The 57,671-nt window shown below is 57.9% G+C and carries 53 protein-coding genes (2 of these 53 running past the window's edge); 30 read left to right on the top strand and 23 right to left on the bottom strand.

Going from position 1 to position 57,671, the window contains the following annotated elements; genetic code table 11:
* The 5 genes from tsaE to trxA all read left to right on the top strand — a co-directional run.
* On the top strand, window positions 1-943 hold the 3' portion of the coding sequence (tsaE, locus tag EYD00_RS12390; protein WP_004444297.1) for a tRNA (adenosine(37)-N6)-threonylcarbamoyltransferase complex ATPase subunit type 1 TsaE. 569 nt of this gene lie to the left of the window's left edge; the window shows 943 of its 1,512 coding nt (coding positions 570-1,512); its start codon lies beyond the left edge, outside the window; its stop codon occupies window positions 941-943.
* A 16-nt stretch (window positions 944-959) separates the two neighbouring features.
* The gene (locus tag EYD00_RS12385) at window positions 960-1,697 is read left to right on the top strand and encodes a nucleotidyltransferase family protein (protein WP_004444296.1); all 738 of its coding nucleotides are present in this window, start codon (window positions 960-962) and stop codon (window positions 1,695-1,697) included.
* Window positions 1,694-4,879 (top strand): double-strand break repair protein AddB, encoded by a 3,186-nt coding sequence (addB, locus tag EYD00_RS12380; protein WP_004444294.1) that lies wholly within the window; start codon window positions 1,694-1,696, stop codon window positions 4,877-4,879. Before EYD00_RS12385 ends, addB begins: the two co-directional genes overlap by 4 nt.
* Window positions 4,869-8,426 (top strand): double-strand break repair helicase AddA, encoded by a 3,558-nt coding sequence (gene addA, locus EYD00_RS12375; protein WP_004444291.1) that lies wholly within the window; start codon window positions 4,869-4,871, stop codon window positions 8,424-8,426. The genes addB and addA overlap by 11 nt, the downstream gene beginning before the upstream one ends.
* Before the next feature lie 78 nt (window positions 8,427-8,504).
* Complete coding sequence (gene trxA / locus EYD00_RS12370) at window positions 8,505-8,825, top strand: thioredoxin (protein ID WP_003516334.1); 321 nt, start codon at window positions 8,505-8,507, stop codon at window positions 8,823-8,825.
* A gap of 47 nt (window positions 8,826-8,872) precedes the next feature.
* On the opposite strand, the gene EYD00_RS12365 is transcribed toward trxA, so the two are convergent.
* The 8 genes from EYD00_RS12365 to EYD00_RS12330 all read right to left on the bottom strand — a co-directional run bounded on the left by EYD00_RS12365 (window position 8,873) and on the right by EYD00_RS12330 (window position 17,131).
* Window positions 8,873-10,252: a bifunctional folylpolyglutamate synthase/dihydrofolate synthase gene (locus EYD00_RS12365; RefSeq protein WP_373887380.1), complete on the bottom strand. Its 1,380-nt coding sequence runs from the start codon at window positions 10,250-10,252 to the stop codon at window positions 8,873-8,875.
* 88 nt (window positions 10,253-10,340) lie between these two features.
* Window positions 10,341-11,237, bottom strand: a complete 897-nt coding sequence (accD, locus tag EYD00_RS12360) for an acetyl-CoA carboxylase, carboxyltransferase subunit beta (protein ID WP_004444285.1) — start codon at window positions 11,235-11,237, stop codon at window positions 10,341-10,343.
* Window positions 11,238-11,264: 27 nt separating this feature from the next.
* Window positions 11,265-12,104 (bottom strand): tryptophan synthase subunit alpha, encoded by an 840-nt coding sequence (trpA, locus tag EYD00_RS12355; RefSeq protein ID WP_004444282.1) that lies wholly within the window; start codon window positions 12,102-12,104, stop codon window positions 11,265-11,267.
* 4 nt (window positions 12,105-12,108) lie between these two features.
* On the bottom strand, window positions 12,109-13,329 hold the full coding sequence (trpB, locus tag EYD00_RS12350) for a tryptophan synthase subunit beta (protein ID WP_004444279.1): 1,221 nt from the start codon (window positions 13,327-13,329) through the stop codon (window positions 12,109-12,111).
* 1 nt (window position 13,330) lies between these two features.
* A complete protein-coding gene (locus tag EYD00_RS12345; protein WP_004444276.1) occupies window positions 13,331-13,993 on the bottom strand; it encodes a phosphoribosylanthranilate isomerase in 663 nt (220 codons plus the stop codon).
* Window positions 13,994-14,095: 102 nt separating this feature from the next.
* Window positions 14,096-14,863, bottom strand: coding sequence for a M48 family metallopeptidase (locus tag EYD00_RS12340; RefSeq protein ID WP_004444275.1), 768 nt, complete (start codon window positions 14,861-14,863; stop codon window positions 14,096-14,098).
* Between the two features lie 69 nt (window positions 14,864-14,932).
* On the bottom strand, window positions 14,933-16,165 hold the full coding sequence (locus EYD00_RS12335) for a polyhydroxyalkanoate depolymerase (protein WP_004444273.1): 1,233 nt from the start codon (window positions 16,163-16,165) through the stop codon (window positions 14,933-14,935).
* A 123-nt stretch (window positions 16,166-16,288) separates the two neighbouring features.
* On the bottom strand, window positions 16,289-17,131 hold the full coding sequence (locus tag EYD00_RS12330; RefSeq protein WP_004444270.1) for a fumarylacetoacetate hydrolase family protein: 843 nt from the start codon (window positions 17,129-17,131) through the stop codon (window positions 16,289-16,291).
* A gap of 128 nt (window positions 17,132-17,259) precedes the next feature.
* Between EYD00_RS12330 and EYD00_RS12325 the strand changes: the two genes are divergently transcribed.
* Window positions 17,260-17,862, top strand: coding sequence for a nitroreductase family protein (locus EYD00_RS12325; protein WP_004444268.1), 603 nt, complete (start codon window positions 17,260-17,262; stop codon window positions 17,860-17,862).
* Between the two features lie 104 nt (window positions 17,863-17,966).
* Here the strand turns inward: EYD00_RS12325 and gyrB are convergent, their stop codons facing one another.
* The 5 genes from gyrB to EYD00_RS12300 form a co-directional block, all read right to left on the bottom strand.
* Window positions 17,967-20,402, bottom strand: coding sequence for a DNA topoisomerase (ATP-hydrolyzing) subunit B (gene gyrB, locus EYD00_RS12320; protein ID WP_004444267.1), 2,436 nt, complete (start codon window positions 20,400-20,402; stop codon window positions 17,967-17,969).
* 156 nt (window positions 20,403-20,558) lie between these two features.
* The gene (locus EYD00_RS12315; RefSeq protein WP_004444265.1) at window positions 20,559-20,924 is read right to left on the bottom strand and encodes a helix-turn-helix domain-containing protein; all 366 of its coding nucleotides are present in this window, start codon (window positions 20,922-20,924) and stop codon (window positions 20,559-20,561) included.
* Window positions 20,921-21,490: a Smr/MutS family protein gene (locus EYD00_RS12310; protein ID WP_004444262.1), complete on the bottom strand. Its 570-nt coding sequence runs from the start codon at window positions 21,488-21,490 to the stop codon at window positions 20,921-20,923. Before EYD00_RS12310 ends, EYD00_RS12315 begins: the two co-directional genes overlap by 4 nt.
* Entirely contained in the window at window positions 21,487-22,599 is a 1,113-nt protein-coding gene (mltA, locus tag EYD00_RS12305) for a murein transglycosylase A (RefSeq protein ID WP_034500000.1), read from the bottom strand. The genes EYD00_RS12310 and mltA overlap by 4 nt, the downstream gene beginning before the upstream one ends.
* Window positions 22,596-23,294: a Tim44/TimA family putative adaptor protein gene (locus EYD00_RS12300; protein WP_004444258.1), complete on the bottom strand. Its 699-nt coding sequence runs from the start codon at window positions 23,292-23,294 to the stop codon at window positions 22,596-22,598. Before EYD00_RS12300 ends, mltA begins: the two co-directional genes overlap by 4 nt.
* 140 nt (window positions 23,295-23,434) lie before the next feature.
* Here EYD00_RS12300 and EYD00_RS12295 point away from each other — a divergent pair, with 140 nt between their 5' ends.
* Entirely contained in the window at window positions 23,435-23,971 is a 537-nt protein-coding gene (locus tag EYD00_RS12295; protein WP_004444256.1) for an FxsA family protein, read from the top strand.
* A gap of 101 nt (window positions 23,972-24,072) precedes the next feature.
* Window positions 24,073-24,555 carry a protein-export chaperone SecB gene (secB, locus tag EYD00_RS12290; RefSeq protein ID WP_004444254.1) on the top strand — a complete coding sequence of 161 codons (483 nt, stop codon included), beginning with the start codon at window positions 24,073-24,075 and terminating at the stop codon, window positions 24,553-24,555.
* A gap of 95 nt (window positions 24,556-24,650) precedes the next feature.
* On the opposite strand, the gene dnaQ is transcribed toward secB, so the two are convergent.
* Genes dnaQ through EYD00_RS12265 form a run of 5 tightly spaced genes read right to left on the bottom strand, consistent with a single transcriptional unit; the run spans window position 24,651 to window position 28,255 of the window.
* Window positions 24,651-25,349 carry a DNA polymerase III subunit epsilon gene (gene dnaQ, locus EYD00_RS12285; protein ID WP_004444252.1) on the bottom strand — a complete coding sequence of 233 codons (699 nt, stop codon included), beginning with the start codon at window positions 25,347-25,349 and terminating at the stop codon, window positions 24,651-24,653.
* On the bottom strand, window positions 25,342-25,950 hold the full coding sequence (gene coaE, locus EYD00_RS12280; protein WP_004444250.1) for a dephospho-CoA kinase: 609 nt from the start codon (window positions 25,948-25,950) through the stop codon (window positions 25,342-25,344). The genes dnaQ and coaE overlap by 8 nt, the downstream gene beginning before the upstream one ends.
* Entirely contained in the window at window positions 25,950-26,810 is an 861-nt protein-coding gene (locus tag EYD00_RS12275) for a shikimate dehydrogenase (RefSeq protein ID WP_004444247.1), read from the bottom strand. Before EYD00_RS12275 ends, coaE begins: the two co-directional genes overlap by 1 nt.
* Entirely contained in the window at window positions 26,803-27,402 is a 600-nt protein-coding gene (locus EYD00_RS12270) for a Maf-like protein (RefSeq protein ID WP_004444244.1), read from the bottom strand. The genes EYD00_RS12275 and EYD00_RS12270 overlap by 8 nt, the downstream gene beginning before the upstream one ends.
* A gap of 31 nt (window positions 27,403-27,433) precedes the next feature.
* Entirely contained in the window at window positions 27,434-28,255 is an 822-nt protein-coding gene (locus EYD00_RS12265) for a pyruvate, water dikinase regulatory protein (protein ID WP_004444241.1), read from the bottom strand.
* A 409-nt stretch (window positions 28,256-28,664) separates the two neighbouring features.
* Here EYD00_RS12265 and hemE point away from each other — a divergent pair, with 409 nt between their 5' ends.
* The 8 genes from hemE (at window position 28,665) to EYD00_RS12225 (ending at window position 37,403) form a co-directional block, all read left to right on the top strand.
* The gene (hemE, locus tag EYD00_RS12260) at window positions 28,665-29,699 is read left to right on the top strand and encodes a uroporphyrinogen decarboxylase (protein WP_004444239.1); all 1,035 of its coding nucleotides are present in this window, start codon (window positions 28,665-28,667) and stop codon (window positions 29,697-29,699) included.
* Window positions 29,696-30,241, top strand: coding sequence for a protoporphyrinogen oxidase HemJ (gene hemJ, locus EYD00_RS12255; protein WP_004444238.1), 546 nt, complete (start codon window positions 29,696-29,698; stop codon window positions 30,239-30,241). Before hemE ends, hemJ begins: the two co-directional genes overlap by 4 nt.
* A gap of 186 nt (window positions 30,242-30,427) precedes the next feature.
* Complete coding sequence (gene rho, locus EYD00_RS12250; protein ID WP_004444236.1) at window positions 30,428-31,693, top strand: transcription termination factor Rho; 1,266 nt, start codon at window positions 30,428-30,430, stop codon at window positions 31,691-31,693.
* 87 nt (window positions 31,694-31,780) lie between these two features.
* A complete protein-coding gene (mnmE, locus tag EYD00_RS12245) occupies window positions 31,781-33,106 on the top strand; it encodes a tRNA uridine-5-carboxymethylaminomethyl(34) synthesis GTPase MnmE (RefSeq protein WP_034500004.1) in 1,326 nt (441 codons plus the stop codon).
* Between the two features lie 56 nt (window positions 33,107-33,162).
* Window positions 33,163-35,088: a tRNA uridine-5-carboxymethylaminomethyl(34) synthesis enzyme MnmG gene (gene mnmG / locus EYD00_RS12240; protein ID WP_004444232.1), complete on the top strand. Its 1,926-nt coding sequence runs from the start codon at window positions 33,163-33,165 to the stop codon at window positions 35,086-35,088.
* A complete protein-coding gene (gene rsmG, locus EYD00_RS12235; RefSeq protein WP_004444230.1) occupies window positions 35,057-35,674 on the top strand; it encodes a 16S rRNA (guanine(527)-N(7))-methyltransferase RsmG in 618 nt (205 codons plus the stop codon). Before mnmG ends, rsmG begins: the two co-directional genes overlap by 32 nt.
* Window positions 35,675-35,693: 19 nt before the next feature.
* Entirely contained in the window at window positions 35,694-36,488 is a 795-nt protein-coding gene (locus tag EYD00_RS12230; protein WP_004444228.1) for a ParA family protein, read from the top strand.
* Window positions 36,489-36,518: 30 nt separating this feature from the next.
* Window positions 36,519-37,403: a ParB/RepB/Spo0J family partition protein gene (locus EYD00_RS12225; protein WP_004444225.1), complete on the top strand. Its 885-nt coding sequence runs from the start codon at window positions 36,519-36,521 to the stop codon at window positions 37,401-37,403.
* Window positions 37,404-37,462: 59 nt separating this feature from the next.
* Here the strand turns inward: EYD00_RS12225 and EYD00_RS12220 are convergent, their stop codons facing one another.
* Window positions 37,463-37,663: a DUF1674 domain-containing protein gene (locus EYD00_RS12220; protein WP_004444223.1), complete on the bottom strand. Its 201-nt coding sequence runs from the start codon at window positions 37,661-37,663 to the stop codon at window positions 37,463-37,465.
* Window positions 37,664-37,794: 131 nt separating this feature from the next.
* Between EYD00_RS12220 and htpX the strand changes: the two genes are divergently transcribed.
* The 4 genes from htpX (at window position 37,795) to purH (ending at window position 43,700) form a co-directional block, all read left to right on the top strand.
* Window positions 37,795-38,760 carry a zinc metalloprotease HtpX gene (htpX, locus tag EYD00_RS12215; protein WP_004444222.1) on the top strand — a complete coding sequence of 322 codons (966 nt, stop codon included), beginning with the start codon at window positions 37,795-37,797 and terminating at the stop codon, window positions 38,758-38,760.
* Entirely contained in the window at window positions 38,757-40,142 is a 1,386-nt protein-coding gene (locus EYD00_RS12210) for an RsmB/NOP family class I SAM-dependent RNA methyltransferase (protein ID WP_004444221.1), read from the top strand. The genes htpX and EYD00_RS12210 overlap by 4 nt, the downstream gene beginning before the upstream one ends.
* 125 nt (window positions 40,143-40,267) lie before the next feature.
* Window positions 40,268-41,935, top strand: coding sequence for a heparinase II/III family protein (locus EYD00_RS12205; RefSeq protein ID WP_034500007.1), 1,668 nt, complete (start codon window positions 40,268-40,270; stop codon window positions 41,933-41,935).
* Between the two features lie 148 nt (window positions 41,936-42,083).
* Window positions 42,084-43,700, top strand: a complete 1,617-nt coding sequence (gene purH / locus EYD00_RS12200; protein ID WP_004444216.1) for a bifunctional phosphoribosylaminoimidazolecarboxamide formyltransferase/IMP cyclohydrolase — start codon at window positions 42,084-42,086, stop codon at window positions 43,698-43,700.
* A gap of 84 nt (window positions 43,701-43,784) precedes the next feature.
* Here the strand turns inward: purH and EYD00_RS12195 are convergent, their stop codons facing one another.
* Both EYD00_RS12195 and EYD00_RS12190 read right to left on the bottom strand, forming a co-directional pair.
* Window positions 43,785-45,317 carry a UxaA family hydrolase gene (locus tag EYD00_RS12195; protein ID WP_004444214.1) on the bottom strand — a complete coding sequence of 511 codons (1,533 nt, stop codon included), beginning with the start codon at window positions 45,315-45,317 and terminating at the stop codon, window positions 43,785-43,787.
* Between the two features lie 42 nt (window positions 45,318-45,359).
* The gene (locus EYD00_RS12190) at window positions 45,360-46,052 is read right to left on the bottom strand and encodes a FadR/GntR family transcriptional regulator (RefSeq protein WP_004444212.1); all 693 of its coding nucleotides are present in this window, start codon (window positions 46,050-46,052) and stop codon (window positions 45,360-45,362) included.
* Between the two features lie 254 nt (window positions 46,053-46,306).
* Here EYD00_RS12190 and EYD00_RS12185 point away from each other — a divergent pair, with 254 nt between their 5' ends.
* The 9 genes from EYD00_RS12185 to EYD00_RS12145 all read left to right on the top strand — a co-directional run bounded on the left by EYD00_RS12185 (window position 46,307) and on the right by EYD00_RS12145 (window position 55,624).
* A complete protein-coding gene (locus EYD00_RS12185; protein ID WP_004444209.1) occupies window positions 46,307-47,872 on the top strand; it encodes a sugar ABC transporter ATP-binding protein in 1,566 nt (521 codons plus the stop codon).
* Window positions 47,873-47,880: 8 nt separating this feature from the next.
* On the top strand, window positions 47,881-48,903 hold the full coding sequence (locus EYD00_RS12180) for an ABC transporter permease (protein ID WP_004444206.1): 1,023 nt from the start codon (window positions 47,881-47,883) through the stop codon (window positions 48,901-48,903).
* Between the two features lie 75 nt (window positions 48,904-48,978).
* A complete protein-coding gene (locus EYD00_RS12175; RefSeq protein WP_004444202.1) occupies window positions 48,979-49,920 on the top strand; it encodes an ABC transporter substrate-binding protein in 942 nt (313 codons plus the stop codon).
* Between the two features lie 66 nt (window positions 49,921-49,986).
* On the top strand, window positions 49,987-51,000 hold the full coding sequence (locus EYD00_RS12170) for an aldo/keto reductase (RefSeq protein WP_004444199.1): 1,014 nt from the start codon (window positions 49,987-49,989) through the stop codon (window positions 50,998-51,000).
* Window positions 51,001-51,004: 4 nt separating this feature from the next.
* On the top strand, window positions 51,005-51,826 hold the full coding sequence (locus tag EYD00_RS12165) for an amidohydrolase family protein (RefSeq protein ID WP_004444194.1): 822 nt from the start codon (window positions 51,005-51,007) through the stop codon (window positions 51,824-51,826).
* Window positions 51,827-51,829: 3 nt separating this feature from the next.
* Entirely contained in the window at window positions 51,830-52,840 is a 1,011-nt protein-coding gene (locus EYD00_RS12160; protein WP_004444192.1) for a zinc-binding alcohol dehydrogenase family protein, read from the top strand.
* Window positions 52,837-53,970 carry a mannitol dehydrogenase family protein gene (locus tag EYD00_RS12155; RefSeq protein ID WP_004444190.1) on the top strand — a complete coding sequence of 378 codons (1,134 nt, stop codon included), beginning with the start codon at window positions 52,837-52,839 and terminating at the stop codon, window positions 53,968-53,970. Before EYD00_RS12160 ends, EYD00_RS12155 begins: the two co-directional genes overlap by 4 nt.
* Window positions 53,971-53,981: 11 nt before the next feature.
* Window positions 53,982-54,311 (top strand): L-rhamnose mutarotase, encoded by a 330-nt coding sequence (locus EYD00_RS12150; protein WP_034500010.1) that lies wholly within the window; start codon window positions 53,982-53,984, stop codon window positions 54,309-54,311.
* A 35-nt stretch (window positions 54,312-54,346) separates the two neighbouring features.
* Window positions 54,347-55,624 carry an L-fuconate dehydratase gene (locus tag EYD00_RS12145; protein ID WP_004444186.1) on the top strand — a complete coding sequence of 426 codons (1,278 nt, stop codon included), beginning with the start codon at window positions 54,347-54,349 and terminating at the stop codon, window positions 55,622-55,624.
* Here EYD00_RS12145 and cobD read toward each other — a convergent pair.
* Window positions 55,606-56,652 carry a threonine-phosphate decarboxylase CobD gene (gene cobD / locus EYD00_RS12140; protein WP_034500013.1) on the bottom strand — a complete coding sequence of 349 codons (1,047 nt, stop codon included), beginning with the start codon at window positions 56,650-56,652 and terminating at the stop codon, window positions 55,606-55,608. The two genes, EYD00_RS12145 and cobD, sit on opposite strands and share 19 nt — an antisense overlap.
* On the opposite strand from cobD, the gene cbiB reads away from it, so the two are divergent.
* Window positions 56,651-57,616, top strand: a complete 966-nt coding sequence (gene cbiB / locus EYD00_RS12135) for an adenosylcobinamide-phosphate synthase CbiB (protein ID WP_034500015.1) — start codon at window positions 56,651-56,653, stop codon at window positions 57,614-57,616. The genes cobD and cbiB overlap by 2 nt on opposite strands.
* On the opposite strand, the gene EYD00_RS12130 is transcribed toward cbiB, so the two are convergent.
* Window positions 57,603-57,671 carry the end of a cobyric acid synthase gene (locus tag EYD00_RS12130; RefSeq protein ID WP_004444181.1) on the bottom strand. The gene runs 1,389 nt beyond the window's last position, so 69 of the gene's 1,458 nt are visible here — the last part of the coding sequence; the start codon falls outside the window, past its right edge — the gene reads right to left on this strand; the stop codon is at window positions 57,603-57,605. The genes cbiB and EYD00_RS12130 overlap by 14 nt on opposite strands.

Raw genomic sequence — 57,671 nt, 5'->3', positions numbered from 1 at the left:
TGGCCCGGACCTTATCCTGATGGATTGGCGCCGCCCCTTGAAAGGCGCCATCGTCGCCGACGGCAAGACCTATGCGGAGATTGCCCATCTCGCCCAGGATGCCCGCTCCTTCGTGGCGATCGGTAATTATCTGCGGAATCGCGGCTTTTGCGCGCCGGAGATCATCGCGGCGGACATCGACCAAGGCATTCTCCTGTTGCAGGATCTGGGGCGAGATGGAGTGTTAGCCGCCGATGGCGCCCCAATCGAGGAGCGCTATCTGGAAAGCATTGCCTTTCTGGCGGCACTTCATCAAGCGTCACAACCCGGTCCCCTGCCCGTGGGTGATGGCAGCACCTATGAGGTTCCACCCTTTGACCGGCAGGCGATGAAGATCGAGGTCTCGCTGCTGGTGGAATGGTATCTGCCCTATAAGCGCGGCAGGCCACTGTCCGATGGCGAGAAGCAGGAATATTACGCCATCTGGGACGCTCTGATCGACTCGCTTGCAGATTGCGAAAACGGGCTGCTGCTGCGCGACTTCCATTCGCCAAATATCCTCTGGCAACAGCAGAATGCCGGCATACGACAGGTCGGCCTGATCGATTTTCAGGACGCGATGATTGGCCCGACCGCCTATGATCTCGCTTCCATTGTTCAGGATGCCCGGGTTACAATCGAGCCCGGATTGCAGGCACGCCTGCTTTCGCATTATCTCGAGAGCAGGCGACACACGCCTTCTTTCGATGAGGCTGCTTTTCTCAAGGCCTTCTCCATCATGTCGGCGCAGCGCAACTGCAAGCTTGCCGGTATCTGGGTCAGGCTGATGGAACGGGATGGCAAACCCGGATATATGAAGCATATGCCGCGGACGTTCCGCTATCTCGCCGCAGCGCTTTCGCATCCGGAACTTGCGCCGCTCAGAGACTGGTGCCTGCGCATGGGCATGGACTTTAACGACTGAAAGACGGTTGACCACGATGACGATCACAAACGCGATGGTGCTGGCCGCCGGGCTCGGTACTCGGATGCGCCCGATCACCGATACGATCCCGAAGCCACTCGTACAGATCGCCGGCAAGCCAATGATCGATTACGTGCTCGACGCTCTTGTGGAAGCCGGTGCCGAAAGAATTGTCGTCAATGTGCACCACCACGCCGAGCAGATGGTCGCCCATCTTCAGCGCCGCGCCGATGCCGAAATCCTGATTTCCGACGAACGCTCCCAGCTGATGAATTCCGGCGGCGGTCTCGCCAAGGGTCTGAAGCTTCTGGAACCCGGCCCGGTCTTCGTCATGAATGCCGATCTCTTCTGGATCGGTGAGCAGCTGCACGTGGCCAGCAATCTGCGCAAGCTCGCACAGTTCTTCGATTCCGGTCGGATGGACATGGCACTGCTCTGCGTCGACATGCATCAGACCACCGGCCACAATGGCAAGAGGGATTTCAACCTCGCCGAGGACGGAAGACTGACCCGCCATCGCGAGGGCGACACGAACCCCGTCGTCTATGCCGGCGCCATCGCCATGGACTCGCGGCTGCTTGACGATGCACCGACGGACGCTTTCAACCTGAATATTTACTTCGATCGCGCGATTGAAAAGGCCCGGCTTTACGGGCTGCCGCTGGATGGTCACTGGATTACCGTCGGCACGCCGGACGCCATAGACGATGCTGAGAACATCATCCGGCAATTCAGGGAAAAACGCTCTGCATGACGGGCTCCCACCACGCAAAGCGCGTTCTGACGATCGCCGCGGGAACACCGTTCCTCAAAACGCTTGCGGAAACGCTGTGCGACGGAAGACTGGCGGCAGGCTATCGATATGACCCGGCCGATCCCCTGTCGCTTGCCAAGGTGACGATATATGTGCCGACGCGGCGTTCGGCCCGCGTGCTGCGCTCGGAATTCGTCGATCTTCTTGGCGGCCGTTCCGCCATTCTGCCGCTCATCCGGCCCCTTGGCGAAACGGATGACGACAGCGGTTTCTTCGATGTCGAAAACCCTGAAATATTGGATCTCGCGCCGCCGATTTCCGGCACCGGCCGACTGATCGAACTCGCGCGTCTCATCCTTGCATGGCGCAACAGCCTGCCGGACGCCATCCGGGCGATCCATTCCGATTCGCCGCTGGTCGCCCCCGCCAGCCCGGCCGACGCGATATGGCTCGCGCGTGCGCTGGCAGAGGTGATCGACGCAATGGATACGGAAGAAAAAGATTGGGAAGCGCTTCAGCATCTCGATACCGGTGATCACGCTCAATGGTGGCAGCTCACGGCCGATTTTTTAAAGATCGCCAGCATCTTCTGGCCCGCCCGGCTTGCCGAACTCAACAGATCTTCGGCCGGACGGCACCGAAACGCCATCCTCCGGGCAGAAGCGAACCGAATTGCCACATTGCCGGACACCGGTCCGATCATCGTCGCTGGCTCGACAGGCTCCATTCCGGCCGCCGCCGATCTCATCGCCGCGGCTGCAGCTTTACCGCAAGGCGTGGTGGTGCTTCCGGGGCTTGATCTTGCCATGCCGGAAGAGCAATGGCAGGCGATCGCCGAGGACCCCACCGATCCTTCGAGCCGCACTCACTCGCAATACGGGCTTTATGTCCTGCTGCAGAAACTGGGCATCCTGCGTGACGATGTGGTTCCGATCGGTGTCCTCGATAACGATCTGGAAAAGCGCGCCGCGGTATTTTCGGCAGCGCTTGCGCCGGCCAAATCCACCAGTGACTGGAACCGATGGCGTGAAGACCGGGATTCTGCAATTTTTAACGATGCCTTTGCAGCGGCCACGCTGATTGAAGCTGCCAACGAGCGCGAAGAGGCCACCGCCATCGCAGTGGCGCTCAGGCTTGCGCTCGAAGCACCAGCCTCGGAACGGCCTTCGCAGGCGGCCCTGATAACACCCGACCGCGGGCTGGCGCGGCGCGTGGCAACGGAGTTGCGACGCTTCGGCATCGAAGCCGACGATTCCGCCGGCACGCCGCTTTCGGCAACGGCCCAGGCCGGCCTCACGCAACTCGCGCTGGAGGCGATCCTGAGACCCGGAGACCCGGTGCCGATCATTTCCCTTCTGAAACACCCGCTCGCCCGTTTCGGGCTCTCGAGCGAAGCTTTCACCAGAGCTTCGAAGGCGCTTGAGCTGATTGCGCTGCGAGGCGGCCGCGTCGAAACTGAAGTGGGCAATCTGGAAACGGTTCTTGACACCCAACTCCTTGCGCAACGCGAGGACAGACATCCGCCCGCCTGGCGGCTGGCCCTGCCTGACGGAAGCGTTGACGCCGCGCGCGATCTGGCGCGACGGATTGCAATGGCCACAGAGCCGCTGCGCTCCGCCTTCGTCCGCCGCGACCGATCTGGCCGGGCCTTTACCGACAGGTTGCCTCTTTCCGACTGGGCAGAACGGACCGGCCGCGTGATGGAAGCCATCTGTGGGGATGAAAATACAGATCTTGCCGCTCTCTGGTCCGGCGAGGCCGGAGACAAGCTTTCCAGCCTCTTTGCCGAACTGATGGAAAGCGGAGATATTCTCGACGCGGACGGTCCGCAATGGATCGATATATTCGCGGCGCTTGTGGCAGGGGAATCAATCAAGCCAAGATCGATGCGCCATCCGCGCATCTTCATCTTCGGCGCGCTGGAAGCGCGGCTGCAAAGTGTCGATACGGTCATCATCGGCGGTCTCAATGAAGGCCTCTGGCCGGGCCAAACGGCGAATAATCCGTTTCTTTCCCGCACCATGAAGACTGCGATCGGGCTGGAGCCGCCGGAACGGCGTATCGGCCAGCTCGCGCATGACTTTGAGATGGCCAACGGCACGCGACACATTTTCTACACCCGGGCGCTCAGGCAGGGCTCCACGCCTGCCGTCGCCTCACGCTGGCTGCAAAGGCTGCTGGCCCTGGGCGGCGAGGATTTTGCCAAAGTCCTTAAAAAACGTGGTGAGACATATCGTCATTGGGCGGGTCTGATGGACGAGAGCATCGAGCAGGAGGCGGCAAAGCGCCCTTCCCCGAAACCGCCAGCTGAATTGCAGCCGACGCGTTACTCCTTCAGCGAAGTGGGCCGCCTGCGCCGCGACCCCTATTCGATCTATGCGCGGCGCATCCTGAAGCTGGACCCGCTCGACCCCTTCAATCGCGATCCGAACGCCGCCGATCGCGGCACGCTCTATCACGCGATCATCGAGCGCTATTCCCGTGAGGGACATGTTCCCGGCACACCGGCCTCGCTTTCGGCCATGCAGCGCATTCTCGACGAATTTTTCGATGCGGAAAACCTGCCTCCCCATGTGGATGTGATCTGGCGGCCGCGTTTTGCAGCGGTAGCGCGCGCCTTCATCGACTGGGAAAAAGAACGTCATCCATCCATTCGCCACAGCTTCTACGAGGCTCGCGCCGGACAGGAAATCGTCGAGGCGGGTATAAGGCTGACGGGGATCGCCGACCGCATCGATATCAAGACCAACAGTCAGGCGGATATTATCGACTACAAGACGGGGCTCGCGCCTTCCGTCAACCAGGCGCGGGCGCTGCTTGATCCACAGCTTGCGCTGGAGGCGGCAGCATTGATGCGCGGCGCCTTTCGCGAAGCCGGTTCACCCACGCCGGAAAACCTCATCTATGTTCGCCTGCGGCCGGGCGAGCGTTTTTTCGCCGATCAGGTTAATAACGAACATTCCAGCCGAAGCGGGAAAAGACCGCCAAAATCGGCAATTGAGCTCGCGACGGAATCGATAGAACAGCTCACCAAATTCGTTCATTCGCTGCGCAACGGGGAAAACGGCTTCGCCTCGCGCCTGGTGCCGGAAGAACAGCAATCCTACGGCGGGGAATATGATCACCTCGCCCGCGTTTCGGAATGGTCGACGGCAGAACCGGGAGACGGCGATGACGATTGATCCTTTCGACGCCGGCCCCGCCGCCGACACACCTGAAAGCTGGATCGACTGGACCAGCGCCCGGCAGCGGCTTGCTTCCGATCCCGCCAGTTCCGCCTGGGTGTCGGCCAATGCCGGTTCCGGCAAGACCCACGTACTGACCCAGCGCGTCATCCGCCTGCTTCTGGCTGGCTGCCGGCCTTCGGCGATCCTCTGCCTCACCTATACCAAGGCTGCAGCGTCGGAAATGTCGAGCCGCGTCTTCGACCGTCTGGCGGAATGGGCTACTTTGCCGGATTCCGATCTCAAGGACCGCATCGCCGCCATCGAAGGCAAGGCGCCGGATCGCATCAAGCTCGCCGAGGCGCGCAGGCTCTTCGCCAAGGCGCTGGAAACACCGGGCGGTTTGAAGATCCAGACAATCCACGCCTTCTGCGAGGCGTTGCTGCACCAATTTCCGCTGGAAGCCAATGTCGCCGGCCATTTCTCCGTTCTCGACGACCGCGCCGCAACCACGCTGCTGGCTGAGGCGCGCCGTTCGCTCCTGACCGCGGTTTCGACGGAAAGCGATGCGGACTTGGCGCAGGCGCTGGCCTATGTTCTCGATCTCGCCGATGAAAGCGGGTTGGAAGCGCTGCTTTCCGCCATCATCGCCAATCGCAGTGCCCTGCGGGCCTTCCTTCTGGATGCCAAACAGTCAGGCGGCATCGATGCCCGGTTGCGGCAGGCGATGCAGATTGCAGATGGAGAGACCGAAGAAACTGCCGCGGCCGCTTTCTGGCCTCTCCCCGGCCTCTCCGGCCTCGCGCTCGATACGTATCTCACCCTTGCCGACGAGGTGGGTGGATCACGCGTCATCGATGTCGCCTATGCACTCAGGGAAGCAAAACGACAACCAGACCCCGTGCGGCGGATGGAATTCATCGAAGCCGCCCTGCTGACGGCCAAGGGTGAAAAGAAATCGGATGCCTATGTCATCAACAAGGGCATGCAGAAATCCGCCCCCGAACTTCTCGATGCGCTGACACTGGCGCGGGACCATGTCGTTTCCTGCCGCAACCGTTATCGTCTGGTGCGAATGCTGGCGGCGACCAAATGCGCCCTTGTTCTGGCGGAAAGGCTGATCGGTGATTTCGAAGACCTGAAGAAACAGCGAAGCCAGCTCGATTTCGAAGACCTGATCGAGCGCGCGGCCAACCTCCTCAACCGCGATACGGCGGGTGCATGGGTGCATTACAAGCTGGATCAGGGCATCGACCATATTCTGGTCGATGAGGCGCAGGACACGAGCCCGGTGCAATGGTCGATCATCCAGTCGCTTGCGGCGGATTTCTTCACCGGCGAGAGCGCCCGCATGGGGCGGCGTACGCTGTTTGCCGTGGGCGATGAAAAACAGTCGATCTATTCATTCCAGGGCGCGCGGCCGGAACGGTTTTCGCAGGAGCGCGAAGAGACCAAGAGACGGGTCGATTCGGTCGAACAGGCCTTTCACCGCATTCGCCTGCCGCTATCCTTCCGATCCACGGAGGATGTGCTGGCGGCTGTCGACCAGGTGTTTTCGGACCCGAATAACGCAAGCGGCCTCAGTGCCGATAACGAGCCGGTGGAGCACCGGTCCAACCGCGCTGGCCATCCCGGCACCGTGGAAGTGTGGGATATGGTGGCACCGGAAACCACCGAGGACGAAGAGGATTGGACAGCCCCCTTCGATGCGCTGCGGGAAAGCGCGCCGGCCACCATAATTGCCCGCCGGATCGCCGCGCGCATCGCCGATATGATCGGACGCGAGACCATCATCGAAAAAGGCGTGGAGCGCGCCATCGAACCGGGCGACATTCTGGTGCTCGTCAGAAAACGTCATGCCTTCGTCAATGCACTGACCCGGGAGCTGAAACGGCGCAAGAACATACCCGTTGCCGGCGCTGACCGCCTTCGTTTGACCGACCACATTGCCGTGCAGGACCTTCTGGCGCTCGGTCATTTCGTTGTCCTGCCCGAAGACGACCTTTCCCTTGCCGCACTTTTGAAAAGTCCACTCTTCAACCTGACGGAAGACGACGTTTTCGACATTGCTGCCATGCGATCGGAAACGGAGAGCGTCTGGAAACGGCTGCAAATCCTTGCGCAGGAAGATAATAGCCATCTTTCCAGCGTTACCGCCAAGCTGGAAGGTTTTATCGCGCTTTCTAAAACGGCCACCGTACACGATTTCTTCGCAGCGGTGCTTACACTGCATGACGGACGCAAAAAATTTCTCGGCAGACTTGGCAACGAGGCAAGCGACGTTCTGGATGAATTCCTGTCCTTTGCGCTGGATCACGAAAGGACCGGCCTGCCCGGCCTGCAGGCCTTTCTCTCCGTTCTGGGAACTGACTCACCGGAGGTGAAGCGGGAGCAGGATAAGGATCGCGGCGAAGTGCGCATCATGACCGTGCACGCCTCCAAAGGGTTGGAAGCACCGGTCGTTTTTGTCGTCGATGGAGGTTCGAAGGCCTTCAATCACAGCCATGTGCCTAAACTGCGTTTTGTCGAAGCGGGTGAAGACGCCTTCCCGGTCTGGTTGCCCGGCAGCGGATTTTCAAACCACCTTATCCGATCGGATGAAGAGCGGCTGAAGACCGCCGCAGAAGATGAATATCGGCGGCTGCTTTATGTGGCCATGACGCGCGCCGCCGATCACCTCGTCGTCTGCGGTTATCGCGGCCAGAAGGAAAATCCCGAATGCTGGCATGCCATCGTCAAAAAGGCGCTTGCCAACAACGAAGACCATTGCAAGCCCCAGCTTTTCACGGCGGATGGTGAGGAATGGCAGGGGCTTGTCTGGCGCAAATCCGAACCGCGCTCGACACCTGTCCCACAAAGGCCGTCGGAAACGCCGCAGCAGGAAGACTATGCCCTTCCAGCGGGACTTCTTACCCCTTTGCCGGTCCTGCCCTCTCTACCGAGACCACTCAGCCCTTCCGGCGCGGGCACCATCATCGATGACGGTGCGGATGATCTCGCCGTGCGCTCACCACTGTTCGGGGAGAAAGCCGAGGTCTCTTCATTGGCGCTGCAGCGCGGACGGTTGGTGCATCGCATGCTTCAGGCGCTGCCCGATTTTCCGGAGGTCGAACGGGAAGAGGCGGCGCGCCGTTATGCTGAACGCGCGGCGCGGTTCTGGCCTGTTACCGAGCGCGAGCAATTGGTACGGGCCGTTTTGCGTGTCATGTCCGAACCCGCTGTGCAGCCGGCCTTCTCTGCCAACAGTCGCGCGGAAGTGTCGATCATGGGTACGATGGCCCTCGGCCGGCAGCAATATGCAGTCTCCGGCCGCATCGACCGGCTGGCGGTCGAAGGAGATCGCGTCATCCTGATCGATTACAAGACTAACCGAGTGCCGCCTCGTGAAGCGCGTGAAATTCCCTTCTCCCATACGGCGCAGCTCGCCATTTATCGTGAAATTCTGGCACCTCTTTATCCCGGCAAGGAATTTGTCTGTGCGCTGATTTATACGGAAAATGCTGCCTTTATAACGGTTGGCGACGATGCGATGAGAGAGGCCCTTGCCGCAATAAAGACAAAGTGAGATACCGGGGGCATTGAAATTTCGACGCGCCCGCATCACATCGATAGTGGAAAAGATTTACTGAAAGGAGAGCCAGATATGGCTACCGTAAAAGTCGATGCCGCCAACTTCCAGTCCGAAGTCCTTGAATCCTCCGAACCCGTCGTGGTGGATTTCTGGGCCGAATGGTGCGGCCCGTGCAAGATGATCGCGCCGAGCCTTGAGGAAATTTCCTCCGAGCTGGCCGGCAAGGTCAAGGTCGCAAAGCTGAATATCGACGAAAACCCGGAACTGGCCGCTCAGTTCGGCGTTCGCTCCATCCCGACGCTCGCCATTTTCAAAAGCGGTGAAGTGGCTGACATCAAGGTTGGCGCTGCTCCCAAGACAGCGCTTTCGGCCTGGATTTCCGGCGCCGCATAAGCAATATCAACGGAATGAAAAAAGCCCGGCATCGCTGCCGGGCTTTTTTATTGCGGAACCGTGCCGTTGAGGGCAAGTGCATTGCCAGCAAGGTAAAGCGAACCGCCGATCAGGATGCGCGGCGCCGGTCCTTCAGGGTCGAAGCGGCGCGACAACTCTTCCAGAGCATGTGTCAGAGACGATGTTGGCGCTGCAACGAGGCCAGCATCGAAGGCGGCATGGGCGAGTACCACAGGGTCGATCGCGGCATCCGTGCCACCGATCGGCACGGTAAAGACATATTCGGCGATATCGGCGAAGGCCTTGAAATAGCCCACCGGATCCTTGGTGTTGATGAGGCCGGCAATGATGAAGAGCGGCCGCGGCGTCTTTTCCTCAAAACCCGCCATTGCCTCTGCAATCACTTCACCCGCACCGGGGTTATGGCCACCGTCGATCCAGATTTCCGCATCTTTCGGTGCCATTTCAGCGATTTTTCCAGTCAGGATGCGCTGAAGACGACCGGGCCATTCCACCGTGGTCATGGCCTTTTCGATCATCCGCTCCGTCACCTCAAAACCGGCAGCCTTGACGGCGCGGATCGCGGCGGCGGCATTTGCAAGCTGGTGACGGCCCGGGAGCCGTGGCAGCGGCGCATCCGTCAGTCCGAACTCGTCCTGATAGACCATGCGGCCGAATTCTTCATGGGCGGAAAAATCCTGGCCATAGACGGACGCCGGGCAACCGAGACGCTCCGCCGTGGCGACAAGTGTTTCGAGCGCCGCATCATATTCCTGATGGCCAATGACGACGGGTGAGCCCTTTTTCATGATTCCCGCCTTTTCGGCGGCAATCAGTTCCACGCGATCGCCGAGATAAGCCTGGTGATCAAGCGAGATTGGCATGATGACGGAAACCGCCGGGTTATTGATGACATTGGTCGCATCGAAACGGCCGCCCAAGCCAACCTCAACGATCGCGGCATCGGCGGGCTGTTCCGCAAAAAGCACGAACATAGCCGCAGTCAGGATTTCGAAAACCGTGATTGTCTGACCTGCATTGGCAGTTTCAATGCGGCGCAGCGCGTCCGCAAATATCTCGTCTTTGACGTAACGGCCTTTATCGCCCGCCACGCCGATACGGTATCGTTCGTGCCAATTTACCAGATGCGGTGAGGTATGAACGTGGACGGAGAGCCCTGCAGCCTCAAGCAGGGCACGGCAAAAGGCAGTAACCGAACCCTTGCCATTGGTGCCGGCTACATGGATCACCGGCGGCATTCTGTTTTGTGGATTGCCGAGTTTTTCGAGAAGACGGGAAATTCTGTCGAGTGAAAGATCAAAGCCCTTGGGGTGGAGCTGCATTAGCTCTTCAATGATCTTTTCTGCCTCACCGATCGCGGGCTTCGTCATGTCTTCCGTTCGCCTTTCAGGCGTTTTGCTTGTCATTTTGTCCGCCGCCCCAAAAATGAAATCAGGCAACGTATAACATCATCCCGAAGGCAATTTATGCCTCCGGGCGACATATTTTTTTTCCTCAGGCCGAAGCGGCCAGCGGGACGACGGCGTTTGCGTTGTCAGCGGGCGCCTTGGTCATGATTTTGAGCAGATTAGCCAGCGTGTCCGGGATTTCGCGACGATCAATGACCATATCCACCATGCCGTGCTCCAGCAGGTATTCCGAGGTCTGGAAGCCTTCCGGCAGCTTTTCGCGAATGGTCTGCTCGATGACGCGCTTGCCGGCGAAGCAAATTTCAGCGCCCGGTTCGGCAATATGCACGTCGCCGAGCATGGCGTAGGAGGCCGTGACACCGCCTGTGGTCGGGTTCGTCAGAACCACGATGTAAGGCATGCCAGCTTCCTTCAGCATGTTTACCGCAACCGTGGTGCGGGGCAGCTGCATCAGAGAAAGAATGCCTTCCTGCATGCGCGCGCCACCGGAGGCCGGGAACATGACGAGCGGGCAGCGCTCGGAAATGGCGCGCTCGAAGGCCTTGACGATGGCTTCACCGGCGGCGATGCCGAGCGAACCGCCCATGAACTGGAATTCATGCACGACGGCGACGATCTTCAGGCCCTTCAGCAGGCCGACACCGGCAAGGATGGTATCCTCCTGCTCGGTCTTCGCGCGGCTATCACGCAGGCGATCGGTGTATTTCTTGGAATCGCGGAACTTCAGTGGGTCCTGCGCCACCTTCGGCTGCGGCAGAGCCTCATAGACGCCGCCATCGAAAAGATCGGCAAGGCGCGCTTTCGCCGGCATCTTCATGTGATAGCCGGACGCCGGGATGACCCACTTGTTGTCCTCGAGATCCTTGTGGAAGACCATTTCGCCCGTTTCCGGGCACTTGATCCAAAGATTTTCCGGAACCTCCGGGCGGCGACCGAGCATGGAATTGATCCGCGGCCGAACGTAATTGGTGATCCAGTTCAACTGTCTACTCCTGACTGGGCCGCGCGCTTATTCTGCAGCGGCGAGGCGCGATGCACGCACGCCCGTTGAAAGTCCTTTTACCAGCGTCGTAACCGCCGGCACGGTATCTGCGGTTGCCTGCCCGTCCTTGGTCAGGCTGCCGGCAATCTGGTTGACGATGGCGGAACCCACCACCACACCATCCGCCACGGCACCGATTGCCTTCGCATGATCAGCCGTCTTGACACCGAAACCGACACAGACCGGCAGTTCCGTATGCGCCTTGATACGACCGACAGCGCCCGAGATCAACGACGGATCGGGAAGCGCTGAACCGGTGATACCGTTCATCGAGACGTAATACACGAAACCTGAGGTATTTTTAAGGACGGTCGGCAGGCGTTTGCCATCGGTGGTCGGCGTTGCAAGACGGATGAAGTTGATGCCGCGCGCAAGCGCCGGAATGCAGAGCTCATCGTCCATTTCCGGTGGCAGATCGACCACGATCAGGCCATCGATGCCTGCCGCCAGTGCGTCGTCCAGAAATTTTTCGACGCCATAGATATAGATCGGGTTGTAATAGCCCATCATTACGATCGGCGTTGCATCGTCTTCTTTGCGGAACTCCCGAGCAAGATCGAGCGTGGTTTTCAGCGTCTGTCCGCCTTTGAGCGCGCGCTGGCCAGCGAGCTGAATGGCCGGGCCGTCCGCCATGGGGTCGGAAAACGGCATACCGAGTTCGATAACGTCGGCACCGGCTTCCGGCAGCGCCTTCATGATGCCAAGCGAGGTCTGGAAATCCGGGTCGCCGCCCATGAAATAGGTAATCAGGGCCGGGCGATTTTCCGCGCGCAGATCGGCGAAGCGCTTGTCCATACGTGCAGTCATGATCTTATACATCCATTCCAAGGAACTTGCTGACGGTGTGGACATCCTTGTCGCCGCGGCCGGAGAGATTCATCAGGATGATCTCGTCCTTGCCCATTTTCGGCGCACGCTTGATGACCTCGGCCAATGCATGGCTCGGCTCCAGAGCCGGAATGATGCCTTCAAGGCGGGTCAGCATCTGGAAGGCATCCAGCGCCTCATGGTCCATGATCGGCACATATTCGACGCGGCCGATGTCGTTCAGCCAGGAATGTTCAGGGCCGATACCGGGATAATCGAGGCCTGCGGAGATCGAATGGCCTTCCTTGATCTGACCATCTGCATCCTGTAGCAGATAGGTGCGATTGCCGTGCAGCACGCCCGGCGAACCGGCGGTGATTGAAGCGCAATGCTCTTCGCCCGAAAGGCCCTTGCCACCCGCCTCGACGCCGACGATGCGGACGCTCTTGTCATCAAGGAAAGGATGGAAGATGCCGATGGCGTTCGAGCCGCCGCCAACTGCCGCAATGACCATATCCGGCAGACGGCCTTCCGCTTCCAGCATCTGTGCCTTGGCTTCCTCGCCGATAACGGCCTGGAAATCGCGGACCATTTCTGGATAGGGGTGCGGGCCCGCGGCAGTACCGATCAGGTAATAAGTGTCGTCGACATTGGTGACCCAGTCACGCAGTGCCTCGTTCATGGCATCCTTCAGCGTGCCGTGGCCGGCCGTGACCGGCTTTACCTCGGCGCCGAGAAGCTTCATACGGAACACGTTCGGGGCCTGACGCGCAACGTCCGTCGCGCCCATGTAAACGACGCACGGCAGGCCGAAGCGCGCCGCAACGGTCGCCGAGGCAACGCCGTGCTGGCCGGCACCGGTCTCCGCGATGATGCGGGTCTTTCCCATGCGCTTGGCAAGCAGGATCTGGCCGAGGCAATTGTTGATCTTGTGTGAACCCGTGTGGTTCAGTTCTTCGCGCTTGAAATAAATCTTCGCGCCGCCAAGTTCCGCCGTCAGCCGCTCCGCAAAATAAAGCGGGCTCGGACGACCGGTATAGTGTGCGCCGAGATGCTTGAGTTCAGCCTGAAACTCGGGATCGGTCTTGGCCTTGTCCCATTCCGCCTGCAAATCCAGAATGAGTGGCATAAGCGTTTCAGCAACGAAGCGACCTCCGTAAATGCCGAAACGTCCGTCCTCATCAGGACCAGCGCGAAAAGAATTGGGTGTTGGCGCGTCGTTCACTTCAAGCTCCCTTTGGGCCTTTCGACCAATCATTCACCACATCGAAAAAAGCGTCGATCATGGACAGATCCTTGACGCCCGGCGCGCTTTCGACGCCAGATGACAAATCTAGTCCGCTCGCCCGGGTTTCTGCCAGAGCCTCGGCGACATTGTCCTTGTTCAGCCCCCCGGAAAGCATGTAATCGATGCTTCCGTCAAGGGAGCGCAGGATGGTCCAGTCGAAGGAAACACCGTTGCCGCCCGGAAGCTCCGAACCAGCGGGCGCCTTGGCATCCAGCAGAAAACGATCGGCTATCCCGTTATAAGGACCAATTTTGGCAAGATCAGCGGCATCGCGAATGGAAATCGCCTTCATGACCGGCAGGCCGTAAAGCGCCTTGATGGTCAACAGCCGCTCCGGGCTTTCACTGCCGTGCAGCTGCAGAATGTCAGGTTTTACAAGATCGACGATTTCATCGAGATAATCATTATCGGCATTGACGGTGACGGCGACCACCTTGGCTGCGCCACGGGCGGCTTCGGCCAGCTTACCGGCTAAATCGGGCTCGATGTTGCGTGGACTTTTTTCAAAGAAAATAAAACCGACATGCGACGCGCCGCGCCTGATGGCGCGCTCCAGCGCTTCCGGTGTCTTCAATCCGCAAATCTTGATATCCGGTTTCATATCCGCGACCTGACACGAAATGCGACGAGAGTCGAGCCAAATCGCATCCGTTATTGATGGAATGTTTCACGTGAATCCAGATGGCGATCGACGCCCTAAGTTTCAATCGAAATCGATGGCGTGGAGTTTGGAGCCATTATGTTTCAGCCAGTCCTTGGCTTCATCGGTGTGCGGGCAGAGTTTTTCGCACAAAGCCCAGAATTTCGGTCCGTGGTTCATTTCCCTCAAATGCGCGACCTCGTGGGCGGCGAGATAATCGATGACCTTTTCCGGAGCCATGACTATGCGCCAGGAAAAGCTCAGGTTTCCATCATGGGAACAGGAACCCCAGCGGCTGCGTGTATCCTTCATGCTGATCGATCGCACCGGCCGGCCGGCCGTTCTGGCATGAACGGCCACAAGCCGCTCCAGGTCGGCCTTCGCCTCCTTTTTCAGGAAGGCCGCTATCCGCCGTCTCAGATGCTCGGGCGCGCCGCTGACTTTCAGAACGGGCGCGCCATCAGCGTCTTTCGCGACATGCGTCAGGCCGCGCAGGCTGCCCGTATGGTCAATACGGTGGGCTATGCCCCTGATATCGATGGTCGTGCCGGAACGCAGACCGTCGTCAGGACTAAACTTCGGAAGTTTGCCTTCCAGCCAGCCCTGATGTCTCTCGAGAAAATCATCCACCTGGCGATGATGCAGACCCATCGGGATCGTCAGCTTCAGCGCCCGGCCGCCCGGCTCGATGCGCAAGGTAATGCGCGTCGCCCGCGGGTTCTCCCTGACCGTGATCGGCACCTGCCGGCCTGCCACCGAGACGGTGCGCTGGCTCGGCACGACCTTCTTTGGCGCCGGGGACTTCAGGGATTTTCTGAGGAGCGAAAACATGAAGCCTTCATAACCGATTCGTCCATCCCTTGGCCACGCAAATGCGCGGCGTCACCTACCGTTCTGCCGTTAGGTCGTCTTGTGTTTGGCAATGAAATCCAGCATACGCGGTACGATCTCCTTGCGGAAGCGCGAACCGTTGAAGACACCGTAATGCCCTACATCCGGCTGCATGTAGTGCGCGCGTTTATCTTCAGGGATGTTGCGGCAGAGATCGTGCGCTGCCTTTGTCTGGCCGACGCCGGAAATATCGTCATTCTCCCCTTCGACAGTGAACAATGCGACCTTGCGGATGGCAGCGGGATCGACCGCCCTGCCCCGATGCAGCATGTTTCCCTTCGGCAGCGCATGGTCGATGAAGACGGTTTCCACCGTCTGCAGATAAAATTCCGCCGTCAGATCCATGACGGCCAGATATTCATCGTAAAATTCGCGGTGTTTTTCGGCGGAATCGCCGTCATTCTTGACCAGATTGAGGTAAAAATCCTTGTGCGCCGTCATGTGCCTGTCGAGGTTCATGGACATGAAACCCGACAGCTGCAGGAAGCCCGGATAGACGTTGCGGCCGAAGGCTGGCTGCGGCCACGGCACCTGCATGACGACATTGTCGCGGAACCATTCGATCGGCTTGGCCTTGGCGAGACCGTTGACGGCGGTGGGGTTGATGCGCGTATCGATCGGCCCGCCCATCAGCGTCATGGAAGCGGGTGCAAACGCGTCACCATCCGCCTCCATCAGGGAAACGGCAGCCAAAACAGGCACGGATGGCTGGCAGACAGCAACCACATGGGTGCCGGGGCCGATCTGCCGCAGCATCTCGATGACATAGTCGATATAATCGTCGAGATCGAAGGTTCCCTCCGCTGCCGGCACCATCCGGGCATCGGCCCAATCGGTGATGTAAATATCGGCCGAGGGCAATAGTGCCTCCACGGTCCCGCGTAGCAGGGTTGCATAGTGGCCGGACATCGGGGCCACCAGTAGCACCTTCGGGTTGGACTGGGGGGCTGGATCGAGTTCTTTTTTGAAATGAAGCAGATTGCAGAACGGGCGCGACCAGACGGTCTCCTCCGTGACAACCACGGTTTGGCCATCAATGACCGTGGAGCCGAGACCGAATTCAGGCTTGACGTAGCGGCGCGTCAGCCGTTCGAAAACCTCGAAACCGGCATCGAGGCTTCTGCCGAAGGCCGTACTGGACAGCGGATTAAGAGGATTGTTGCAGGCCTGGCGCATCATATCGGCACCGGCACGCAGCGGTGCCATGGCCGCATGGTTCATTTCATAGAGGTGGTAGAACACTGATGACGCCTCCCTCGCGATCACGCTCTTTTTTTCAACCATAGCAGCTTTTCGCAGGTGCACAAAATCGAAGACGCCGGCGGTTTCCCGCCAGCGCCTCACTTTCCGTTGAACGCCGTATAATCAGATGTCGGCGACGAAGGTCTGCTTCTGGGAACCGAGACCCTCGATACCGAGTTCCACGACATCGCCAGCCTTCAGGTAACGCGGCGGCTTCAGGCCCATGCCGACGCCGGGAGGCGTGCCGGTGGAAATGACATCGCCGGGGTGCAGCGACATGAACTGGCTGAGATAGGAGACAACGTGGGCCACGCCGTAAACCATGGTCTTGCTGGAACCGTCCTGCATGGTCTGGCCGTTGACCTTCAGCCACATGCCGAGGTTCTGCGGATCGGTGATTTCGTCCTTCGTCACCAGCCACGGGCCGATGGGGCCGAAAGTGTCGCAGGACTTGCCCTTGGTCCACTGACCGGCGCGCTCCGTCTGGAAGGCGCGCTCGGAAACATCGTGCGAAACGCAATAACCGGCGACATAATCGAGAGCATCCGCTTCGGAGACATATTTGGCGGTCTTGCCGATGACGACGCCAAGCTCGACTTCCCAGTCGGTCTTTTCCGAACCGCGCGGGATGACGACATTGTCATTCGGACCAACGATGGCCGAGGTGGCCTTCATGAAAATGACCGGTTCCGGCGGTACGGTGGCACCCGTTTCAGCGGCATGGTCGGAGAAGTTAAGGCCGATGCAGATGAATTTCCCGGTTCCCGCAACGCAGGCGCCGATGCGCTCTTCGTTCAGCACCGGAAGTGAGCCGACATCGATCGCGGCGATCTTCTTGAGGCCCTCGGGAGAAATGGCTTCGCCGCCGATATCTTTGACATGGGCGGACAGATCGCGGACTTTTCCTTCCGCGTCGAGGATTGCAGGTTTTTCCTGGCCGGGCTGGCCAACACGCATCAATTTCATGGAACTCTCTCCCGGTTGTCAGACAAGGTGATGCATATATGAACGATGCATTCATACTTGTCACCCCTTGACTGTGCCAAGTTTCGAAAAATACCTTTTCCTTCCCGTCAATCAAAAGGACATGGCCCGTGACGAACAGCAATAACCGGCAATCAGAATACCCCGTTGATCCCCTCTTCCTCGATCGCTGGTCTCCGCGCGCCTTCGATGGTCACGCCATGCCGGCGCAGCATCTGATGACCATTCTGGATGCGGCGCACTGGGCGCCCTCCGCCTCCAATCATCAGCCGTGGCGGTTTGTCTATGCACACAAGGACAGTAAAGACTGGCCGCTCTTCGTGGAACTGCTGATGGAGGGAAACCAGCGCTGGGCAAAAAACGCCTCCGTGCTGCTTTTCGTCATTTCCCGAGACCACAATATCTCGCACGACGGCGAGAAGAAACCGTCAACAACCCATTCCTTCGATGCCGGCGCCGCCTGGTTTTCACTTGCCATGCAGGCGCACCTGCTCGGTTACCATGCGCACGGCATGGCCGGCATATTCAAGGACAAGATCGTCGAAAAACTGAATATACCGGAAGGCTACAAGGTGGAGGCAGGAGTCGCCATCGGCACGCTCACCGACAAGTCCGTTCTTCCTGATGATCTGGCGGAACGGGAGGTGCCAAGCAAACGCCTGCCCCTTTCCGATGTTGCCTTTGAAGGTCGCTTCACCGGCAAGGCTGACTGATCACCATTATCCGCATAAAATCAGAAGGCCCGGCGGAGATTACCGCCGGGCCTTTTGTTAAAGTTTCGTTTCACGTGAATCGTTACGCGAAACATTCCCCAAATTTAAATATCCAGGTTAGCGACGCTGAGTGCATTTTCCTGGATGAAGTCGCGGCGTGGTTCGACTTCGTCACCCATGAGGCGGGCAAACAGGCCGTCAGCATCAGTCGCGTCACTTACTCTTACCTGCAGCAGCGAGCGAACGTTGGCATCGAGTGTGGTTTCCCAAAGCTGCTCGGCATTCATTTCGCCAAGACCCTTGTAGCGCTGCATGGAGAGACCCTTGCGTCCGGCAGCGAAAATCGCATCCAGAAGCGCGCGCGGGCCGGCCAGCTCCATCGTGCCATCCTTGCGTTGCAGAACCGGCGGCGTGGCGTAGATATCACGCGTGCGGGCTGCAAGCTGATCGATATGCCGGGCATCGGCCGAACCGAGCAGGCCCATATCCAGCGTCGAGACTTCCTTGACGCCGCGCACCATGCGTTCGAAGCGCAAACCGCCGTCTTGCAGCACAGTGCCGGACCAGCCGCGTTCGGTCTCTTCAGCAATCATGTCGAGACGCCGGGCCACTTCGGCAACGGTTTCCTCCGCACGCGCTGCGTCGGCGGAAAGCTCGGGGTTGAGTGCGCCGGCAATGGCCGCCTGCTCCACGATGGAACGGCTGTAGCGGGAATGCAGCCCGTCGATCAGCGAGCGCATGCGCAGCGCATCCAGAATGACTTCGCGAAGATCGGCGCCAACACGCACTTCGCCAGAGCCGAGCGTCAAAGATGCTTCCTCGATACCCATGGAAATCAGGTACTCTTCCAGCGCTTTTTCGTCCTTCAGGTACTGAACGGATTTACCGCGCGTCACCTTATAAAGCGGCGGCTGGGCGATATAGAGATGGCCGCGTTCGATCAGTTCCGGCATCTGCCGGAAGAAGAAGGTCAACAGCAGTGTACGGATGTGGGCGCCATCGACGTCAGCATCCGTCATGATGATGATCTTGTGGTAACGCAGCTTGTCAGCGTTGAACTCGTCCTTGCCGATGGAGGTGCCGAGCGCAGTAATCAGCGTGCCGATTTCCTGGCTGGACAACATCTTGTCGAAACGGGCGCGTTCTACATTGAGGATCTTGCCGCGGAGCGGCAGGATCGCCTGCGTCTCGCGCGAGCGGCCCTGCTTGGCCGAACCGCCAGCGGAGTCACCCTCAACGAGGAACAGTTCTGATTTTGCCGGATCGCGCTCGGAGCAGTCGGCGAGCTTTCCGGGCAGAGAGGCAATATCGAGCGCACCTTTGCGGCGTGTCAATTCGCGCGCCTTGCGGGCGGCTTCTCGGGCGACAGCGGCTTCAACCACCTTGCCGACAAGGATTCTCGCGTCGGATGGATGTTCTTCGAGCCAGGTGGAGAGTGCTTCGTTGACGAGGCTTTCGACAACCGGACGCACTTCAGACGACACAAGCTTGTCTTTCGTCTGCGACGAAAACTTGGGGTCTGGCACCTTGACGGAAAGGATGGCCGTCAGACCTTCACGGCAGTCCTCACCCTGAAGGCTTACCTTTTCCTTTTTCAGGATGCCGGAGGTTTCGGCGTAGGAGGTGACCTGGCGGGTCAGCGCGGCGCGGAAACCTGCCATATGGGTGCCACCATCGCGCTGCGGAATGTTGTTGGTGAAGCAAAGCACGTTCTCGTGGTAGCTGTCGTTCCACCAGAGTGCGACCTCAACCGTAATGCCATCCTTTTCACCCTTGATGGCGACCGGCTTATCAACCAGCGGCTTCTTGGCGCGGTCGAGATAACGGACGAAGGCCTCGAGGCCGCCATCATACAGCAGTTCTTCCTGCTTGACGTCGGAATGGCGCTTGTCGGTGAGCAGGATGCGCACGCCGGAGTTCAGGAATGCGAGTTCGCGCAGGCGATGCTCCAGCGTTCCATAATCATAGTCGGTCATGGTGAAGGTTTCAGGGCTTGCTAGGAAGGTGACTTCCGTGCCCGAACGGCCTTCATATTCGCCGATAACGGAAAGCGGCGCGTCGGCGACACCATGGGTAAAGCCAATCTCGTGCACCTTGCCATTGCGGCGGATGCGGAGCTTCAGCCAGACGGAGAGCGCGTTGACCACCGAAACGCCGACACCGTGCAGACCGCCCGACACCTTGTAAGAATTCTGGTCGAACTTCCCGCCCGCATGCAGCTGGGTCATGATGACCTCGGCGGCAGAAACGCCCTCGGAGGAATGGATGTCAGTCGGAATGCCGCGTCCGTTATCGGTCACCGTCACGGAGCCGTCGGCATTCAGGGTCACCGTCACCAGGTCGGCGTGGCCCGCAAGCGCCTCATCGATGGCGTTGTCGACGACTTCGTAGACCATGTGATGTAGGCCGGAACCGTCATCGGTATCGCCGATATACATGCCGGGCCGTTTGCGCACGGCATCAAGGCCCTTGAGGACCTTGATCGAATCGGCTCCATATTCCGCGTTCGCGCCGACTTCGCTTGACGATGTTTCGGTCATAAGTACTCTTTCCAAAGTTTTCCTGGCCAGGTTTCCAGTGAGAGGGCCTGAAGCCAGCGAATCACTCAAATCCGACATGCGACTATAGAAATTCTATACCCAATCCCAAAGGCCGCATGCTTCAGGATGCTGCATAAAGCAGGGGATAGAGGGGTTTCAATCGCAAGAACGGCTTTTTTGCAGCACGGCTGACAGTTCCTCTACCACACTCGGCGGCAGCTTGCGAATATCCCGTGCCAACCGGTTGGCGAAAGCCGTATATTGCGGCGGCAGGCCGACTGTGTCGATCACCACCTTCGGGTCGGATGAGCCGGCAAGGAAGAACAGTTCCTCGGCCTCGTCCCAGATGATGTTGAAATATCCGGCAATGCGCTGGAGGAGATCGAAGCTCGGCTTGCCGCGCTTGCCATGCTCAAGCGCTGAAAGGTAGGCCGGAGAGACGCCGATGGCGGCGGCCATTTGCTTCTGCGTTACACCCTTGCGCTCACGAAGCTGCCGCACGGCCAGCGCAAAGGGCGTCATGACTTTTCGCCTCGCCGGCGCGAAAGCCGCACATAAAGCGCGCCATCGCCGCCGTGATTGGCCGACGCATCCTCATAGGAGGAAATCAGGTGGCGATATTCGGGTTTGGAAAACCACATGGGCACCGCCCTTTTCAAAGCCCCGTCACTGCCAATCGATCGACCCTTGCCGGTAATGACCAGCACATGTCTTAGACCCCGCTCATGTGCGCGCAACAGAAAATCGAGCAGTACGGCGTGGGCCTCGCTCTGGAACATGCCATGCAGATCGATCCGTCCTTCCAATGGCAGGCGGCCGCGGGTCAGCTTACGCTTGACCGGTTTTTCCATCGGCTGGTGGATTTTCGGCTTTTTATCCGGAGCTGGAGGGGGCGGCTCAGCCGGCTCCGCAAGGATGCGCGGAAAGGTGTCTTTACCGGTCAGAGAAACATCTGGTTCCCCCGCAGGGTCCTCCACGTCATCGAAAGCCAGCAAGTCTTCGAGCCTGCCGGAGATCGGCCGTGTGGTTTTTGCGACCTTTCCCCACAGAACGCGTTCTTCCTTGCCGAGCTTGCGACTGTTCTTCATCGCCGATACCTCTGCGCAGCAACCTGCGGTATCAGTATATAAAAATCTGCCTCATTGCGCACCGTGCCGGCAAGTTCTCCGGCTTCGAAACCCGAACCGGTAAAGATATCGCCGCGGGCCGGGCCAATGATGGCCGACCCGGTATCGAGCGCCAGCATCAGCCGCGCAAAAGGCTTTCCATCATCGAGATGGGTAAGCGACGGCGAATGGATGAAGAAGGGAAGCCCGAACGTGTGGATGAGCCTGTCCACAGCAAGCGAGCGCCCAGCGACGAGCGGTACTTTTGCGGCGGCGACCGGTCCCATATCCTCGTCGGCAACATCCGCCTCCCGGAAAAAAATGTAGGAGCGGTTATGCCATAGTACTCCATCCACCTGATCGGGATGGTCAGCGAGCCACTTGCGGATCGTCTGCATCGACACGGTTTTCGGATCGAGTTCTCCGCGATCGAGAAGCAGACGTCCAATCGGTGAAAAAGCATGGCCTGCCTTGGCCGCATAGGTAATGCGCTTTATCGCACCATTGGGAAAAACCAGACGTGCCGCGCCCTGCACATGGACAAAAAACAGATCGACCTTCGATTTCGCCCAGGCGATCTCAAGTCCCTTGCCCTCCAGATAGCCTTCATCGATCGCGCGGCGATCGGGGAAGCAGGAAATCCCGTCTTCATCCTGCCTGCCGAAAGCATAGGATGTATCGAAGCCGACGGGCCGATTGGTATCGTCGATATTCACCAATTCGGGTGGTCGGCGGTAAATGGGATAACGCCAGATGTCGTCAGGTTCAGACGAGACTTCCAGTTCAGGCTCATAGAAGGCGGTCACAAAACCGCTTTTTCCCTGCGACGGAAAAATCCTGAAAGGCACACAGTTGGTTTCAAAGAACCGGCGCGCCTGTTCGGGACTGTCTGCCTTGCATTTCTCAGCGACCTCCAGCAGCGAAACCAGTTCCGCCGCCGTGACGCCGAGTGCGCCAGTGCGATAGGGTTTTGCGCTCCGAAGATGCGACAGAATTGCGGTCATCGCCGGAAAAAGGCTAACGGGATCGTCTTGCCGCCACCCGGGCAGGTCGCTGAAAGAAACGTCTTCGATCGAAAAGGGCGCGGTCATTGCTCGGATTCGGTGGCGATCAGCTTCCAGTTCGGATCGCGTGAGCGGATATCGCGCGAGAAGGTCCAGATGTCATCCACCTCCGCAACCGCATCCGGATCACCATCGACCAGCTTGCCATCCTTGTCATAGGTCGCCGAGATGAGCTGGCTGACGATCCGGAGCGTTATCTGCACCTCGGAATCGCGAATACCCGCCTGGGTGATATCGGCTTTCTCAATGCCAACAAAAGTCGATTTCACCACCTCGCCGCGGCCTTCCCTTTCGGAAATCGCTGCGTCGAAACCTTCAAACACCTCTTTGGACAGCAGGTTCTTGAGCGTCTTGCGGTCGCCATCGGCAAAACCCATCACGATCATCTCGTAGGCCATGCGGGCGCCGTTCAGGAATTCCTTCGGGCGGAAGGACGGATCCTTCGTCATCACCTCACGCAGGGAGGCATTGAGTGCGCTGTCTGCAGGCGCCAGTGCATCCACCTCGGCGAAGCGGTTTTCATCTTCCGCCTCGGCCCGCTTCGGCAGTGTCACGACCTTGTTATCATCCGTGACGGGACCCTTCGCGACATCGCGCGGGCTATAAGGATCAAAAGGCGGCTTTTCATTGCCCGTGCGACGACCAAGGACGCTGCGCAGCTGAAAGAAGATCAGCACCGCTGCAACGAGAAAAAACAATGTGATAAAGTCGCTGAAGCCCATCTTTTACCAAAACCGCCATTTAAATTCGAAAACCACACCATCATATAGTCTGCATCTTACCATCATTCAAATATGCAGATTCAATCATCGGTGTCCCGCGAACCGGCAATCTGCCAGAGATGCACACGCAAGGCTAGAAGATGCGTTTTTCCTTTCTCCCCATCATCGTGCTGATGATGCCCATCCTTGAAATTGCAGGTTTCATTATTGTCGGCAAGACAATAGGCCTGTGGCTCACACTGGCTCTCGTCCTGTTCACGTCTTTCCTGGGATTGCTCATATTGCGCCTGGGCGGTCTCGGCATGGTGAGAAATCTTCAGGATGCGGGCCGCACGGGCGCACAGCCTGCGGACGAACTCGTCAATGGCGCGATGCGCGTCGTGGCGGGCATCCTGTTGTTCATTCCGGGTTTCATCACCGACATTCTCGGCCTCCTGCTTCTGTCGCCGGCCATTCGCCGGTTTTTCTGGAAAGCCTTCGGACCGCGCGTCGTCGTGGCTGGTTCATTCAGACAGCCCGGCGCCCGGCCGGGCGATTATTCCGGTTTCAGCAATGGCCCGGGACCTCATGGCAATTCGAAGGTCGTGGATCTGGATGAAGAGGAGTTTCACCGCGACGGGCCGAAAGACTCTCCCTGGTCGAACAGGCCGGATGATCGCGACCTGCCCAAGCCCTGACGCCGCGTCGAGGCATGGCGACGACCCGATCACGAAGGGTTGTAAGCCCGGAGTCGAAATGATAGACCGCCTTCCACGAATTCACGCCGCGAGGAACCGTAATGACCGCTGAAAATGGCGCACAGGGCGCAGTTAGCCCTTCTCTCAACATTCTTGCCCAGTACATCAAGGACCTTTCCTTTGAAAATCCGGGTGCTCCTCGTTCGCTGCAGGCCCGTGAGAATGCGCCGTCGATCAACATCAATGTCAACGTCAATGCAAATCCGATTTCCGGTTCGGATTTTGATGTCGTGCTGACACTGAATGCCGAAGCCAAGGATGGCGATAAGGTTCTGTTTGCGGCCGAGCTGGTCTATGGCGGTGTCTTCCGCATTGCCGGCTTCCCGCAGGAACACATGCTGCCGGTGCTCTTCATCGAGTGCCCGCGCCTGCTCTTCCCCTTCGCCCGCCAGATCATTGCCGACGTTACCCGCAACGGCGGTTTCCCGCCGCTCATGATCGATCCGATCGATTTTGCGCAGATGTTTGCGCAGCGCGTTGCCGAGGAACAGGCAAAAGCTCAGGTTCAGGCTGTCCCGAACTAAGCAGCGGCCATCTTCCATTACAGACAAACAAAACCCGGGTTCTTGGCCCGGGTTTTTCTTTACGCAGATTTGCGATTTAAGTATCTGAGCAGGCTTCAGTTCTGGTACCGGTTCCAGATCGCCTTGTCCCCCATGCCGAGAACGAGTTTGCCGTGGGCGGCAACCGTCTCTGCATCCAGCCGCGATGGCAGGGGGCGGGGCCGTCGCAGGGGCTCCAGCGGAATGTCTTCCTCAATGACAATGGTTTCCTGCCTGGCGGCAGAGCCGAAGCCGAGCGCGGTCTGGCGGCCGCCGATCATTTCGATATAGACTTCGGCCAGAAGCTCGGAGTCAAGAAGCGCGCCATGCTTGGTGCGATGGGAATTGTCTATTCCATAACGGCGGCAAAGCGCGTCCAGCGAATTCGGTCCCATCGGGTGCTTGCGGCGGGCAAGCGACAGCGTATCCGTCACCAGATCAGCGGCGACCGGTTCGATCCCGAGACGGGCGAATTCCGCGTTGATGAACCCCATATCGAATGTTGCATTGTGCGCCACCCAGCGCGCACCTTCGAAGAAATCCCGAATCTGGTCGACAACTTCAGCGAATTTGGGCTTATCCTGCAGGAACTCGTCGGTAATGCCGTGAACGGCAAGCGCATCGGGATGAACCTTGCGATCTTCGGGATTGATATAAAGATGCAGGGTGCGGCCAGTCGGGAAGTGGTTGATCAGTTCCACGCCGCCGATTTCGATGATCCGGTCCAGCTTCGACTCCAGACCTGTGGTTTCCGTATCGAAAATGATCTCACGCATGCATCTCTCCACGGCGCGACTCAACGGTCAGCTTCTGCAAAATGTCTCTTACCTGATCCCGGGCCGCTTCGACACCATTTCCGGAATCGATGATAAAATCGGCACGTCTACGTTTGTCCGCATCGGGCATCTGCCGGGCAAGGATCATTTCGAATTTTTCTTCGGTCATTCCTGGTCGTGACAGGACTCTTTCGCGCTGGATCTCTGGTGCACAACTCACCACCACGACTTTATCGACACGGCTTTCCGCACCCGTCTCGAACAGCAGCGGAATATCCAGAAGCGCAAATTTCCTGCCGTCTTTCCTTGCTTTGGACAGAAAGGTTTCCTGTTTTTTCCGAACCAGTGGATGGACGATTTCTTCAAGCCTTCTGAAATTAGCCGGATTCTTTCTCAAGATGTCACCGAGTTTTTCCCGGTCTACGACACCGGAAACGGTGGTGCCCGGAAAAGCTGCCTCGATCTGAGCTACGGCCTCCGCCCGATAAAGACCATGAACGACCTCGTCCGAGTCCAGAACCGGAACGCCTTCTTCGGCAAACAATTTCGCGGTTGTCGTTTTTCCCATTCCAATCGAGCCGGTGAGACCGATGACAATCATCAATGTTTCTCCATGTCCGCGATGATCAGAGCACGCAGGGTCTCATCCACCTCCGGCATTTTGCCGAACCATCGCCTGAACCCCGGTTTTGCCTGATGAAGCAACATGCCGAGACCATCGACGGTCGTGATACCCTGCTCTTCCGCCATCTGAAGGATCGGTGTTCGTAATGGCACGTAGACGATATCGGTCACCACCGCCTTGGCAGCGAGCTGCGAAAAATCGAGATGCGGCGCCTCAGCGCCATCCATCCCGAGCGATGTCGTATTCACGAACAGCCCGGCGCCCTGCATGACCTCCTGCAGCGCTGCCTGGGGATGGGAAAAGACGCGTGGGCCAAAACGATCAGCCAGTTCGCGAGCACGTTCGAGGGTCCTGTTCAGGACATGAATTTCCGCGATGCCCCGGTCGCGCAGCGACTGAATGACGGCACGGCTTGCGCCGCCGGCGCCAAAAACGACCGCCCGGTCCGTTTTGTCCCAACCGGGATGCCGCTCATCCAGGTTAGACACGAACCCGTAACCATCGGTATTGGTGGCATGGAGTTTACCCTCCTCCATCCAGATGGTGTTGGCGGCACCCAGTTCTTCCGCCAGAGCATCAGGACGATCCGCCAACCGGTAAGCGGCCTCCTTGTGAGGGATGGTGACGTTGCCGCCCACGGCCGTACCGGGCTTACCTTCCTTCACGGTTGCAATGAAATTCGCAAAATCGTCCGATGCGACCTCGACTGCCTCATAGTTACCGGTGATACCGAATTTCTTGAGCCAGTATGAATGAATGATCGGCGACCGGGAATGCTTGATCGGGTAACCAACAACGAAAGCGTTTATGGTTAATGTTTCACGTGAATCAGCCATCGATGACACCCAGGTCGCGCAGTTTCGATAAAAGCGGCAGAAGCGGCAGGCCGAGGATCGTGAAATAATCGCCTTCAATCGAAGTGAATAGCTGGATTCCCTCTCCCTCGAGCTGATAGGCGCCCACGCTGCTTAGAGCTTTTTCACCCACTCTCTGGAGGTGACGGGAGACAAATTCGGGGCTCAATGTTCGCACGGCAAGTTCAGCACTGGAAACCACCTTCCATATCACCTCCCCGCCGCGAACGAGGACAGCCGCGCTGTTCAAGCGGTGAACCTTACCGGACAATGACAGCAGATGTGCTTCGGCCTCGGACATGGTCTTCGGCTTGTGATAGACCCGCGCACCGAGTGCCATGGTCTGATCGCAGCCCAGAACCAGTGCGTCCGGATGAAGCGAACCGACGGCGAGAGCCTTGGCAGTCGCGAGTTGTTGTGCAACTTCCTCCGGGCTGGCGCCCGTACGTTCCAGCCGCTCATCGAGCGCGCGCTCATCAATATCCGCTGGTATCGCCGAAAATGTCAGCCCCGCATTGCGCATCAGCATCTGGCGGGATGCGCTGGACGAGGCGAGGATCAACTCTTGTTTCATCGACTGTCTGCTCCTGATGGTGCGATCCGGATTATCGCGTCCTCGGGCGAAGGGCAAGGATGGCAGCAGCCGTTTCCTCAATGGAACGGCGTGTGACGTCAATCAGAGGCCAATTGTTGCGGGCGCAGAGCGCACGCGCATATTTCAGCTCTTCCATGATCGTGGTGCGATCCGTGTAACGGCGGCTGTCAAATCCGCCGGTTGCGCCCAGTTCGCGGTTCTCGCGAACCTGCGATATGCGATCCGACGTCGCCACGAGACCGACGATCAGAGGCCGGGTGGCGGCATAGAGGCTTTCGGGCAAAGGCACGTTGGGTACAACCGGAATGTTTGCGGTCTTTATACCCCTGTTGGCGAGATAGATGCTGGTCGGAGTTTTCGACGTGCGGCTGATGCCGATGATAACGACATCCGCCTCGTCATAGGTCTCCGGCATCTGACCGTCATCGTGATCCATTGCAAAATTGAGCGCTTCGATCCGCGCGAAATAATCCGCATTGAGGGCGTGTTGCGCACCGACCCGCCGTCTTGATGGCGCGCCTAGATAAGTCTGAAAGATGCCGATAATGGGTTCAAGCACGTTGACACAGGGCACGCCGATCGCGTGACAGCGCAAATCCAGGAATTCTGCCAGTTGCTGATCGACGATGGTGTAGAGGACAATGCCCGGTTCCTTGTCGATGAGGTCAATGACCTGCGCGAGCTGCTTCTGGTTGCGGATCATCGGATAGACGTGTTCCACCGGCATGGATGCGTGAAACTGTGCCGAGACCGCGCGGCCGGCAGACATGAGAGTCTCACCTGTTGAGTCCGAAATCAGGTGCAGATGGAAGAAGCTTTTTTTGTTCTCCACGCTGTTTTTCTCCCGCTGTTGATAACCCGGGACAAATGTCCGAACGAGCCTGCGGGTCGAACCGCGCCGTGAATAAAGTGGTGTTTTTCCACAATCCGCAAGTGGCTTTCACCATGCTCCGGGCAGCCTGTGAATTGCTGGAAGAGTTGACACTTGTCCAACCCGATTCACAGCCTGTCCACAGGTCAAGAACTTTCCAATAAGAACATAATCCATTGAAAATTCGAGATAAATTACGATTTTTCCAGGTTGTTCAAGATCGCTGCCGAAATTTATCCGACCACCGTGCTGAAAAGATGCGGCTGCGGCATTTCGACTGGAATGATTTTAATCCTTGCTACCCACAGACTCTAAGAAATAGAAAATCTTTTAAATCTCTTTGATTTTATTTTTTTAGAAGCTGGGTGTGATGAGCGAACGCAAGGTTATGACTGTTTTGAACGGGAAGACGGTCACGCCGCCGCCCATATGGCTGATGCGTCAGGCTGGACGCTATCTTCCGGAGTACCGGGAAACGCGGAAGAGCGCCGGAAGTTTCCTGGATCTCTGTTATAATCCCGAGTTGGCAACCGAGGTGACGCTTCAGCCCATTCGCAGGTTCGGGCTGGATGCAGCGATTCTTTTTTCCGACATTCTGGTGATACCCGACGCGCTTCACCGCAATGTGTCCTTCACCGAAGGCAGGGGCCCCGCCATGGACCCGATCGATGTCAGCGGTATTGAAGAACTCGATGCGTCTGATGTCATGGCGCATCTTTCGCCTGTCTTCGAAACGGTGTCGCGCCTACGCAGTTCATTGCCGGATGAAACGACGCTTCTTGGCTTTTGTGGCGCACCGTGGACGGTCGCGACCTATATGATTGCCGGTCACGGAACGCCCGACCAGGCGCCGGCGCGGCTATTCGGTTATCAGGAGCCCGCCGCGATGGAAAAGCTTTTGGCTTTTCTCGCTGAGGTTTCTGCGGATTATCTTGTGGCGCAGATCGATGCAGGGGCAGATGCCGTGCAGATTTTCGATTCCTGGGCGGGCGTGCTCGGCGAAAAGGAGTTCGAGAATTACGCGATAAAACCGGTTGCCCGTATTATTGCTTCGGTGCGCGCGCGGCGTCCCTCCGCGAAAATAATCGCTTTCGCGAAGGGGGCGGGTTATCTTCTCAAGGACTACCGTCGTAAGACCGGTGCAGACGCGATCGGGCTGGATTGGTCCGTGCCGCTCAGCTTCGCCACGGATTTGCAGAAGGAAGGGCCCGTGCAGGGCAATCTCGACCCAATGCTGATGGTGGCGGGCGGGAGGGCTCTGCAGGATGGTATCGACGCCGTGCTGCAGGCCCTTGGGCAGGGTCCGTTGATCTTCAATCTCGGTCACGGCATCACGCCGCAGGCTGATCCGGACAATGTCACCCGGCTGGTCGAGCGGGTGCGTGCGGGTGGGACCGTGCCATGAATGACGAAAAACAGACTTCTGCGCGATCAGGAAACAGGGCCGCCCTGCGGGCTGGCGTCGGGCTGGGCGTGTTCCTCGCAGTCGTCGCCCTGTTCTTTTACGTGGATCCTGCCGATCTCTATCTCTGGATCAAGGCGTTTCACATTATTGCTGTGATCTCATGGATGGCGGCGATCTTTTATCTGCCAAGGCTCTTCATCTATCATACCGATGCGCCGGCAGGTTCGCAGCAATCCGAAACTTTCAAGGTGATGGAGCAGCGGCTGATCAAGGTCATCATGAACCCGGCGATGATGATAAGCTGGGCGCTCGGACTTTATCTCGCCTGGTCGGCTTACGGTTTTTCTGGTGGCTGGCTGCACGCAAAAATCGCTATGGTCGTGCTTCTGACTGCGACCCATGTTTATTTCACGCGTAGTGCGAAACGTTTCGCCCGAGATGAAAATACCAGGCCTGCCCGTCACTGGCGGTTGATGAATGAGGTTCCAACTTTGCTGATGATCCTCATCGTCATACTTGTGGTTGTGAAACCCTTCGGTTAGAGCGGTGTAACGATAAATTTCGCGGAATTCGTGCTTTCCTCTTGCAGCAGCGATGTTCAATCGCTATTTTCGGGCCACTCATCTTCGTGGCATGTGAATTATTCAGTCATCTGCGGTCTTTCCCACAGCATCTGATTCGCGAACACGCCCTCCCCCGACATTACATTATTAAACGGTCTTCTCTTCATGGCTGAAATGAAGCTTCAGGAACTTAAGAGCAAATCGCCTACCGACTTGCTGACTTTTGCCGAATCCCTGGAAGTTGAAAATGCGAGCACCATGCGCAAGCAGGAGCTCATGTTCGCAATCCTCAAGGTTCTCGCGAGCCAGGACATCGAAATCATCGGCGAAGGCGTCGTTGAAGTCCTGCAGGACGGTTTCGGGTTCCTGCGATCCGCAAACGCAAACTATCTGCCGGGTCCGGACGATATTTACATCTCTCCCTCGCAGATCCGTCGGTTTTCGCTGAAGACCGGCGATACGGTTGAAGGACCGATCCGCGGTCCCAAGGAAGGTGAGCGCTACTTCGCCCTTCTGAAGGTCAACACGATCAATTTCGACGATCCCGAAAAGATCCGCCACAAGGTCCATTTCGATAATCTGACGCCGCTCTATCCGAACGAGCGGTTCAAGATGGAGCTTGATGTTCCGACATCCAAGGATCTGTCGTCGCGGGTTATCGATCTCGTCGCACCGCTCGGCAAGGGCCAGCGTGGCTTGATCGTTGCACCGCCACGTACCGGTAAAACGGTTCTGCTACAGAACATTGCCCATTCGATCACGGCAAATCACCCGGAATGTTATCTCATCGTTCTTTTGATCGACGAGCGTCCGGAAGAAGTCACCGACATGCAGCGTTCGGTCAAGGGAGAGGTTGTATCCTCCACCTTCGATGAACCAGCGGTACGCCACGTACAGGTCGCTGAAATGGTCATCGAAAAGGCGAAGCGCCTCGTTGAACATGGCCGCGACGTCGTCATTCTGCTCGATTCCATAACCCGTCTTGGTCGCGCTTATAACACCGTCGTTCCCTCTTCCGGCAAGGTTCTGACCGGTGGTGTGGACGCCAACGCGCTGCAGCGGCCGAAGCGCTTCTTTGGCGCCGCCCGTAATATCGAAGAAGGCGGCTCGCTGACGATCATTGCGACCGCGCTGATCGACACTGGCAGCCGTATGGATGAAGTCATCTTCGAAGAGTTCAAGGGTACGGGTAACTCGGAAATCGTGCTTGACCGGAAGGTAGCAGACAAGCGTATCTTCCCGGCGCTGGATATTCTGAAATCTGGTACCCGTAAGGAAGACCTTCTGGTGCCGCGCCAGGATTTGCAGAAGATTTTTGTTCTTCGCCGTATTCTCGCGCCGATGGGAACGATGGACGCCATCGAGTTCCTCATCGATAAGCTGAAGCAGACTAAAAACAATTCGGATTTCTTCGAATCGATGAACACCTGAACCGGAAATTAGCCGGATTCATCTGAGGTCGTTAAAGCCGCATTCGTTTATTCGAATGCGGCTTGACTGTTTTGATCGAGGTGCGCCATGCCTTCCCCTGATACGATATATGCACTTTCGAGCGGCGCCCTCCCGGCGGGGGTGGCCGTCGTGAGGATCAGCGGACCCATGTGTTTCGCCATGCTGACAGAATTGACCGGACGAGAGCTTCCGGCACCACGAAAAGCCAGGCTGAGTTTGATTCGGAATCGAAACAATGAGACCATCGACCAGGCGCTCGTAATGTCTTTCCCGGCACCGCATTCCTTCACAGGCGAGGACTGCGTTGAAATCCAATGCCATGGAAGCCGCGCAGTCATTGCCTCGATTTTTGCTCAGTTCGAGCGGTTCCCGGATGTACGTCCCGCGGAGGCCGGGGAGTTCTCGCGCAGAGCCTTCGAGAATGGCAAGATGGACCTGCTTGAAGTCGAAGGTTTGGCCGACCTGCTTCAGGCTGAAACAGAGATGCAGCGTCGTCTGGCGGTTGAACAGAGTACAGGCAATCTTTCGGCTCTTTATGATGGATGGGCTCAGCGCCTGACGCGTGCGCGTGCGCTGATTGAGGCGGAGCTCGACTTCGCCGACGAGGAGGATGTCCCGGATTCCGTATCTGGACAGGTATGGGAGGCGATGAGACAGCTGAAAGCGGAAATCGCCTCCCATCTGGAGGCCGGCGGAAACGGCGAGATTATCCGGGACGGTTTCAAGGTGGCGCTCATCGGAGAACCCAATGCCGGGAAATCCACGCTGCTGAATTCGTTAGCTGGCCGGGATATCGCCATCGTCACCGACATTGCCGGTACGACCAGGGACGTATTGAGCGTGGACATTAACCTTGAGGGCTATCTGGTACGAATATTCGACACGGCAGGCCTGAGGGAAACGTATGATGTGGTGGAACAGGAGGGGGTGCGGCGCGCTGTTTTGACATCGGAGACTGCGGATCTCATTCTGGTGCTGCAAGATAACGATTCGTTTCCGAAACAAACCATCGCATCACTGTCTGCAAAGACGCATCTGCGCGTCAGGACCAAGGCGGCGTTGTCATCGTCGACGCCTAGAGCTGAGTTCGATCTGGCGATCTCGGCGAAAGAAGGGATTGGTCTCGATGAATTGCGGTTCTTGATAAAGCGGGAGATTGAATCGCGATTGCAAGGGGTCCAGACTTTGATGCCCGCCCGGGCGCGCCATAAAAAACGACTTGAAGAGACGCTTAATTATGTTAGTGATGCGCTCGATTCTGAAGCCATGGACCTTGCTATAAGGTCGGAATTTTTGCGGCTCGCAGCGACATCGCTTGGTCGTATTACAGGACGCGTCGATGTTGAAGATTTGCTGGGCGTCATCTTTTCAGAATTCTGCATAGGAAAATGATTCACGTGAAACATGGGCCGTGGACGCGCGGTTAGATCAGAACAGGGCGCAGATAGATGCACCAGTCATTTGATGTCGTTATTATCGGTGGGGGACATGCCGGCAGTGAAGCGGCCGCGGCTGCGGCTCGCCATGGTGCAAAAACCGCGCTCGTGACCCATAAACGCGACACCATCGGTGTCATGTCCTGCAATCCAGCAATTGGCGGGCTTGGAAAGGGCCATCTCGTTCGCGAGATCGACGCCCTGGATGGTTTGATGGGTAGGGTAGCTGACGCTGCCGGTATTCAGTTTCGCATGCTCAATCGCAAAAAGGGCCCGGCAGTGCGCGGTCCCCGCACCCAGGCGGATCGCCGTCTTTATCGTGAAGCGATGCAAGGTGAAATTGCAAATATCGAGAATCTTACCATTATTGAGGGCGACGCTTTTGATATTGAGATGACGAATGAGCGAGTGGCTGCTGTCGTCATGGCGAATGGTAGCCGGATTCCCTGCGGTGCCGTGGTACTGACAAGTGGTACTTTCTTGCGTGGCCTTATTCATATCGGCTCCGAAAAGGTACCGGCCGGCCGTGTGGGTGAAGAACCGTCAATCGGCCTTTCCAACACTCTATCGCGGCTTGGTCTTCGCATGGGCAGACTTAAGACCGGCACGCCTGCCCGTCTGGACGGGCGAACAATCGACTGGAGCGGTGTTGATCGACAAGGCGCAGACGAAGATCCTGTGCCCTTCTCCTTCATGACCGACAATATCGTGAATCCGCAAATCGAATGTGGAGTTACCAGAACCACATCAGCCGGACACAGGGTCATTCAAGAGAATATCCATCTTTCAGCAATGTATTCGGGTCAGATCGAAGGCGTCGGTCCACGTTATTGTCCGTCGATTGAAGATAAGATCACTCGGTTTGGCGAGCGTGATGGTCATCAGATATTTCTGGAGCCCGAGGGACTGGATGATCATACGATCTACCCTAACGGAATTTCCACGTCACTTCCGGCGTCTGTTCAGGAACAGTTCATCCACACCATACCCGGTCTCGAGCGGGTTGCGATCTTGCAGCCAGGTTACGCGATCGAATATGACTATGTCGACCCGCGAGAACTAAAGCCCTCCCTCGAGTGTCGCAAGATTGCGGGACTATTCCTCGCGGGGCAGATCAACGGCACAACCGGTTATGAAGAAGCAGCTGCTCAGGGGCTCGTCGCCGGCCTCAATGCCTCTCTTTATGCAAGCAACAGCGATCCGCATTATTTCAGCCGGACGGAATCCTACATCGGCGTCATGATCGATGATCTGACATCCAAGGGTGTCAGCGAACCCTACCGAATGTTTACGTCAAGAGCGGAATATAGGCTGTCGTTACGAGTCGATAATGCCGATCTGCGGCTAACGCCAGTCGGTCAGCGGGCGGGAATCATCGGTTATCACCGTCAAAAGCGATTCGATAATTTTATAGAAGAACTTGGTCGGGGTCGTGACTTGCTGAAGACCCTCACGATCAGCCCTTCGCAGGCAGCAAAACAGGGATTAAAGCTCAATCAGGACGGACAACGCCGCTCCGTTTATGAATTGCTTGCCTATCCTGATATGTCGCTTGATGTCCTCAAACAGCACTGGCCCGAGTTGGGTGGGCTTCCCGAGAAAATTGCGGATGTGCTGCAAATCGAGGCTGGTTACGCTGTGTATATGCAGCGCCAGAGCGCCGACATCGTGGACATCAAACGCGACGAAGAGCGAAAGATTCCTGACGATTTCGATTTTCAAAGCCTGTCCGGCCTTTCCAATGAGTTGAAACAAAAGTTGGAAATGGCCCGTCCAGAAAACATTGCCCAAGCCGCACGTGTTGACGGTATGACGCCGGCTGCGATATCGCTGCTTCTCGCCCTTCTGCGGAAAAGCTCTCCTTCGCAGATGAAAAATTGCGTCTGCACCAATAGCGAGTCGGATTATGAAGATAAACGGCCAGAGTGTTTCACGTGAAACACAGGAGAAGCTCGAGCATTTTGTCGAGCTCTTCAAGAAGTGGAATAAGACCACCAATCTGGTGGCCCCCTCCACTCTTACAGAACTCTGGAGCCGTCACATTGCCGACAGTGCCCAGATATTTCATCTCTCTCCTTATCCGCAAAGATGGGTTGATCTGGGCAGCGGTGGGGGTTTTCCCGGTGTCGTCACTGCCATATTCCTCTCTGAAATTGGCGGCGGCTGGGTCGATCTGGTGGAAAGTAACAATAAGAAGGCCGCATTTCTCCGGATAGCGTTAAAGGAAACTGGCGCGCGTGGAGCGGTTCATCCCGTGCGAATTGAGAAAGCACCTGCCATTCTCAATACGTGCGATTCTGTGTCGGCCCGCGCACTGGCGGAGCTGGATTTGCTTTTCGACTATATTCATCCCTGGGCCACAAAAAATCCGGATCTCAAGGCATATTTCAATAAAGGCCGGGATTATGAATCCGAAGTGCAGAAAGCACATGGTCGCTGGCAATTTGATCTGGTAAAACATCGGAGTGCCATTGAGGCAGATTCTGTTGTTCTTGAAATCAGCAACCTCGCTCTGAGGCGCTGACAAGCTGGCCAGGTGCGGCATGACTTTGGAAAAAAACCGGATTATCGCAGTAGCAAACCAGAAGGGTGGGGTCGGCAAAACAACGACTGCTATCAATCTGGCCACAGCGCTGGCAGCCATCGGTGAGCGGGTATTGATAGTTGATCTGGACCCGCAGGGTAACGCCAGTACCGGGCTGGGGATTGACCGACGAGAGCGGAAGCTCTCCTCTTATGATCTCCTAATCGGTGATCACAATATTGCGGAAGTCGCTGTCCCAACCGCTGTTCCAAATCTCGATATTGTGCCATCGACGATGGATCTGCTTGGTTTCGAGATGCAAGTTGCTACCGTTGCCAATCGAGTCTTTCTTCTGCGTGAAGCGATGGAGACGACAGAGGCTAGAGGCTACTCCTATATACTTGTCGACTGCCCCCCGTCCTTCAACCTCCTGACGATGAACGCAATGACGGCCGCGCATTCCGTGCTGGTGCCATTGCAATGCGAGTTTTTTGCGCTGGAAGGCCTTAGCCAGTTGCTCGATACGGTCAGCCAGATAAGAGGGTCGGTCAATCCGCAGCTCGATATCCAAGGGATTGTTCTAACGATGTTCGATGCACGCAATAATCTGGCGCAACAGGTTGTCTCGGATGTCAGAACGCATCTCGGAGAAAAGGTTTACCATACGCTCATTCCGCGCAATGTCCGCGTTTCCGAGGCCCCATCTTATGGTAAGCCGGCAATTCTTTATGATTTGAAATGTGCTGGTAGTCAGGCCTATCTGCAGCTCGCATCGGAAGTGATCCAGAGAGAGCGTTTGCGTAAAGCCGCCTGACGTCTGCCGCAATCTACGGAGTGATATCTTATGAGTGATGATCTTTCCAAGCGCCGGCTGGGACGTGGTCTCGCGGCCTTGATCGGTGAAATGGACCAGCCTGTGCCCGTGGGTGAACCCCAGCGTACTGTCAGCGCTGATCGCACCATTCCGATAGAGTTCATTGCTCGTAGCCAACGGAACCCACGTCGTCATTTCGATGAAAATGAGCTGCAGGATTTGGCCGCGTCCATCCGGCAGCATGGCATTGTTCAGCCTGTGGTGGTACGGACGGTCGGAGTCAATCGATACGAGATTATTGCCGGTGAAAGGCGCTGGCGCGCTGCGCAGCTGGCCGGCTTCACCGACGTGCCTGTTATCGTTCGTGATGTGGATGATCGGACGGCGCTCGAGTTGGCCATCGTCGAGAACGTCCAGCGCTCAGACCTCAATCCGCTGGAAGAGGCGATGGGTTATGAGCAGCTGATCGCGGAACACGGTTACACTCAGAACGATCTCGGTGAGATTATCGGCAAGAGCCGAAGCCACGTCGCCAACAGCCTTCGGCTATTGAAACTTCCGGACCCGGTACGCGACATGCTCGCGGATGGTTCGCTTTCCGCAGGTCACGCGCGGGCGCTCGTTTCCACTTCCGATCCGGCGAATCTCGCACGCATGATCGTTTCCAAGGGCTTGTCGGTCCGTGATGCCGAGCGATTGGCTCAGAACGACATCAAATCGCAGGGCGAAGCTACGGAAAAGCGCCCTGCCGCGGAAAAAGATTCAGATACGGTCGCACTGGAGCGCAGTCTTTCTGATGCCCTCGGTCTTGACGTAAAGATTAACCACAAGGGGGGATCGGGGCAAATCCGTATCGCTTACCGGACGCTCGAGCAACTAGAGGCAGTGTGTCGCTTGTTGGAAAATAAACAATAAGTACTTGTTTTAATTGAAAAATACCCGCCGTTGGCGGGTATTATCGTTATGGCGACCGGCTAAAAATCTATTGCGCGGCCCTTTATTTCGTAGTCGCCGAAACGAACCGGTTCGGCGCCGCCGCGGCCACCGGTTTCCGGCGGTAACTGTAGATCTGCCTGTTGTTTGCGCCGTTCTTCTGCTTCTTTCAGGGCCCGCTCAGCCGCGGGCGATAGCCGCCTCCGCTGCTCCGCGCCGTTGTCGTTATCCGCATCCTGCATGAGAAACCCTCCCTATAACGGGATATTGAAATATGTTTGCCGTTTCCCAGATTATATACCCATAGGGATTTTTTAAACCCCGGAATAATCCGGCGATGAGAATTCCGGCCACGACAGGGAGATTTCAGCGGATGAACATGATGCGCACGGCAATGCTTCTGGCCTTCATGACGGCATTGTTCATGGGCGTCGGTTTTCTGATCGGGGGCAAGGGCGGCATGATGATTGCTCTCGTCATGGCTGCCGGCATGAATCTTTTTTCCTACTGGAATTCAGATAAGATGGTTCTCTCGGCCTATCATGCCCGGGAAATCGATGAGGCGAATGCGCCTGAGTTCTTCCACATGATCCGCGATCTCTCACATAATGCCGGCCTGCCCATGCCGAAAGTCTATATTTATGACAGCCCGCAGCCAAACGCCTTTGCGACGGGAAGGAACCCGCAAAACGCCGCTGTTGCTGCTTCAACGGGTCTGCTGGAGCGTTTGACGCCCGAGGAAGTGGCAGGTGTGATGGCACATGAACTGGCGCATGTGCAAAACCGGGATACGCTGACAATGACAATTACCGCTACGCTGGCGGGTGCGATTTCCATGCTCGGCAATTTCGCGTTCTTCTTTGGCGGCAATCGGGAAAACAATAATAACCCTCTCGGATTCATCGGCGTCCTGGTTGCGATGATCGTCGCACCGCTTGCCGCAATGCTGGTCCAGATGGCGATCAGCCGGACACGCGAATATTCCGCCGACCGGCGTGGCGCTGAAATCTGTGGCAATCCTCTCTGGCTTGCATCGGCGTTGCAAAAAATTTCCGGCATGGCGCAGCGTATCCACAATGACGACGCGGAGCGCAATCCCGCAACAGCGCATATGTTCATCATCAACCCGCTCTCGGGTGAACGTATGGACAATCTTTTCTCCACGCACCCGAATACGGAAAACCGGGTGGCGGCATTGCATGCGATGGCACAGGAGTTTTCCCCGCGAGGATCGACGCCGCCGCCATCGGGTGATAGACCTCAGCGCAAATCGGGTTCGGTTCCCAAGACAGGCTGGGGACGGGGCAATGAAAATGAGCGCAAGGGACCTTGGTCTTGACATCAGATATTCAAAATAAGCCGTCACGGTCCAAAAAACCGAGGTTGGCGCAAGGCAGGGGCCGTGAAGACGGCCCTTCGTCTTTCCAAGACAAACCCGGTCTTCCTGCGCGCATAGCTGCCGCCCGCATATTGGCCGCCGTTCTGGAAAAGAAAACCTCGCTGGACGGTATGCTGGACAGCGAAAATGGCAATTCCGTTTATCGTGCGCTGTCGCCCGCGGACAGAGCGCTGGTGAGAGCCATCGTCAATAGCGCGCTTCGTCACCTCCCTCGGATTGAAACGGCGCTGTCAATGCTGCTGGATGGCCCGTTGCCACAGGGTGCGCGGTCATTGCACCACATTCTCGTCGTTGGCGCAGCGCAGATGCTCTACCTTGATGTCCCGGATCACTCGGCCGTCGATCTCGCTGTCGAGCAGGCGCATCGTGATCCACGCAACCGGCGCTTCGTAAAGCTGGTCAACGCGGTTCTGCGACGGCTGGGTCGTGAGAAGGCCGAAATCGAAAAGGCCGTCGCCGGTGTGTCGGTCCTGCCGGACTGGTTCTACGCAAGGCTGGTTTCGGCCTATGGGCATGAGGTGGCGCAACGCATCTCTGACGCGCAGCTCACACCTTCTTCCATCGACCTCACCGTCAAGGCCGATCCTGCCCTCTGGGCTGAGAAGCTGGGCGGAACCGTCATGCCGAATGGCAGCGTGCGCCTGGGTGAATTTGAAGGCCAGATACCTTCTCTTGAAGGTTTTGCGGAAGGTGCCTGGTGGGTGCAGGATCTTGCGGCCAGCATGCCCGTGCGATTACTCGGAGATATCTCAGGCAAGCGTGTTGCCGATCTCTGCGCCGCTCCGGGCGGCAAGACGGCCCAGCTTGCACTTGCGGGTGCGAAAGTGACGGCGCTGGATCAGTCTGGCAATCGTCTTCGTCGCCTGAGGGAAAATCTCGACCGGCTTGGCCTTCAGGCTGAAACGGTTGAGGTCAATATGTTGAAGTATCAGCCGGAGCAGCTTTTTGACGCTGTTCTTCTCGACGCACCCTGCTCTTCAACCGGGACATTGCGCAAACATCCCGATGTTTGCTGGACGAAGGACGAGGCCGATATTGCCAAGCTGGCTGCCCTGCAGGGCCAGATGTTGCGGCACGCGCTGACGCTGGTTGCACCAGGCGGTATTGTGGTGTTTTCCAATTGCTCGCTCGATCCTTCCGAAGGTGAGGCGATGATTGCCGAAGTCCTGGCGGAAAATCCCGATGTAGAACGTCTCGCCGTCCACCGTGAGGATTGGCCGGGAATGGAAGCGGCGATCAACGCCGAGGGTGACTTTCGCACCACGCCCGACATGTTCGGGGGGGTCGATGGGTTTTTTAGCAGTGTCTTGCGTAAGAAGTAGAAAAAAGCCAAGCTTTCGCGAATCATTGGATAATTGTCGATAACGTTCCGGTCATCACGGTTCACTGATAAAAACAAAACATGTGAAACGGGAAACACAGCTTGTTAGGGTCCTTTGCAGGCAGCATGAATGCCGCCGGTCTTCTTTCGCGGATGGCGTATCGCCATCTGTGTGTCGGCCTCACGCCGCTACGTCTGCATGTTTCACGTTTTGCTAATCGTGCGCCGGAGGGGCTGGTTGCGGCACCGACGGATCTTCGGGCAATCGATCCCTATTTTGCCGAGGAGTTGCTGCGCGGCCGTATCGCGCTTGCCGGCCGTGTCATGGAAACCGGTGGCCACTCGCCTTTTCAGGTGGAATATCCTTCGCTTGTTTTTGAAGAGCGGCTGCATGCGTTTAGCTGGCTGCGCCACATCCGTTCCGACAGATCGAGCGAGGCATGCAGGAAGGCCCGCCGTATCGTCGCCGAGTGGATGGCCATCCATGGCAAAAAGCTTGCGGGGGTTGCGTGGGCTCCGGAAATCGCGGCGCAGAGATTGATCGCCTGGCTTTCCCACTCGCCCGTGGTCCTGTACGAAGCAGATGCGGGGTTTTATCGCCGGTTTCTGAAAAGCCTGGTCTTTCACGTGCGCTACCTCGAGAAAATCGTCAGGCACGCGCCGGATGGGGAGGTGAGACTGCGGATCAGGATCGCGCTTGCCATGGCTTCTATCGCCATGCCCACCCGGATGTCGCGGATCGCGCGGCACGGAATGAAGCTGGCTCAGGAAATGGAGCGGCAGATCCTGCCTGATGGCGGGCATGTCTCCCGCAATCCGCGCGTGATGCTGGATCTGCTGCTCGACCTTCTGCCCCTCCGACAAAGCTATATCAATCTCGGCCATGACCTGCCGTCCGGGCTGGTTCCTGCGATAGACCGCATGTTTCCGGCGATACGGTTTTTTCGGCACCAGGGCGGCGATCTCGCCTTGTTCAACGGCGCGACGGCCACGCTTGCCAATGAGCTTGTTTCGGTGCTCCGTTATGATGAGACAGCGGGCCGGCCTTCAAAGGTGTTGCCGGATGTGAATTATCACCGCCTTGCCGCGGGCGAGACGGTGGTTATCGTGGATACGGGCTATCCTGGCTCGGCCGAGCTTTCACGTAACGCGCATTCGGGCTGCCTCTCTTTCGAGATGTCATGCGGAAAAAACCGCTTCATCGTCAATTCCGGGTTTCCGCGAAACGCGGCGCCTGAATATCAACGGGCTAGCCGATCGACCGCTGCTCATTCCACCGTCACGCTCGCCGACACGTCTTCATGCAGACTGTCGCGATCCAGATTGCTCGGACCGATCATGGTTTCCGGTGTCAGCCAGGTCGATAGCCGGCGCGAAACGGGCGCAAACGGCAATGATGTCCTGTGGGCGGCGCATGACGGATATCTTCACAACTTCGGCTGTTATCACGAACGGGAGATGGAGCTGAATGCCGCTGGCACCAAGATAAAGGGTCGTGACCTGCTAAGGGCCGATCATAATGCCGCAAACGCGCAGACCCAGTCGGTCTCGGCGGTTTCGCGTTTCCACATCCACCCCCATATCCAGCTGCACCAGCGGGATGATGAGTCAATTTATCTTGAGGCCGCGGACGGAACCACCTGGCTGTTGACGGCACCGGGGTTGGAGCTTTTCGTGACCGAGGACGTGTTCATGGCCGATGCGTCCGGCATGCGGCCATCGCAGCAGATCGAGCTACCGTTCAATCTCGCCAACACGCGGGAGATTCGTTGGCTTATCGAGCGGCAGGCCTGAGCCTTTCCCCCTGGATTCGGCAAAAATACCCTAGTTTTTATCCTTCGACGTCCCCGCTGTTTATTCTTGCGGTAAGCTGTGTTAACGCGGCGGCAATCGCTGGAAAACCCGTTCCAGCCTGTCCTCCCCGTTTAACGGAGTATATTCGATGGCCGTCGTATCCAAAAAAATTCCCGCTCCCGACAAGGTCAAAATTCGCACGGCGCTGCTCTCCGTGTCCGACAAGACCGACATTATCGAGCTGGCGACAGTTCTGTCCAAACTCGGCGTCAAGCTGCTCTCGACGGGCGGAACGGCAAAGGCTATTGCCGATGCCGGTCTGCCGGTGACGGATGTCTCCGAGGTCACCAATTTTCCCGAGATCATGGATGGCCGCGTCAAGACCCTGCATCCCAACGTGCATGGTGGGCTTCTGGCAATCCGGGATGATGCCGAACATGTGGATGCGATGAAGGCTCACGGTATTGAGGCCATCGATCTTTCTGTCATCAATCTTTATCCGTTCGAGGACGTTCGCGCCAAGGGCGGCGATTATCCGACCACGGTGGAAAACATTGATATTGGTGGTCCGGCCATGATCCGGGCATCGGCGAAGAATCATGCCTATGTGACCGTGGTGACCGATCCGTCCGATTATCCTGATCTGGTTGAAGCCCTGCAGGCCGATGACGGACAGACAAGCTATGCGCTGCGCCAGCGCTTCGCCGCCAAGGCCTATGCCCGCACGGCTGCTTATGACGCAATGATTTCCAACTGGTTTGCCGAGGCGCTCGCTATCGAAACCCCTGACTACCGCGCCATTGGCGGCGTGCTGAAGGAAAAGATGCGTTATGGCGAAAACCCGCACCAGAGCGCCGGTTTTTATCTGACCGGAGAAAAGCGGCCTGGCGTGGCAACAGCGACGCTTCTTCAGGGCAAGCAACTGTCCTACAATAATATCAACGACACCGACGCCGCCTACGAACTGGTTGCGGAGTTCCTGCCGGAAAATGCGCCGGCCGTTGCAATCATCAAGCACGCCAATCCCTGTGGCGTCGCGACCGGTCCGACGCTTGCAGAAGCCTACCGGCGAGCGCTGGCATGCGATTCCGTCTCGGCCTTCGGCGGCGTCATCGCTCTCAACCGCACGCTTGATGCGGAAACGGCGGAAGAGATCGTCAAGCTTTTCACTGAAGTCATCATCGCACCTGATGTTACAGAAGAAGCAAAATCGATCATTGCCCGCAAACCTAACCTGCGACTTCTGGCAGCCGGCAGCCTGCCTGACCCGCGCGCGGCCGGCATTACCGCAAAGACGGTTTCGGGCGGCCTTCTGGTCCAAAGTCGCGATAATGGCATGGTCGAAGATCTGGATCTCAAGGTCGTCACCAAGCGCGCGCCGACGGCGCAGGAACTTGAAGACATGAAGTTTGCCTTCAAGATCGCCAAGCACGTGAAATCCAACGCCGTCATCTACGCCAAGGACGGCCAGACAGCGGGTATCGGCGCCGGCCAGATGAGCCGTGTCGACTCAGCCCGTATCGCGGCTCAGAAGGCCGAAGATGCCGCCAGGGCTCTCGGTCTGGCTGAACCGCTGACCCGTGGCTCTGCCGTCGCCTCGGAAGCCTTTTATCCCTTTGCCGATGGCCTGCTTGCGGCGATTGCCGCTGGCGCGACTGCCGTTATTCAGCCCGGCGGTTCCATGCGCGATCAGGAAGTGATCGACGCTGCCAATGAGCACGATGTTGCGATGGTCTTTACTGGCATGCGTCACTTCCGCCATTAAGCGCAATATGATCAGAAATGAACAAGGCCCGAAGAATCGCTCTTCGGGCCTTTTTTGTTTCACGTGGGACAGTGGCGTGAGGGCTCAGGTCACTGCGCCGACCTGCCAGGGCACGAATTCATTATCGCCATAGTCGTAGATCTCGCTGACAGTCTTGTTGCCGGAGGCCACCGCTATGATGTGTTCGAAAATTCTTTCGCCGGATTGTTCGATTGTTTCGTTCCCGGTAACGATCTCGCCGCAGTTCAAATCCATATCTTCCTTCATGTGTTCATACATTTCGGAATTTGTGGCGATCTTGATGCATGGTGCAGGCTTGAAGCCGGAAACCGAGCCGCGGCCGGTGGTGAAACAGATGACGTTACAGCCGCCAGCAACCTGCCCTGTCACGGCGACAGGGTCGTAACCGGGTGTGTCCATGAAGACGAAACCCTGCTCCGTTACTGTCTCCGCAAATTCGTACACCGCCTTCAACGGCATGGATCCGCCCTTAGCGACCGCGCCCAGCGATTTCTCCAGAATGGTTGTCAGGCCGCCAAGCTTGTTGCCGTGAGAGGGGTTGTTGTTGAGTTCATCGCCGTTACGAGCCGTGTAATCCCGCCACCAGTCGATACGCTGCAAAAGCTTTTCGGCGACGGCAGGGGTGATGGCGCGCTTGGTCAAAAGATGTTCGGCGCCGTAAATCTCCGGCGTTTCGGAGAGAACTGTGGTGCCGCCATTGCGGACGATGAGGTCGGAGGCATATCCGAGGGCCGGGTTGGCGGAAATGCCGGAGTATCCGTCGGAACCGCCGCATTCCAGCGCCACTTTCAGCTTTGAAAGAGGCTGTTCCGTACGGCGTGCGGCATTGACCATCGGCAGCATGGCCTTAATCTCGGCAATTGCCGCGTCGATCGTTTTGCGGGTGCCGCCATGCTGCTGGATTGTCATGGTGCGCAGCCGGTCGCCCTCCTCCATTTTGTAATGTTCGAGGATAGGCGCGATCTGGTTGGTCTCACAGCCCAAGCCGATCAACAGGATGCCACCAAAATTGGGATGGCGGGCATAGCCCTGAATGGTGCGGATCAGCAGACGGTAGCCTTCCGATTTTGTATTCAGCGCGCAGCCGCCGCCGTGGGTCAGCGCCACGACGCCATCGACGTTGTCGAAACCATCAAGGCCGCCCTGCTTGTTGAAATAATCGGCGATATAGCGCGACACCGTGGCGGAACAGTTCACAGAAGCGATGACGCCGATATAGTTTCTCGTTCCGACACCGCCGAGGCCACGGTCATATCCCATGAAGGTACGGCGCTCGGCTTCCGGCACCATGCCCTTCTCCTCAATGTCGACGCTGAACTGATGCGCGTGTTCGGAAGGCACCATGGCAAGATTGTGCAGGTGCACGTGCCGGCCAGGTTCGATGTCCTGGGTGGCGATGCCAATCACCTGCCCGTATTTCAGCACCTCATCTCCGGATCTGATGAATTTAAGGGCCACCTTGTGCCCGCGCCCAATCAACTCCAGCGCCGCCAGATCGCCCCTGCCCGTCGCGCCGCCCGCCGGGATGGACCGACGCGCCACCGCAACGTTGTCGTTGGCGTTCAGCAAAATGGTTGCCTCGGAATTCTCACTCACGGATGTTCCTCCTCCCGGTATATTGTCTGCTATGTTCCTGGGTCAGTTTTCGACCCAGCGTCTCTTAGAACCTTCCAGATGGGTATGCATGGCGGCCTGCGCCAACAGCGGGTCTTTCAGTTCAAGCGCGGCGAGAATGGCCTCGTGTTCCTGAAGAGCATGGGTCCAGGTATCGCGGTCTTCAAACTTCACGCGGAGCTGGGCCGAAATGGGGCTATGGCGCTCATCGAAAAGGTTGGCCACCATTCGGGCTAAAACGCTGTTACCGGATTGCTCGGCTATTGTGACGTGAAACAGCCGGTCCTGATCCAGCGGCTTGCGACCGGCCTCTATTTCCCTCTGCATGGTATTGAGTATCTGGCGCAGGGTCGCGATCGCTTCATCGGTCATCCGGCTTGCCGCCAGCACGATGGTGGCACCCTCCAATGCGGCGCGCGCCTGCATCAGTTCGGAGGGGCTGTCGCCAAGCGATTTGGTATGGTGGGTCGTCTGCAGCGCTTCCGCCGAAACATAGACGCCGGAACCCATACGAATTTCCACTGTGTTGTCGATTTCAAGCGCAATCAGAGCCTCGCGCAACGAAGGCCTCGATACACCGAGCTTCTGAGCCAGTTCCCGCTCAGCGGGAAGCCGCGTACCGGGCAGGAATTCACCCAGATCGATGAGTTCGCGTATCTGGTCCGCAATCTGCTGATAAAGCCTGCGCGGCTCCGCTATTTTGGCCTGACCACTCATGAGTTTTACGACAAGTCCTGTCCGAAGTTCATATTTGGCCTTACCGTAGCGCCAAGCGTATCAATACGCAAGAAATTACTTAAATACTTGAAATTACATGTTTTTTACCGAAGCAGTTTAGATATGAAATTTTCGCTATGAGTCCGGATTCGCAAATTGTCAGCTAATTGGCTTGACCATTTTAAAAAACCGGCCTAACCATTTGACCTGTTCATGACCCCGGTGGAGCGGGGATACGGGTGGGAGGTTTCCAGATGTCGCAGGGCGCATCGACAATTCGGGGCGAGTACTCGCCTGAGGAGATGGCGCGCGCGGAGCGTTCGGCCCTTCTGCGTCTCGAAAATATCAGCAAGGAATTCCCGGGCGTCAAAGCCTTGTCGAATGTGCATTTCGATCTGCGCAGCGGCGAGGTGCATGCTGTCTGTGGTGAGAACGGGGCGGGAAAATCGACGCTGATGAAAATCATCAGCGGTGTGTACCAGCCAAGTGATGGCACCATCCTGCACAAGGGCGTGAAGGTGCAATACGCCTCCCCGCTCGAGTCCGAAGCTGCCGGCATCGCCATCATCCACCAGGAACTCAATCTCGTTCCGCATCTTTCTGTCGCCGAAAACATCTATCTTGCGCGCGAACCGCGTCGCGGTTTCCTGGTTGACCGCAAGAAGCTACGCCTCGATGCCAAGCGCTGTCTCGACCGGCTGGGTGTCGATATCGATCCGGATCAGATCGTGCGCGGCCTCTCCGTCGCCCAATGCCAGATGGTGGAAATCGCCAAGGCGCTCTCTCTTGATGCTGAAGTGCTCATCATGGATGAGCCGACTTCTTCTCTGACTGAGCAGGAAACCCGCCTTCTCTTCAAGGTCATCAGAGACCTCAAGGCTTCCGGTGTCGGTATCGTCTATATTTCTCACCGTCTCGACGAAATGGCCGAGATCGTCGATCGTGTGACGGTCTTGCGCGACGGACGTTATATTTCGACCGACGACTTCGCCTCCATCACCGTTGATGACATCGTCACGCGTATGGTCGGGCGTCCGCTGGAGGATAAATTTCCCGAGCGCACGTCGCGCCCGACGGACGATATCATCTTCTCCGTCGATGGGCTGACCCGCAACGGCGTGTTCAGCGATGTCAGTTTTTCGCTTCGGCGCGGCGAAATCCTGGGTTTTGCCGGCCTTATGGGCGCAGGTCGAACGGAAGTCGCGCGGGCGATTTTTGGGGCGGACCCGCTCGATGCCGGCAAGATCACCTTCAATGGGCGCGAGCTTTCGATCAGCTCACCGCAGGATGCGATTGAAGAAGGCATCGCCTATCTCTCGGAAGACCGGAAAAGCGACGGCCTCGCCATCAAGATGTCGGTAGCGGCCAATACGACGCTCGCCAATCTCGGCGAACTTTCCAACCGTTTTGGGCTGATCGACTTCAGGAAACACGACGAGGTCACCAAGCGATACGTCGACCTCTTGAATATCCGCACGCCTTCCATCGAGCAGACGGTGCGCCTGCTATCGGGGGGGAATCAGCAAAAGATCATCATCGGCAAGTGGTTGTTCCGCCAATCCCGTATCCTGTTCTTCGATGAGCCTACACGTGGCATCGATGTCGGTGCGAAATTCGCGATCTACAAGATCATGGATGAGCTGGCCGCTCAGGGCATCGGTGTCATTCTCATCAGTTCGGAACTGCCGGAAATTCTGGGGCTGACGGACCGCATCGCGGTTTTCCACCAGGGCCGGATCACGGGCGTGCTCGAAACCGCCAAGACCAATCAGGAAGAAATCATGCGGTATGCGTCCGGTTACGGCCGGGCCGCGCAGTGAGGAACGACATGGCCAATATTGCAGAACCCAAAAAGGGCTTCGCTGTCAGCGATCGCCAGAAGGACATCATCCAGAAATTTGCCGCGCTCGGCAGCCTGTTCGCCCTTGTCGCGGTGTTCTCCGCCACCAGCAGCGCCTTTTTTACCGTCAATAACGGCATGACGATCGCGTTGCAGGTCACGTCCATCGCTCTGCTCGGCATTGGCGCCACCTGTGTCATCATCACCGGCGGCATCGACCTTTCCGTCGGTTCGGTGCTGGCTCTTGCAGGGGTCGTTGCCGCTCTTGCGGTGAAGGAACTCGGCATGCCGGTGCCGGTCGGCATGTTGCTCGGCATTCTGACGGGTTCGCTCTGCGGGCTGATCAACGGGCTGCTGGTCACGCGCTTCAAGCTGCCGCCCTTCATCGCCACGCTCGGCATGATGCTGATTGCCCGCGGTGTGGCATTGCAGATCACCGGTGCGCGCGCCGTGTCCGGCCTTGGCGAATCCTTCGGCGAACTTGGCAACGGCGCCCTTTTCCGCATCGTCAATATCGGTGATGACGGCTTTCCGAATGTCGTATTTCCAGGCATTCCCTACCCTGTCATCCTGATGGTGGTGATTGCGCTTGCGGTGTCCTTCATGCTCAACCGCTCGATCCTCGGCCGCCACATCTATGCCGTGGGTTCCAATGCAGACGCCGCACGTCTTTCCGGCGTCAACGTCGCCCGCGTCACCAACTTCACATACATCCTCTCCGGTACGCTTGCCGGGTTGACGGGCTGCGTTTTGATGTCGCGCCTCGTTACCGCCCAGCCTAACGAAGGTGTGATGTATGAGCTGGATGCCATTGCCAGCGCGGTTATCGGCGGCACATCGCTGATCGGCGGCGTGGGCACGATTTCAGGCACGGCCATCGGCGCCTTCGTCATCGGCATCCTGCGCAACGGTCTTAATATGAATGGCGTCTCTGCCTTCACGCAACAGATCATCATCGGCCTCGTCATTCTGGTCACCGTCTGGATAGACCAGTTGCGCAACCGCCGCTGATCAAAGGGCTGCGGACCCTTTCCGCAAAAAAGATCGGCAGGGGAGGCCCGGTATGCCGACATCACGGAGGAAGAAATGAAAAAAATTGCGACTGCCCTTCTGACATCCGCAATCGCGCTGTGGAGCGTTTCCACCGTGCAGGCCGGTGAAATCGCCGTCATCGTCAAGACCGTCAATTCGACTTTCTGGCAGAACGTCCAGAAGGGCGCCGATGCGGCCATGAAGAATTCTTCAGGCAACACCATGACCTTCCAGGGTCCGGCTGCGGAATCGGCCATTGCCGACCAGGTTAACATGGTTGAGAACGCCATCAACCGTAAGGTCGCCGGCATCGTGCTTGCACCTTCCGATCCGGACGCGCTGGTGCCTGCTGTCAAGAAGGCCTGGGAAGCCCGTATCCCCGTCGTTCTCATCGACTCGCAGCTCGCCAAGGGCTCTGAGCAATATTACCAGTCGTTCCTCGCGACCGATAACAAGAAAGCCGGCGAACTGGCAGCGCAGGCGTTGATCGACAAGGTGGGCAAGGAAGGCAAGATCGCCGTCATGTCCTATGTCGCCGGGGCTGGTTCTGAAATCGGCCGTGTCGGCGGTTTCACCGATTACATCCAGATGAACTCAAACCTGAAGATCGTCGGCCCGTTCTACTCGCAGTCGCAGATGGCGACCGCGCTGAACCAGACGACCGACGTTCTGGCCGCCAATTCGGACCTGAAGGGCATTTTCGGCGCCAATGAGCCGACGGCCATCGGCGTTGGCCGTGCGCTCGCCCAGTCAGGCAAGGCCGGCAAGGTCGTCGCCATCGGCTTCGACGGCAACCAGGATCTGCAGAACTTCGTGAAGGACGGCACGCTCGCCGGAATCGTGGTTCAGGGCTCCTATCAGATGGGTGAAAAGGGCGTCGAAACCGTCACCAAGCTCATCAACAAGGAAAAGGTCGAGAAGTTCGTCGACACCGGCGTCGTTGTTGTCACCAAGGACAATATCGAAAAGCCGGAAGCAAAGAACGTTCTTTACTGATCAAGCGATGACGCGCCGCTTCACCGGCGGCGCGTCTTTCCAAAGGCAAGCTGGAAAGTCTCCGCGATGAAAGTCTCCGATACACGTAAATTGCCGCGCCGCGCCGTCGACGTTACCGTCATGGGTCTCGGTTGCGCCCAGATGGGCAATCTCTACCGCGTTACGCCCTATGAAGAGTCCAAGGGTGCGTTTGACAAGGCATGGGAAAGCGGCATGCGTTATTTCGATACCGCGCCGTTTTATGGATATACGCGGTCGGAGCGTCGCCTGGGGACCATGGTGACGGAGCATGACCGGAGCGAATATTCGCTGAGCACCAAGGTCGGTCGCGTCATGGTTCCCGATGAGACCGTCGGCCCCAAAGAGGATGCCTATATTGCGCCGCTACCCTTCCGCCCGTTCTATGATTATTCCTATGATGGCATTCTACGCTCTTTCGAGGCCAGCCAGCAGAGGCTCGGCGTTCTGAAGCCGGATATTCTTTATGTGCACGATATCGGCTCCTACACACATGGCGAAAAGCACCAGCATTACTGGGAGCAGCTGACCGCTGGCGGCGGCTTCCGGGCGCTTGGCAAGCTGCGTGAGGAAGGTTCAACTGGCGCTATCGGCCTTGGCGTCAACGAGTGGGAAATTGTCAACGACGCCATGGATGTCTTTGACATCGACGTCGCCATGCTTGCCGGCCGCTATACGCTGCTGGAGCAGCAGAGCCTTGCTTTCATGAACCGCTGCGCCGAAAGCGGTGTCGGCATCGTTGTCGCCGGTGCTTTCAATTCCGGCATTCTCGCGGGCAACCGCAAATTCAATTATGCCGATGCGCCTGCCGATATCCTTACGCGGGTTGATGCGCTGCAGGGTGTCTGCGAAGAAGTCGGTGTGTCGCTGCAGGCGGCTGCATTGCAATTTCCGCTGGCCCATCCGGCTTCGGTCACCGTCGTCTCGGGCGCGCGGAATGCGCAGCAGCTCGCTTCCAATATCGAATGGTTCGAACAATCTATTCCGGATGAGTTCTGGGCGGAACTGCACAGACGCGGTCTGATCGCCGAAGGTGCGCCGGTGCCGGGCGGAAAGGCCTGAGGCAATGCTTATCGACGCCCACCAGCATTTCTGGTTAATGAAGGACCGTGCCGGCCAGTGGCCGCCGCCGTCGCTCGCCGCCATCTACCGGGATTTTCTTCCAGCGGATCTATCGCCATTGCTGGCCGCGGCCGGAATTTCCGGCACCGTGCTGGTTCAGACGATGGAGACGGCTGCTGATACGGATTTCATGCTGGCGCTGGCGGAAGAAACAGATTTCATCAAAGGTGTGGTCGGCTGGGTGGACATGAAGTCTCCCGATGCTGCAACGGAAATCGCCCGCCGGGCAAAACATCGGGCGTTCAAAGCCGTGCGCCCGATGCTGCAGGGCATGGAAGACGTGGCATGGATCGATGATCCGCTGCTCGATCCCGCCGTGGCGGCGTTGGTGAACCACGGCCTGGCGTTCGATGCGCTGGTCCTGCCGCCCAATCTGCCGCATCTCCTCGCGTTTGCCCGGCGTCACCCGCAATTGCCTGTTGTCATCGACCATGGTGCCAAGCCGCTGATTGCGACCGGCCACTACAGCGCCTGGCGCAAGGATATGGGCGCTTTGGCGGCTCTTCCCAATGTCCATTGCAAGCTCTCCGGCCTCCTGACCGAGCGCGGCGATCAGCGACCGGAAGCAGTGCGGCCCTATGCCGAAACCATTCTGGAGCTGTTCGGCGCAGACCGGGTGATTTTCGGCAGCGACTGGCCGGTTTTGCGACTGGCGGGCGATTATCAGGAATGGCTGGACTTCTGTCGCGATATCGTGCCGGCAGCGGACCATGCGGCAGTCTTCGGCGGTAACGCCATTCGTTTTTACTCCCTTTCCCACAGGTGATCCATGCTGGCGATTTTCTGCGACACTCCCGGTCAACTCAGCGCCAAGGATCTGCCTAAACCTGTGCGTGGCGAAGGTGAGGTGCTGGTGCGCGTCCGTCGCATCGGGGTTTGCGGTACGGATCTCCACATCTTCACCGGCAATCAGCCCTACCTCTCTTATCCGCGGATCATGGGCCATGAGCTCTCCGGTACGGTTGAAGAGGCGCCGCAGGGCAGCCATCTGTCCGTCGGCGACGTTGTTACCATCATTCCGTATATTTCTTGCGGAAAATGTAGCGCCTGCCTTAAGGTCAAGAGCAATTGCTGCCGCAATATCGGCGTGCTCGGCGTTCATCGTGACGGCGGAATGGTGGAATATCTGAACGTGCCGCAGCAATTCGTGTTGAAGGCTGAAGGGCTGAGCCTCGACCAGGCGGCGATGACCGAATTTCTGGCTATCGGCGCGCATGCGGTGCGCCGTGGCAACGTCGAAAAAGGACAGAAGGTTCTGATCGTCGGCGCCGGACCGATCGGCATGGCGGTAGCGGTTTTCGCGGTTCTCGATGGCGGCGAAGTCACGATGATCGATGGCCGTACCGACCGGCTGGATTTTTGCAAGGAGCATCTCGGCGTCGCCCATACAGTGTCGCTTGGGGACGGCGACAAAGATCGTCTTTCCGAGATTACCAACGGTGATTTCTTCGATGCGGTCTTCGATGCGACCGGTAATCCTAAAGCCATGGAGCGCGGCTTTTCCTTCGTCGGCCATGGCGGTTCGTATGTGCTTGTTTCCATCGTCGCGAGCGATATCAGCTTCAACGATCCGGAGTTCCACAAACGTGAAACGACGCTGCTCGGCAGCCGCAATGCGACGCCGGAGGATTTCGAACGCGTGTTGCAGGCATTGCGGGAAGGGAAAGTACCTGAGGCGCTGATTACGCACCGTATGGCGCTTGCCGACGTTCCATCGCAGTTCGCAGGGCTGACAGATCCGAAAGCCGGAGTCATCAAAGGCATGGTGGAGGTCGCATGACGCCCGAGACGCCCATCCTGCAATTCGGTACCAGCCGCTTTCTTCTTGCGCATGCGGACCTCTTTGTCTCGCAAGCACTGGACAAGGACGAGGCTATTGGTCGCATCGCGATTGTCCAGACAACCGGCAATGCGGAAAGCCTGAAGCGTGTCGCGGCGCTAAATAGTGGCGCGCCCTACCCCGTGCGCATTCGCGGCATCCGTGACGGGCGGAACGTGGATGAGGAAATTGAGGGCAAGGCTGTCGCGCGGGCCCTGACCTCGGCAACCGAATGGGAGGAAGTACGCCGCCTCGCCTGCGAAGCTGCTGTCATCTTGTCCAATACCGGAGACCGCGGTTATGAGCTTGATTCTGCGGATGGCGCAGATCTCACGGAGGATTTTACGGCCGTCCCGAGGAGTTTTCCGGCGAAACTCTGCATTTTGCTGCTCGAACGTTTTCAGCGCAATCCGGAAGCGCCCGTGTCCATCTTTCCTTGTGAACTCGTGCCGCGTAATGGCGAAAAGCTGAAAGAGGTCATTCGCCGGCTTGCCGATGAATGGCAATTGCCGGCGGGTTTTGCCTTTTACCTGAACGAAAAGTGCCGTTTCGCCAATAGCCTGGTCGATCGCATCGTTTCCGAGCCTATCGATCCGGTAGGTGCAGTGGCGGAGCCTTACGCGCTCTGGGCGATCGAAAAGCAGGACGGGCTTGTTCTGCCCTGCACTCACCCTGCCGTGGTGCTGACGGACGATCTCGATCACTATGAAAAGCTGAAGCTTTTCCTGCTCAATCTCGGCCATTCCTATCTGGCGGAACGCTGGCTGCAGGATGCGCGGGCGAAGGACGAGACGGTGCGCCAGGCAATGGACGACAGTGCACTCGTCGCGGATCTGGAAACGTTATGGCGCGACGAGGTTCTGCCGGTCTTTATTGCTGAAGGCATGGGAAATGATGCGCAGGCCTATATCGGCGTGCTGCGGGAGCGTTTACGCAATCCCTTCCTTGCCCATCGACTGGCCGATATCGCCGGTAATCACGATGAGAAGAAGCGCCGACGCTTTGCTCCGGTCATTGCCGCAGCGGACCGGCTGGGATTGAGCCTGCCGCAATCAAAGCTGCGCGCGGCGCTTGCCACCATCAGAAAGTAACGGAGTTTTTCATGCAGCGTATGGGAATGGTGATAGGCGTCAAGCCGGAGATGATCGCGGAGTATAAAAGGCTGCATGCCGCCGTCTGGCCGGAAATTCTGGCGCTGATCAGCGATTGCAATATCCGTAACTACACGATTTTCCTGCGGGAGCCGGAAAACCTGCTGTTTGGCTATTGGGAGTATCATGGCACCGGTTTCAGCGCCGATATGGCGAAGATGGCGGCAAGCCCCAAGAACCAAGAATGGTGGTCTTTTACCATTCCCTGCCAGAAACCGCTCGAAACCCGCAGGGACGGCGAGTGGTGGGCTATGATGGAAGAGACCTTCCACCACGACTGAACGATTCCATAGGCACTGACCGCGAGTAAACGGCCATGACAAAAATTACTGATCTGCGTGTTTTCGACCTGCGTTTCCCCACATCCCAGAGCCTGGACGGCTCCGATGCGATGAACCCCGACCCGGATTATTCGGCGGCTTATGTCATTCTCGACACGGATGAGCCGGGTCTTAAAGGCCACGGGCTGACCTTCACCATCGGCCGGGGCAACGATATTTGCTGCATGGCCATCGAAGCGATGCGTCACCTCGTCGTCGGCACCGATCTTGCCACGGTCACTGAGAACCCGGGCAAATATTGGCGGCATCTGACCAGCGACAGCCAGCTGCGCTGGATCGGCCCCGACAAGGGTGCAATGCATCTCGCCACCGGCGCCGTTGTCAACGCGGTGTGGGATTTGCTGGCCAAGAAAGCCGGCAAGCCGGTGTGGCAGCTGGTGGCTGATATGAGCGCAGAAGAAATCGCCGATATCGTTGATTACCGTTATCTCACTGACGTGCTGACCCGGGACGAGGCGCTCGCAATTCTCAAGAAAGCCGAAAGCGGCAAAAAGGAACGCATCGAGACGCTGAAGAGCGAAGGTTACGCCTGCTATACGACCTCTGCAGGCTGGCTCGGTTATGACGACGACAAGCTGCGCCGTCTTTGCCAGGAAGCCATCGATGCCGGTTTCAACCATGTGAAGATGAAGGTTGGACGTGATCTGGAGGATGACATTCGCCGTCTCGCCATTGCCCGCGAAGTGATCGGCCCCGACCGTTATCTGATGATCGATGCCAATCAGGTGTGGGAAGTGGACCAGGCAATCGAGTGGGTGAATAAGCTCGCCTTTTCCAAGCCCTTCTTCATCGAAGAACCGACCAGCCCGGATGATGTCGCCGGCCATCGCAAGATTCGCGCAGCCATTGGTTCCGTGAAGGTGGCGACGGGCGAAATGTGCCAGAACCGCATCATGTTCAAGCAGTTCATCGCTGAAGGCGCGATCGATGTGGTGCAGATCGACAGCTGCCGTATGGGTGGCCTCAACGAAGTGCTGGCGGTGCTGCTGATTGCCGCCAAATACAATCTGCCGGTCTGGCCGCATGCCGGCGGCGTCGGGCTTTGCGAATATGTGCAGCACCTGTCGATGATCGACTATCTGGTGGTTTCAGGCACCAAGGAAGGTCGCGTCATCGAATATGTGGATCACCTACACGAGCATTTCATCGAGCCCTGCGATATCAGAAACGCCGCTTATATGCCGCCGAAACTGCCGGGTTTCTCCATCGAAATGAAGCCGGAGTCGATTGAAACCTACACTTTCGAGGGATGATCGAAAGAGAGCAGCGCCGCTTGAAGGCGCTGCCACTCAGCGTCGTTACCCGGAAGGCCGAAACGGATGTCGTGCGGCCTTTCATCGAAAATGCGCACGAGTATTCCGAGACGGCCGAGATGATCGAACAGGGCCTTGGAACGCTCGTCCCGCACCAGTGTGAACAGAGGCGTGCCGCCAACCCCGTTCAGCCCCGCTTTTTCCAAAAGGCAATTCATGCGCCGTGCTTCATCCGCGAGACGCAGCCGCATCGCAGATTGCCACGTTCCATCCGCCAGGGCTTCCGTTGCAATGTGCAGCGCCGGGCCGGAAACCGCCCATGGGCCGAGCCTCGCCTCCAACCCCGCAGCGATATCAGGGTGCGCAATTGCAAAACCAAGCCGGATTCCCGCCAGGCCATAAAATTTGCCGAAGGAACGAAGGACGACCAGAGCGTGCCGATCAACGCTATCCGCAAGGCTCTCGGCGCCTCCGGTTTCGATGAAGGCTTCATCCACCACCAGCAGGCCGCCGTTTCGATGTATTGAATCGGCGAGCCGCAAAAGAGTTTCGCGATCGATGATCCGTCCGTCGGGGTTGTTGGGATTGACCACCACCACGTAGTCGTGAGCGATCAGGTCGCTGACATGCTCCACTTCCCTCATGGTCAGCCCGGCCATGCGTGCGGTGCGGGCATGTTCCGCGTAGGCAGGTGACAGCACCGCGCCGCTCTTGGCGCCCCGGACAAGTGCGGTTTGAGCCAGCAGCGGCATGAGCATCTGGGTGCCGGGCGATAGCGTGACATGTCGGGCGGAGGGTGCGCCGAAATGGAGTGCGGCCAGCCGTTTCAGATAGTCGGCCGTCTCGGGCTCCGGCAGGCGAGCGAATGCGCTGGCGGGAATGGCAGAATACGGATAGGGATGCGGGTTGATTCCGGTCGAAAGGTCGATCCACGGTTCAGACGCGTCTGGAAACATCAGGCGCGCTCTGCCGAGATTGCCGCCGTGGCGGATCGCAGCCTGTGCCATTTCTGATATTGTCTCGCCCATGTTCCTCGCTCTCGCTTTCCTGTCGCTCGTGATCGAACGCCTGACCGGTTATCCGGACTGGCTGTTCAAACATATCGGCCATCCTGTCACCTGGGTCGGTTCGCTTATCGCGCTGCTGGACCAAAAATGGAACCGGGACAGCGCGTCATTTTCACGGCGCAAGGCCGCGGGTGTTGTGGCGCTGGTTGTTTTTGTCGGGCTGACGGTGATCCTTGCATGGTTTGCGCAATCTGTTCTGCTTTTCCTGCCCTTCGGACTTCTGGTGGTCGCCATCCTCGGTGCTTCGCTTCCGGCGCAGAAAAGTCTGGAACAGCATGTGGAGGCGGTTGCGACTGCGCTGGAGCGTGAAGGAGTTGAGGGTGGCCGCAAGGCTGTCTCGATGATCGTCGGCCGCGACCCGCAAAAGCTGGATGAGGCGGCGATCTGCCGGGCGGCGATCGAAAGTCTCGCCGAGAACTTTTCCGATGGCATCGTCGCCCCTGCCGTCTGGATGGGGCTTCTGGGCCTGCCAGGTGGCGCGGCTTATAAGGCGGTCAATACGGCCGACAGCATGATCGGTCATCGTTCGCCTCGCCATGAAGCGTTCGGCTGGGCTTCGGCCCGGCTTGACGATCTCATCAATCTGCCCGCTTCGAGATTGAGCGGCAGCCTGTTTGTCGTCGCCGCATTTTTTGTCGAGGGCGCGTCGCCAAAAGCGGCCATTGCCGCGATCCGTCGCGATGCGCACCACCACCGCTCTCCCAATGCAGGCTGGCCGGAGGCGGCGCTGGCCGGCGCGCTGGGTTTTGCGCTTGCCGGACCGCGTTCTTACGGCGGACAGATGATCGAAGCGCGTTTCATGGGGGACGGCGGAAGGTCTGCGCTGGTCGCCGGCGATATTCGCACGGCGTTGCGGCTGGCTCGGATTGCGGACCTGTTGCTGATCGGCCTATTCGGGCTTCTGGCGATCCTTATCGCGCTATAGCCAGCAGCCCGTCGAGATCGAGGTGCTGTTCCATATGCGCAGCCAGACGGTCGAG

Origin of the sequence: Agrobacterium sp. 33MFTa1.1 (genome assembly GCF_004328495.1) — a bacterium.
Lineage (GTDB): Bacteria > Pseudomonadota > Alphaproteobacteria > Rhizobiales > Rhizobiaceae > Agrobacterium > Agrobacterium pusense.
The sequence above is the reverse complement of the archived record's forward strand: the minus strand, read 5'-3'. Positions and strand labels throughout refer to the sequence as shown.

Bases quoted from the DNA above. Each gene is read 5' to 3' on its own strand.
- EYD00_RS12175 (WP_004444202.1), top strand. From the start codon at position 48,979: ATGAAAAAAATTGCGACTGCCCTTCTGACATCCGCAATCGCGCTGTGG.
- EYD00_RS12330 (WP_004444270.1), bottom strand. From the start codon at position 17,131: ATGAAATTGATGCGTGTTGGCCAGCCCGGCCAGGAAAAACCTGCAATC.
- EYD00_RS12295 (WP_004444256.1), top strand. From the start codon at position 23,435: ATGCGTTTTTCCTTTCTCCCCATCATCGTGCTGATGATGCCCATCCTT.
- EYD00_RS12180 (WP_004444206.1), top strand. From the start codon at position 47,881: ATGGCCAATATTGCAGAACCCAAAAAGGGCTTCGCTGTCAGCGATCGC.
- EYD00_RS12170 (WP_004444199.1), top strand. From the start codon at position 49,987: ATGAAAGTCTCCGATACACGTAAATTGCCGCGCCGCGCCGTCGACGTT.
- EYD00_RS12205 (WP_034500007.1), top strand. From the start codon at position 40,268: ATGAATGCCGCCGGTCTTCTTTCGCGGATGGCGTATCGCCATCTGTGT.
- EYD00_RS12225 (WP_004444225.1), top strand. From the start codon at position 36,519: ATGAGTGATGATCTTTCCAAGCGCCGGCTGGGACGTGGTCTCGCGGCC.
- hemJ (WP_004444238.1), top strand. From the start codon at position 29,696: ATGAATGACGAAAAACAGACTTCTGCGCGATCAGGAAACAGGGCCGCC.
- purH (WP_004444216.1), top strand. From the start codon at position 42,084: ATGGCCGTCGTATCCAAAAAAATTCCCGCTCCCGACAAGGTCAAAATT.
- EYD00_RS12160 (WP_004444192.1), top strand. From the start codon at position 51,830: ATGCTGGCGATTTTCTGCGACACTCCCGGTCAACTCAGCGCCAAGGAT.
- EYD00_RS12150 (WP_034500010.1), top strand. From the start codon at position 53,982: ATGCAGCGTATGGGAATGGTGATAGGCGTCAAGCCGGAGATGATCGCG.
- EYD00_RS12230 (WP_004444228.1), top strand. From the start codon at position 35,694: ATGACTTTGGAAAAAAACCGGATTATCGCAGTAGCAAACCAGAAGGGT.
- secB (WP_004444254.1), top strand. From the start codon at position 24,073: ATGACCGCTGAAAATGGCGCACAGGGCGCAGTTAGCCCTTCTCTCAAC.
- rsmG (WP_004444230.1), top strand. From the start codon at position 35,057: ATGAAGATAAACGGCCAGAGTGTTTCACGTGAAACACAGGAGAAGCTC.
- trpA (WP_004444282.1), bottom strand. From the start codon at position 12,104: ATGACTGCACGTATGGACAAGCGCTTCGCCGATCTGCGCGCGGAAAAT.
- mltA (WP_034500000.1), bottom strand. From the start codon at position 22,599: ATGACCGCGCCCTTTTCGATCGAAGACGTTTCTTTCAGCGACCTGCCC.
- dnaQ (WP_004444252.1), bottom strand. From the start codon at position 25,349: ATGCGTGAGATCATTTTCGATACGGAAACCACAGGTCTGGAGTCGAAG.
- EYD00_RS12220 (WP_004444223.1), bottom strand. From the start codon at position 37,663: ATGCAGGATGCGGATAACGACAACGGCGCGGAGCAGCGGAGGCGGCTA.
- hemE (WP_004444239.1), top strand. From the start codon at position 28,665: ATGAGCGAACGCAAGGTTATGACTGTTTTGAACGGGAAGACGGTCACG.
- EYD00_RS12385 (WP_004444296.1), top strand. From the start codon at position 960: ATGACGATCACAAACGCGATGGTGCTGGCCGCCGGGCTCGGTACTCGG.
- cbiB (WP_034500015.1), top strand. From the start codon at position 56,651: ATGTTCCTCGCTCTCGCTTTCCTGTCGCTCGTGATCGAACGCCTGACC.
- coaE (WP_004444250.1), bottom strand. From the start codon at position 25,950: ATGATTGTCATCGGTCTCACCGGCTCGATTGGAATGGGAAAAACGACA.
- mnmG (WP_004444232.1), top strand. From the start codon at position 33,163: ATGCACCAGTCATTTGATGTCGTTATTATCGGTGGGGGACATGCCGGC.
- EYD00_RS12345 (WP_004444276.1), bottom strand. From the start codon at position 13,993: ATGAAACCGGATATCAAGATTTGCGGATTGAAGACACCGGAAGCGCTG.
- EYD00_RS12185 (WP_004444209.1), top strand. From the start codon at position 46,307: ATGTCGCAGGGCGCATCGACAATTCGGGGCGAGTACTCGCCTGAGGAG.
- EYD00_RS12165 (WP_004444194.1), top strand. From the start codon at position 51,005: ATGCTTATCGACGCCCACCAGCATTTCTGGTTAATGAAGGACCGTGCC.
- EYD00_RS12275 (WP_004444247.1), bottom strand. From the start codon at position 26,810: ATGGCTGATTCACGTGAAACATTAACCATAAACGCTTTCGTTGTTGGT.
- EYD00_RS12310 (WP_004444262.1), bottom strand. From the start codon at position 21,490: ATGAAGAACAGTCGCAAGCTCGGCAAGGAAGAACGCGTTCTGTGGGGA.
- EYD00_RS12270 (WP_004444244.1), bottom strand. From the start codon at position 27,402: ATGAAACAAGAGTTGATCCTCGCCTCGTCCAGCGCATCCCGCCAGATG.
- mnmE (WP_034500004.1), top strand. From the start codon at position 31,781: ATGCCTTCCCCTGATACGATATATGCACTTTCGAGCGGCGCCCTCCCG.
- EYD00_RS12340 (WP_004444275.1), bottom strand. From the start codon at position 14,863: ATGTTTTCGCTCCTCAGAAAATCCCTGAAGTCCCCGGCGCCAAAGAAG.
- rho (WP_004444236.1), top strand. From the start codon at position 30,428: ATGGCTGAAATGAAGCTTCAGGAACTTAAGAGCAAATCGCCTACCGAC.
- EYD00_RS12155 (WP_004444190.1), top strand. From the start codon at position 52,837: ATGACGCCCGAGACGCCCATCCTGCAATTCGGTACCAGCCGCTTTCTT.
- EYD00_RS12145 (WP_004444186.1), top strand. From the start codon at position 54,347: ATGACAAAAATTACTGATCTGCGTGTTTTCGACCTGCGTTTCCCCACA.
- EYD00_RS12365 (WP_373887380.1), bottom strand. From the start codon at position 10,252: ATGACAAGCAAAACGCCTGAAAGGCGAACGGAAGACATGACGAAGCCC.
- cobD (WP_034500013.1), bottom strand. From the start codon at position 56,652: ATGGGCGAGACAATATCAGAAATGGCACAGGCTGCGATCCGCCACGGC.
- EYD00_RS12190 (WP_004444212.1), bottom strand. From the start codon at position 46,052: ATGAGTGGTCAGGCCAAAATAGCGGAGCCGCGCAGGCTTTATCAGCAG.
- EYD00_RS12300 (WP_004444258.1), bottom strand. From the start codon at position 23,294: ATGGGCTTCAGCGACTTTATCACATTGTTTTTTCTCGTTGCAGCGGTG.
- gyrB (WP_004444267.1), bottom strand. From the start codon at position 20,402: ATGACCGAAACATCGTCAAGCGAAGTCGGCGCGAACGCGGAATATGGA.
- trxA (WP_003516334.1), top strand. From the start codon at position 8,505: ATGGCTACCGTAAAAGTCGATGCCGCCAACTTCCAGTCCGAAGTCCTT.
- htpX (WP_004444222.1), top strand. From the start codon at position 37,795: ATGAACATGATGCGCACGGCAATGCTTCTGGCCTTCATGACGGCATTG.
- addB (WP_004444294.1), top strand. From the start codon at position 1,694: ATGACGGGCTCCCACCACGCAAAGCGCGTTCTGACGATCGCCGCGGGA.
- addA (WP_004444291.1), top strand. From the start codon at position 4,869: ATGACGATTGATCCTTTCGACGCCGGCCCCGCCGCCGACACACCTGAA.
- EYD00_RS12315 (WP_004444265.1), bottom strand. From the start codon at position 20,924: ATGACGCCCTTTGCGCTGGCCGTGCGGCAGCTTCGTGAGCGCAAGGGT.